The 57671-nt window shown below is 68.6% G+C and carries 49 protein-coding genes and 1 tRNA gene (1 of these 50 running past the window's edge); 26 read left to right on the top strand and 24 right to left on the bottom strand.

The genetic code is table 11. The features are described from left to right. The 5 genes from KUF83_RS32080 to KUF83_RS32060 form a co-directional block, all read right to left on the bottom strand. Nucleotides 1-814, bottom strand: the 5' portion of a protein-coding gene (locus KUF83_RS32080; RefSeq protein WP_217458512.1) for an alpha/beta fold hydrolase. 56 nt of this gene lie to the left of the window's left edge; the window shows 814 of its 870 coding nt (coding positions 1-814); it begins with the start codon at nucleotides 812-814; the stop codon falls past the left edge of the window. A gap of 89 nt (nucleotides 815-903) precedes the next feature. Beyond that, the gene (locus KUF83_RS32075) at nucleotides 904-1494 is read right to left on the bottom strand and encodes an NUDIX hydrolase (RefSeq protein WP_217458511.1); all 591 of its coding nucleotides are present in this window, start codon (nucleotides 1492-1494) and stop codon (nucleotides 904-906) included. Nucleotides 1495-1619: 125 nt separating this feature from the next. Then, nucleotides 1620-2183, bottom strand: a complete 564-nt coding sequence (locus KUF83_RS32070; protein ID WP_217458510.1) for a dihydrofolate reductase family protein — start codon at nucleotides 2181-2183, stop codon at nucleotides 1620-1622. A gap of 122 nt (nucleotides 2184-2305) precedes the next feature. Beyond that, a tRNA-Trp gene (locus tag KUF83_RS32065) sits at nucleotides 2306-2381 on the bottom strand. Between the two features lie 93 nt (nucleotides 2382-2474). Continuing rightward, on the bottom strand, nucleotides 2475-3074 hold the full coding sequence (locus tag KUF83_RS32060) for a hypothetical protein (RefSeq protein ID WP_374106215.1): 600 nt from the start codon (nucleotides 3072-3074) through the stop codon (nucleotides 2475-2477). Between the two features lie 230 nt (nucleotides 3075-3304). Between KUF83_RS32060 and KUF83_RS32055 the strand changes: the two genes are divergently transcribed. Both KUF83_RS32055 and KUF83_RS32050 read left to right on the top strand, forming a co-directional pair. Further along, nucleotides 3305-5143 (top strand): sensor histidine kinase, encoded by a 1839-nt coding sequence (locus KUF83_RS32055; protein WP_217458601.1) that lies wholly within the window; start codon nucleotides 3305-3307, stop codon nucleotides 5141-5143. Between the two features lie 128 nt (nucleotides 5144-5271). Continuing rightward, nucleotides 5272-5934 (top strand): response regulator transcription factor, encoded by a 663-nt coding sequence (locus KUF83_RS32050; RefSeq protein ID WP_217458509.1) that lies wholly within the window; start codon nucleotides 5272-5274, stop codon nucleotides 5932-5934. Nucleotides 5935-6035: 101 nt separating this feature from the next. Here KUF83_RS32050 and KUF83_RS32045 read toward each other — a convergent pair whose 3' ends face one another. Beyond that, complete coding sequence (locus KUF83_RS32045) at nucleotides 6036-6890, bottom strand: alpha/beta fold hydrolase (protein WP_217458508.1); 855 nt, start codon at nucleotides 6888-6890, stop codon at nucleotides 6036-6038. 737 nt (nucleotides 6891-7627) lie between these two features. Here KUF83_RS32045 and KUF83_RS32040 point away from each other — a divergent pair. The 3 genes from KUF83_RS32040 (at nucleotide 7628) to KUF83_RS42880 (ending at nucleotide 11406) form a co-directional block, all read left to right on the top strand. Beyond that, nucleotides 7628-8362, top strand: a complete 735-nt coding sequence (locus KUF83_RS32040) for a GntR family transcriptional regulator (protein ID WP_217458507.1) — start codon at nucleotides 7628-7630, stop codon at nucleotides 8360-8362. 117 nt (nucleotides 8363-8479) lie between these two features. After that, on the top strand, nucleotides 8480-10135 hold the full coding sequence (locus KUF83_RS32035) for a cytosine permease (RefSeq protein ID WP_217458506.1): 1656 nt from the start codon (nucleotides 8480-8482) through the stop codon (nucleotides 10133-10135). 740 nt (nucleotides 10136-10875) lie between these two features. After that, nucleotides 10876-11406 carry an ANTAR domain-containing protein gene (locus KUF83_RS42880; RefSeq protein WP_308403223.1) on the top strand — a complete coding sequence of 177 codons (531 nt, stop codon included), beginning with the start codon at nucleotides 10876-10878 and terminating at the stop codon, nucleotides 11404-11406. A 423-nt stretch (nucleotides 11407-11829) separates the two neighbouring features. On the opposite strand, the gene KUF83_RS32025 is transcribed toward KUF83_RS42880, so the two are convergent. Then, complete coding sequence (locus KUF83_RS32025; protein WP_217458505.1) at nucleotides 11830-12399, bottom strand: TetR/AcrR family transcriptional regulator; 570 nt, start codon at nucleotides 12397-12399, stop codon at nucleotides 11830-11832. A 582-nt stretch (nucleotides 12400-12981) separates the two neighbouring features. On the opposite strand from KUF83_RS32025, the gene KUF83_RS32020 reads away from it, so the two are divergent. Then, nucleotides 12982-13680: an SDR family oxidoreductase gene (locus KUF83_RS32020; RefSeq protein ID WP_217458504.1), complete on the top strand. Its 699-nt coding sequence runs from the start codon at nucleotides 12982-12984 to the stop codon at nucleotides 13678-13680. A 106-nt stretch (nucleotides 13681-13786) separates the two neighbouring features. Continuing rightward, complete coding sequence (locus tag KUF83_RS32015) at nucleotides 13787-14665, top strand: alpha/beta fold hydrolase (RefSeq protein WP_217458503.1); 879 nt, start codon at nucleotides 13787-13789, stop codon at nucleotides 14663-14665. Nucleotides 14666-14977: 312 nt separating this feature from the next. Here the strand turns inward: KUF83_RS32015 and KUF83_RS32010 are convergent, their stop codons facing one another. After that, nucleotides 14978-16060 (bottom strand): epoxide hydrolase family protein, encoded by a 1083-nt coding sequence (locus KUF83_RS32010; protein ID WP_217458502.1) that lies wholly within the window; start codon nucleotides 16058-16060, stop codon nucleotides 14978-14980. Nucleotides 16061-16200: 140 nt separating this feature from the next. On the opposite strand from KUF83_RS32010, the gene KUF83_RS32005 reads away from it, so the two are divergent. Then, the gene (locus tag KUF83_RS32005; protein ID WP_254644681.1) at nucleotides 16201-16683 is read left to right on the top strand and encodes a MarR family winged helix-turn-helix transcriptional regulator; all 483 of its coding nucleotides are present in this window, start codon (nucleotides 16201-16203) and stop codon (nucleotides 16681-16683) included. A 153-nt stretch (nucleotides 16684-16836) separates the two neighbouring features. Continuing rightward, nucleotides 16837-17511 carry a 2-phosphosulfolactate phosphatase gene (locus KUF83_RS32000; RefSeq protein ID WP_217458501.1) on the top strand — a complete coding sequence of 225 codons (675 nt, stop codon included), beginning with the start codon at nucleotides 16837-16839 and terminating at the stop codon, nucleotides 17509-17511. 162 nt (nucleotides 17512-17673) lie between these two features. Here the strand turns inward: KUF83_RS32000 and KUF83_RS31995 are convergent, their stop codons facing one another. Together KUF83_RS31995 and KUF83_RS31990 are read right to left on the bottom strand one after the other, a co-directional pair. Further along, the gene (locus tag KUF83_RS31995) at nucleotides 17674-20130 is read right to left on the bottom strand and encodes an FtsX-like permease family protein (protein WP_217458500.1); all 2457 of its coding nucleotides are present in this window, start codon (nucleotides 20128-20130) and stop codon (nucleotides 17674-17676) included. Next, nucleotides 20124-20861, bottom strand: coding sequence for an ABC transporter ATP-binding protein (locus KUF83_RS31990; RefSeq protein WP_217458499.1), 738 nt, complete (start codon nucleotides 20859-20861; stop codon nucleotides 20124-20126). Before KUF83_RS31990 ends, KUF83_RS31995 begins: the two co-directional genes overlap by 7 nt. 199 nt (nucleotides 20862-21060) lie before the next feature. On the opposite strand from KUF83_RS31990, the gene KUF83_RS31985 reads away from it, so the two are divergent. The 4 genes from KUF83_RS31985 to KUF83_RS31970 all read left to right on the top strand — a co-directional run bounded on the left by KUF83_RS31985 (nucleotide 21061) and on the right by KUF83_RS31970 (nucleotide 25158). Continuing rightward, nucleotides 21061-22329 (top strand): sensor histidine kinase, encoded by a 1269-nt coding sequence (locus KUF83_RS31985; protein WP_217458598.1) that lies wholly within the window; start codon nucleotides 21061-21063, stop codon nucleotides 22327-22329. Next, a complete protein-coding gene (locus tag KUF83_RS31980; protein ID WP_217458498.1) occupies nucleotides 22329-22961 on the top strand; it encodes a response regulator transcription factor in 633 nt (210 codons plus the stop codon). The genes KUF83_RS31985 and KUF83_RS31980 overlap by 1 nt, the downstream gene beginning before the upstream one ends. A 209-nt stretch (nucleotides 22962-23170) precedes the next feature. Continuing rightward, nucleotides 23171-24058 (top strand): bile acid:sodium symporter family protein, encoded by an 888-nt coding sequence (locus tag KUF83_RS31975; protein ID WP_217458497.1) that lies wholly within the window; start codon nucleotides 23171-23173, stop codon nucleotides 24056-24058. A 119-nt stretch (nucleotides 24059-24177) separates the two neighbouring features. After that, a complete protein-coding gene (locus KUF83_RS31970; protein ID WP_217458496.1) occupies nucleotides 24178-25158 on the top strand; it encodes a hypothetical protein in 981 nt (326 codons plus the stop codon). A 183-nt stretch (nucleotides 25159-25341) separates the two neighbouring features. Here KUF83_RS31970 and KUF83_RS42875 read toward each other — a convergent pair whose 3' ends face one another. From KUF83_RS42875 to KUF83_RS31935, 7 genes are all read right to left on the bottom strand, one after another. Continuing rightward, nucleotides 25342-27183: a PE-PGRS family protein gene (locus tag KUF83_RS42875; protein ID WP_308403222.1), complete on the bottom strand. Its 1842-nt coding sequence runs from the start codon at nucleotides 27181-27183 to the stop codon at nucleotides 25342-25344. 151 nt (nucleotides 27184-27334) lie between these two features. Beyond that, nucleotides 27335-27967 (bottom strand): DedA family protein, encoded by a 633-nt coding sequence (locus tag KUF83_RS31960; RefSeq protein WP_254644679.1) that lies wholly within the window; start codon nucleotides 27965-27967, stop codon nucleotides 27335-27337. A 166-nt stretch (nucleotides 27968-28133) separates the two neighbouring features. Next, on the bottom strand, nucleotides 28134-29240 hold the full coding sequence (locus tag KUF83_RS31955; protein ID WP_217458494.1) for an FAD-dependent monooxygenase: 1107 nt from the start codon (nucleotides 29238-29240) through the stop codon (nucleotides 28134-28136). A 720-nt stretch (nucleotides 29241-29960) separates the two neighbouring features. Then, nucleotides 29961-30962, bottom strand: coding sequence for a hypothetical protein (locus KUF83_RS31950; RefSeq protein WP_254644678.1), 1002 nt, complete (start codon nucleotides 30960-30962; stop codon nucleotides 29961-29963). A gap of 353 nt (nucleotides 30963-31315) precedes the next feature. After that, entirely contained in the window at nucleotides 31316-32350 is a 1035-nt protein-coding gene (locus KUF83_RS31945; protein ID WP_217458492.1) for a Clp protease N-terminal domain-containing protein, read from the bottom strand. 162 nt (nucleotides 32351-32512) lie between these two features. Beyond that, complete coding sequence (locus KUF83_RS31940; protein ID WP_217458491.1) at nucleotides 32513-33202, bottom strand: response regulator transcription factor; 690 nt, start codon at nucleotides 33200-33202, stop codon at nucleotides 32513-32515. 6 nt (nucleotides 33203-33208) lie between these two features. Beyond that, entirely contained in the window at nucleotides 33209-35197 is a 1989-nt protein-coding gene (locus tag KUF83_RS31935; RefSeq protein WP_217458490.1) for a sensor histidine kinase, read from the bottom strand. Nucleotides 35198-35647: 450 nt separating this feature from the next. Between KUF83_RS31935 and KUF83_RS31930 the strand changes: the two genes are divergently transcribed. Further along, complete coding sequence (locus tag KUF83_RS31930) at nucleotides 35648-36589, top strand: TauD/TfdA family dioxygenase (RefSeq protein WP_217458489.1); 942 nt, start codon at nucleotides 35648-35650, stop codon at nucleotides 36587-36589. A 56-nt stretch (nucleotides 36590-36645) separates the two neighbouring features. Here the strand turns inward: KUF83_RS31930 and KUF83_RS31925 are convergent, their stop codons facing one another. From KUF83_RS31925 to KUF83_RS31915, 3 genes are all read right to left on the bottom strand, one after another. Continuing rightward, a complete protein-coding gene (locus KUF83_RS31925) occupies nucleotides 36646-37332 on the bottom strand; it encodes a response regulator transcription factor (protein WP_217458488.1) in 687 nt (228 codons plus the stop codon). Next, entirely contained in the window at nucleotides 37329-38660 is a 1332-nt protein-coding gene (locus KUF83_RS31920; protein WP_217458487.1) for a sensor histidine kinase, read from the bottom strand. Before KUF83_RS31920 ends, KUF83_RS31925 begins: the two co-directional genes overlap by 4 nt. A 164-nt stretch (nucleotides 38661-38824) precedes the next feature. Further along, a complete protein-coding gene (locus KUF83_RS31915; RefSeq protein ID WP_217458486.1) occupies nucleotides 38825-39385 on the bottom strand; it encodes a DM13 domain-containing protein in 561 nt (186 codons plus the stop codon). 388 nt (nucleotides 39386-39773) lie between these two features. Here KUF83_RS31915 and KUF83_RS31910 point away from each other — a divergent pair, with 388 nt between their 5' ends. The 4 genes from KUF83_RS31910 (at nucleotide 39774) to KUF83_RS31895 (ending at nucleotide 43368) form a co-directional block, all read left to right on the top strand. After that, the gene (locus tag KUF83_RS31910) at nucleotides 39774-40295 is read left to right on the top strand and encodes an SRPBCC family protein (protein ID WP_217458485.1); all 522 of its coding nucleotides are present in this window, start codon (nucleotides 39774-39776) and stop codon (nucleotides 40293-40295) included. 36 nt (nucleotides 40296-40331) lie between these two features. Continuing rightward, nucleotides 40332-42644, top strand: coding sequence for an FdhF/YdeP family oxidoreductase (locus tag KUF83_RS31905; protein ID WP_217458484.1), 2313 nt, complete (start codon nucleotides 40332-40334; stop codon nucleotides 42642-42644). A 107-nt stretch (nucleotides 42645-42751) separates the two neighbouring features. After that, nucleotides 42752-42991, top strand: coding sequence for a hypothetical protein (locus KUF83_RS31900; protein ID WP_217458483.1), 240 nt, complete (start codon nucleotides 42752-42754; stop codon nucleotides 42989-42991). Next, on the top strand, nucleotides 42991-43368 hold the full coding sequence (locus KUF83_RS31895; RefSeq protein ID WP_217458482.1) for a toxin Doc: 378 nt from the start codon (nucleotides 42991-42993) through the stop codon (nucleotides 43366-43368). Before KUF83_RS31900 ends, KUF83_RS31895 begins: the two co-directional genes overlap by 1 nt. Nucleotides 43369-43477: 109 nt before the next feature. Here the strand turns inward: KUF83_RS31895 and KUF83_RS31890 are convergent, their stop codons facing one another. After that, entirely contained in the window at nucleotides 43478-44593 is a 1116-nt protein-coding gene (locus KUF83_RS31890; protein ID WP_217458481.1) for an NAD(P)/FAD-dependent oxidoreductase, read from the bottom strand. A gap of 83 nt (nucleotides 44594-44676) precedes the next feature. Here KUF83_RS31890 and KUF83_RS31885 point away from each other — a divergent pair, with 83 nt between their 5' ends. The 4 genes from KUF83_RS31885 (at nucleotide 44677) to KUF83_RS31870 (ending at nucleotide 48633) form a co-directional block, all read left to right on the top strand. Further along, nucleotides 44677-45369 (top strand): TetR/AcrR family transcriptional regulator, encoded by a 693-nt coding sequence (locus tag KUF83_RS31885; protein ID WP_217458480.1) that lies wholly within the window; start codon nucleotides 44677-44679, stop codon nucleotides 45367-45369. A 200-nt stretch (nucleotides 45370-45569) separates the two neighbouring features. Next, nucleotides 45570-46763, top strand: a complete 1194-nt coding sequence (locus tag KUF83_RS31880; protein WP_217458479.1) for an NAD(P)/FAD-dependent oxidoreductase — start codon at nucleotides 45570-45572, stop codon at nucleotides 46761-46763. Beyond that, nucleotides 46760-47668 carry an RNA polymerase sigma-70 factor gene (locus tag KUF83_RS31875; RefSeq protein WP_217458478.1) on the top strand — a complete coding sequence of 303 codons (909 nt, stop codon included), beginning with the start codon at nucleotides 46760-46762 and terminating at the stop codon, nucleotides 47666-47668. Before KUF83_RS31880 ends, KUF83_RS31875 begins: the two co-directional genes overlap by 4 nt. A 191-nt stretch (nucleotides 47669-47859) precedes the next feature. Next, complete coding sequence (locus KUF83_RS31870; RefSeq protein WP_217458477.1) at nucleotides 47860-48633, top strand: hypothetical protein; 774 nt, start codon at nucleotides 47860-47862, stop codon at nucleotides 48631-48633. Nucleotides 48634-48651: 18 nt separating this feature from the next. On the opposite strand, the gene KUF83_RS31865 is transcribed toward KUF83_RS31870, so the two are convergent. After that, a complete protein-coding gene (locus KUF83_RS31865) occupies nucleotides 48652-49311 on the bottom strand; it encodes a hypothetical protein (RefSeq protein WP_308403221.1) in 660 nt (219 codons plus the stop codon). A 251-nt stretch (nucleotides 49312-49562) separates the two neighbouring features. Between KUF83_RS31865 and KUF83_RS31860 the strand changes: the two genes are divergently transcribed. Then, nucleotides 49563-49952: a DUF6153 family protein gene (locus KUF83_RS31860; protein ID WP_217458476.1), complete on the top strand. Its 390-nt coding sequence runs from the start codon at nucleotides 49563-49565 to the stop codon at nucleotides 49950-49952. Between the two features lie 120 nt (nucleotides 49953-50072). Further along, complete coding sequence (locus KUF83_RS31855) at nucleotides 50073-50702, top strand: DUF305 domain-containing protein (RefSeq protein ID WP_217458475.1); 630 nt, start codon at nucleotides 50073-50075, stop codon at nucleotides 50700-50702. 223 nt (nucleotides 50703-50925) lie between these two features. Here the strand turns inward: KUF83_RS31855 and KUF83_RS31850 are convergent, their stop codons facing one another. Then, nucleotides 50926-52311 carry a hypothetical protein gene (locus KUF83_RS31850; RefSeq protein ID WP_217458474.1) on the bottom strand — a complete coding sequence of 462 codons (1386 nt, stop codon included), beginning with the start codon at nucleotides 52309-52311 and terminating at the stop codon, nucleotides 50926-50928. 452 nt (nucleotides 52312-52763) lie between these two features. On the opposite strand from KUF83_RS31850, the gene KUF83_RS31845 reads away from it, so the two are divergent. Together KUF83_RS31845 and rph are read left to right on the top strand one after the other, a co-directional pair. Continuing rightward, a complete protein-coding gene (locus KUF83_RS31845; protein WP_217458473.1) occupies nucleotides 52764-52982 on the top strand; it encodes a hypothetical protein in 219 nt (72 codons plus the stop codon). 869 nt (nucleotides 52983-53851) lie between these two features. Continuing rightward, nucleotides 53852-56449, top strand: a complete 2598-nt coding sequence (rph, locus tag KUF83_RS31840) for a rifamycin-inactivating phosphotransferase (protein ID WP_217458472.1) — start codon at nucleotides 53852-53854, stop codon at nucleotides 56447-56449. A gap of 149 nt (nucleotides 56450-56598) precedes the next feature. Here rph and KUF83_RS31835 read toward each other — a convergent pair whose 3' ends face one another. After that, a complete protein-coding gene (locus KUF83_RS31835; protein ID WP_217458471.1) occupies nucleotides 56599-57177 on the bottom strand; it encodes a TetR/AcrR family transcriptional regulator in 579 nt (192 codons plus the stop codon). Nucleotides 57178-57671: the final 494 nt, after the last annotated feature.

The raw sequence follows: 57671 nt of genomic DNA, 5'->3' as shown, positions 1-57671 counted from the left end.
CCGGATATCCGAACTCTCCGTCGCAGAAGCCGCCGTGATGGCTCGGGAACACGCTCACCTGCTGCCCGAGAAGGTCAGCAGTCGCAACGGAAGTGCGCCAGGTCAGCAGGCTTTCGGACTCCTCGCCCACAGCGATCACGACGCGGGTCGGCGCGGCGGTGATCGCATCGACATCGGGACGGTAGCTGCTGACCGCCCACGAACGGTCGGACAGCAGCGGATCGTCACGCGAGCCGTCGTCCTGTGTGGGCATCCCGAAAGCGGCGGGATCAGCCTCTGGTTGTGCGAAGTACGCCTCGGTGAATTCTCCCTCCCACGAGGTCATGGCCACGAAGGCGGCCATCCCCGCCCCCCACCCCCGCTTCTCGTACGCCTCCCGGACACCGGCCCGCGCCCGCACGGCCGCCGCGCCGTCCGGTGTGAGGGTGATGAGCGGGGGCTCGTGCGCAACCAGGGTGGTCACGTCCTCGGGGTGTTTCGCCACGACCGCAAGCGCGGTGATCGCTCCACCACTGCTTGCGAACATCTCGACCGGCCCGACCCCGAGTGCTTCGATGACGGCGTGTACGTCGTCAGCCTGGGTGTGCGGCGTGTGGTCGACCCGACCGTCCTTTCGCGTGCTGCGACCGAGCCCGCGCGGGTCGTAGGTGACAACGGTTCGTTCGGGGAAGCGTGCCGCGAGCGCGGCAAAGCCACTGGCGTCCATCGGCTGCCCGATCATGAACAACGGCGGGCGTCCATCTGTGGTCGGCAGCGGCCCGCGCACGTCATAGACGAAGTCCGCGTCGGTTGTCTCGAGTGTGTGAGTGTCCATACCCCTACAGACCGGCCCCGGCCCGAAATCTCATCGGCGCGGCGGGCATCGTCTCGCAATGATCTTTCGCCGTCACCCTGGAGTGCGCCCTACCCCGTGATGGGTGGCACCGGCCAACACTGGTCTGATCGGCATGCGGGCGCTTCGTGCCCGGTCGTTGCTGTGGACATGGGTCGGGGTGGGCTGAGCGACGCCAAGTGGGAGGCCCGTGCGATGAGGTCGTGGATCAGGAACTCACCAGTCGTGCAATTCTCTTTGAGTCGGCCGAGGCTGTCGGGACCGAACCAGGCGTAGGTGGAGTGCTTGCTCCACTCCAGAGCAGGGTTGTCCAACTCGCCGTCGACCTCGACGAGGTAGTCGGCCTCGTGGCGGAGACCAGCGCCGTCGTCACCCGTCCAGGTCATGGTGCCGAGGAACTGCCGTACGTGTCTCAGGCGCCAGCCGGTCTCCTCCTTGATCTCACGTGCGAGGGCTTCGAGAAGCGACTCCCCTGCCTCGACGTGGCCACCCACGATGTCCCAGGTGTCGGGGAAGAGCCGACGGTCCGGGCTTCGCTTTTGCGCGAAGGCTTCGCCGGCACAGTTGAGGATGACCGCGCCGACGGTCCAGAGCTCGCCGGGTGAAGGGCTGGGCACCTCCACGTCGTCGGCGACCGTGAATGACGGATTGCGTGCAGGCATGGCCAATAGCCTAGGCCGGGCGCCTCCGAGGCTCCCTCGGCCACTCCGAGCGGGCTTTCCTCGTCGGCGCTCCCAGGAACCGCACTGGTTGCGCCCTCTTCCCTGGGGCTCGGCGACCGAGCCGGTCAGCGCGCTACACGGTGGCGGAGGTAGACGACTCCTGAGTTGAAGGTGCGGGTCTCGACGAGCTGGAGGTCCACACGTCGCTCGTTCTGAGGGAAGTACGAAAGGCCACCGCCGACCAGCACCGGATAGACCACGACCCGGTACTCGTCGATCAGTCCCGCTGCGGCAGCCTCGGCCGCGAGGGTCGCGCCGCCGATAGCGATGTCGCCCTCCCCCGGCTCGGCCCTCAAGCGCTCGATCTCCTCCGCCAGACTTCCGGAAGCCAGGCGGGCACTGCCCTGCACCTCTGACAGCGAGGTGGAGAACACCACCTTCGGGAGCGGGTTCCAGAGCTCGACCCACTCGAGCTGTGCGTCGTCGAGCGATGGATCCTGAGCGGCGGTCTCCCAGTACAGCATCGTCTCGTACAGCCGTCGTCCCAGCAGGTGGACGCCGACCTCTCGGATCCCGTCGATCCAGAAACGAAAGACGTCCTCGTCCGGCGCCGTCCAGTTGAAGTTGCCGTCCGGCCCGACGATGTAGCCGTCAAGCGAGACGTTCATCGAATAGGTCACGCTGCGCATCAGGGGTCCTCCTCGGTGACGGGTTCGAGAGTACGACCGCTGAACACCGCACAAATCATCGCGACGCGCGGGATTTCCTGGGCCAAGCGACCTCACGAGACCATTCGTCGAGGAAATCTCGGTGGCAGGGGCGGCAGGAGTCGAACCTGCGACATCCGGTTTTGGAGACCGGCGCTCTGGCCTCTGAGCTACACCCCTTCGGTGGGTGACAGCGTGACACGACCCGTGGGTCCGTCTCCAAGGGTTTTCCGTCCCCTCGACAGTGGCCTCATTTCCAGGAGCGCTTGGCCGTCAGCGCGACTGCAGGGCGTCCAGTGCCACGGCCTGTGCGATGGCGAGGCGGCGGTCGAGGTCGGGGGCCGCTATGTCGAGGACGTATCGGTCACGCAGTCCGAATTTCTTGTCGAATGCCATCAATCGCTTGTCGCCCACGGTGAAATCGAAGTGGTACGGCCAGAAGAACGGCACGAAATCGGTGAACGGCAGCAGTTCCCAGACCCGGCGCACCACGGCCACCACCCGACTGCGCTCGCGCCCGGTGAGCTCCGTCGTCCCCGGCTGGTCCATGCTCCACGTGGAGCGCAGCAAGGAGGCGACCGGCTTTTTCCGGAACGATCCGATGGTGTTGCCCAGCGCATCCCGTACATCGTAGACGGCGTTGAGATCGACGACCTGGCGGGCCTCGAAGGTGCACAGGACGTGCTCCATGGACTCGTCGGTGTAGATGGCCACCTGCTCCTTGAGCGTCACTCGCTTCTGCTCGGCGAAGGCGACGACCTCGCCCTCGGAGCCGTCGGGGCGGGCCGCGGTCACCACATACCGGTTCACCATCAGGGCCGTCTTCTGCCGGAGGGTGAACCGCTCGTGTCCCTGGAGGTGTGCATTGTCCACGTGATGTCTCCCGTATTCCTTCTCTGGCACTGCCCGGCGTACCCGGTCCAGGAGTGCACTGCCCGCTGCTGTTCGTGGTCTGCACCATCGTCGCCACGACGGGCGCCCCGGTGCAGTCCCCGAAAGTCGCGGCCCGCAGCTACCAACGACAGCAGCGCGGGAGCTCTCAACCGCGCCTGTCCTCTACGGGGTTGTTCACTTTCGTCGTCCGCCGGCACGACGCAGGGATGATGCGGGCGCTCCCGAAGGCTGTCTATCGTCGGCCCGTGAGAGTGGACGAATCAAACACCGCCCGTGTCGCCCGGACGCTCCGACTCCGGCTCCGGCCTGACGCCGCGATTCCCTGGAGTCGCAGTCGGATCGCCGGGGAGACCGTGCTCGCCGTTGTCCTGGCCGGGCTGGCGGGTCTGTTCGACGCCGTGGGGAACGGGTTCGGCGTGCGAACCGCCGCTGTCGTCACGGGTGTTGCCCTGCTGTCGTTGCTGCGGCGCGCCTGGCCGGCGACCGTCCTGGTCCTCTCGGCGGCCGCGGCCGGGGCGTCCGCCGCCACGGTGCCGCTACTCGTCTACGCGAGTTGGTCGGCGGGCAGCCGCATCATGCGGCCCCGGCGCGTGGTCGCCACGTACGCCCTCGCCCTCCTGGTGCATACCGCCGTGCTGGCCCGGAACGAGCTCAACGCGGACCCCGATCTGTCGCTGGCCTCCGCCGGTGCACTGGGCGCAGGCGTGTTCCTCGCACTGACGATCGTGCCAGGACTGGCCGCCCGGTACCGGGCGCAGCGCCGAGCGCTGCTGGACGCACTGCAGCGGAACAACATCCAGCTCGTACGCGAGCAGACCATGGTGGCGCAGCAGGCGCGCCTGCTGGAGCGCAACCGCATAGCCCAGGACATGCACGACAGCCTCGGTCACCAACTCGCGCTGATCTCCGTGCATACGGGCGCCCTGCAGGTCGATCCGGACCTGACCGACCGCCAGCGTGAGGGGGTGCGCATCCTGCGGGACGCCTCGGTGAACGCGATGGCGGAACTTCGCGAGGCCGTTGGCATCCTCCACGTGGACCGGGCCGACAGAGACCGGCCGGACAGCCGCCCCGAGCACGTCGGGACGACGGCTGGGCACCCGCCGGGTGCGGCCGCCGACACCGGCGGCGAACGTCCGCGCTCCCGATCGGTCGCCTCCCTGGACGGCCTCATCGCGTCGTCCCGGGCCGCAGGCGCGACCGTGGACCTGCACCGGTCCGGACCCGTCCGGCCGCTGGCGCCCGCCGCCGACCACGCGGCGTACCGCATCGCCCAGGAGGGCCTGACCAACGCCCACAAGCACGCCCCGGGCGCGCCGATCACCCTTTCCCTGCGCTACGAACCGGACAGCCTGGTTGTCGAGGTCGCCAACGGGCCCGCGCCCGCCCGGACACCGGACGTCCCGGCAGCGGTCAGCGGCGGCCAGGGGCTGAGAGGACTGCAGGAGCGAGCCCGGCTCGTCGGCGGCATGGTGCACACCGGGCCCACCGCGGACGGCGGCTTCCGCATCGCGGGCATGCTGCCCTACGGCAACGGTGTCGGCGAGTCACGGCCCCACCCGGACGGTGCGACCTCCGTATACCAGGACGACGACTTCGGAGGGCAGTCCGGGGCCGGCACGGCGGATCACAGTGGAGCGGTCATCAACCGTGCTGATCCACAAGGGGAGTTCGCCGCCACCATGAGCAGCAGGAAGAACATGGCCATCGGCTGCGGCATCACCGCCGTCGTCCTCGTCGTGAGCCTGATAACTCTGGCCGTCTGGGGAGTGAGCGCGCTGATGGACGAGTTGGACAAGGCCATGATCCCGCCGAGCGTCTACGAATCGGCCGAGCCCGGGTCTCCCGAAGCCGACGTGCAGGCCAAACTGCCCGACGACGACTCGGTGCTGACCGAGGACTACAAGAACATGGGCCCACGCCCCCCGGAGGGCGCGACCTGCCGTCACTTCGGGTCCGACGACCCCGATGACGTCACAACTGTCTTCCGCTTCTGCTTCCGCGACGGAAAGCTGGTCGCGAAACAGACCTTCCAGGACAAGAGCTGAGCCACAGGGCCGGGACATGACCCGGCTCGCACCTCCTCCCACCATCCGCGCGACGCATCCCACCGGATCAGGGCATGATGGCCGGGCCCGACCGTCCCCATCCCGACCGATACCGCCCAGGAGGCCGCGTGATCCGGGTCCTCGTCGCCGACGACGAGCCGCTCATCCGGGCCGGCATCAGGATGATCCTCACCTCGGCCGACGACATCGACGTGGTCGCCGAGGCGAGTGACGGCCGCGAGGCGGTGGACACCGCCCGCAGCACCGCCGTCGACGTGGCCCTGCTGGACATCCAGATGCCGGTGATGGACGGCCTGACGGCCCTGGCCGAACTGCGCCGGACCTCACCCGACGTACGAGGACTCATTCTCACCACGTTCGGCGAGCGGGAGAACGTGCTGCGCGCGCTCGGCCACGGCGGCGCGGGTTTCCTCCTCAAGGACTCCGCACCCGACGAGCTGATCAACGCGGTGCGGGCGGCGGCAGCGGGCAACGCCTACCTCTCACCGGCCGCCACCCGGCACGTCGTGGACGCCCTCGCCTCCCCCGGTGCCACCGCACGCGCAGAGGAGGCCAGGCACCGCCTCGAAGGGCTCACCGCACGGGAGCGCGATGTGCTCGCCCTGCTCGGAGAAGGCCTGTCCAACGCGGACGCGGGCCGAAGGCTGCACATGAGCGAGGCCACGGTGAAGACGTACGTGAGCCGGATCCTCACCAAGCTCGGGTGCGACAACCGGGTCCAGGCGGCCCTGCTCGCTCACGACGCCGGCCTGAACCCGGACGGGGTGTGATCGGACCTGCTCGCATTCGGCAGGTCTCTGCCTGCGGTGCCTGCGGTGAGGTGGACGAGTGACTGCCTGCGGTCCCTCGACCGTAGGCAGTCACGGGAGCGTCAGCGTGCTGCGAGGCTTGCGAGCAGCTCGGCCGCGGGCTTCGGGTGGACGAGCCAGCGCAAGTGGCTCCCCTCGAGTGTCCGGACGTCGAAGGGGTTGTCAGGGGTGAGCGCGTTGGCTTCGCGAATCATGCGGTCCTGCGCGGCGGGCGGAATGCTGGCATCGGCGGCCAGGCGCACATAGGTCTTGGGAATTCGGCCCCAGGTCGTGGCCTGTGCCCGGTCGGCCGAGGTACCGACATCCAGGTTCTCGTCGGGCTGGAAGGTGTTCAGGAAGGTCCGGAACTCGTCATCGGTGAGGTCGGCGGCGAACGCTCGCTTGAACGCGGCGAGCGACGCCGGGTCGGCGGTGCGGAAGTTGGTCCGGAGCAGACCGAGTTCGGCCGGGTTCCCGACGAGCGTGGCAGCAAAGGCTCCCGCGTCGACGTCCGCCATTTCCGGCTGGGCGTAGTACCCGGCCACGTCCAGATCGACGGGGCACCAGGCGGAGACGTAGGCGATCCGGTCGATCAGCTCGGGCCGGGCGTTGGCGACGGCGGTGGTCGTGATGCCGCCCCTGCTGTGGGCGACGAGGATGGTGGGCCCGTTCCGCTTGGCCCGTTCGAGGACTTCGATCACGCGGACGGCGTTGTCTGCGAGCGTGACTCCCTTGATGCCCCCCGGTTCTGCAGCGAGGGCGTCGAGGTCCTGGGGAGCCTGGTAGGTCGCGGGGAAGGTCGCCTCGAATCCGTGCCCCGGAAGATCGACCGCGACCGAGCGGTGGCCCAGCAGGGCGAGCTCGGCCTGCAGCGGTGCGAACGAGAACGAATTCGCGAAGGCTCCGTGGACCAGGACGAATGTCGGAAGATTCTGCATGCCTCAGCCTCCAACAGAACGATCTTCATCACAAGATCAAGGAGCACGGAACTTGCACACGAACGACCGGCACAAGGCCGCACTTGCCCGCGGAGCCGGCCTGCCTCCTCGTCGCAGAGCCAGGCGGCAGGACGGGCCCGAACAAATTGAACGGGCCCGCCAGGAGGAGAGGAGAGAGCCACCCTGTCCGACCGGACACCGGTTCACCGGTTCACCGGTCGAACCCGGTACCGACACGCACCGGCGCCGCCCGCGCTCCGTGACCGACGCAGGGTGAGGGGCCCGAGACACGTTCTCACCCTGGCCGATCAGGCTCCTGGGCATGGACGTCGGCGAGCCAGGACGAGGATCGCCATGTCGACCACGTCCAGAAGGGCACGGAAGGAGTGCAGCAGTAGGAGAGAATGAGGTCATGGCGATATGCAAGAAGTGCGGTGCGCGCAAGCGCCGTTGGCCCCTTTCCTGCTCCCGGTGCAGTTCCGCTTCGAACCGGACGGACGCTGCGGCCGACGTAGCTGACATTGCTCTGGCGGGAGGGCTGTTCAACTGGATCTGGCGAGGAGTCATGGCAGTTGTACGGCTGGTGCTGCGGGCGCTCAACTGACGGGACCGTGCAGCCCAGCTCGCCGTCCAGATGATCAACGAGGATCTGCCGACCGCCCGGTGAGATCCAGGAAACGAGCCGTTCACCACGCGAGAGGCTCCCAGGAAACAAGCGGTTTCTAGCGTGTCCGCTCATGGATTCGGAGCTGTATACGCAGCCGGACACAGTCGCCGTACGGGAGTCGCCGCCTGCGCCCTCCCTGCGCGATGCGGTCTACGCCAGGCTCCGCGCATCCGTACTCGACGGCACGTTCGGCCCGCGCGAGCGGCTGGCCGAAATGCGGCTGGCCGGTCAGTTCGGGGTGTCGCGAACCCCGGTGCGTGAGGCGTTGGCGCGTCTGGCCTCCGACGGTCTCATCGAGCGGGGCGCCGACGGCTATTTCGTCACGATCCCCAACCTGACCCAACTGAGCGACTTCTACGAGCTCCGGATCACCCTGGAACTGCGCGGAATAGCGCGCGCGATCGAGGACTCAGCCCTACGCCACGATCCGGCGATCCTCCACGCAGAGCTGGACCGCTGGTACGCGATGCGTGAGCACCCGCCGACACCGGACCCGCGTTTCGTCGTCCAGGACGAGACGTTCCACGCCGAGCTCTCCCGCGCTTCCGGCAACCCTGCCCTCACCGACTCCCTCGTGACGGTCAGTGAGCGCATACGCCGCGTGCGGATGTACGACTTCCTCACCCAGGACCGGGTCGAGACGACCATCACCGAGCACATCCAGATCATGGAACTGGTCCGCGACGGCCGCCTCGACGAGGCCTACCGAGCCCTGCACGCCCACGTCGGCGACTCGATGGACGTAGTCATGGAACGCGCCCGCCGCGCCATGACCCAGATGGCCCTGCATGCCGAACGCCTCTGAGACCCCGGTGATCCCCACCCGGCCCTTCGACTGCCCGGCCGGGCGCCGACCGGGGGTGCCCAACCGCTCACCGTTCCCACACCCACACGCAGCACCCCCCACCCCGAAGGGCTGACCATGAGCGCCACCGAGTCACGTCTGACACCCCCAGAAGCGAACTCCCCGACGAGCCAGGCGACGAAAGAGACGCTGGAGGACTACACCCTCCGCTTCGCGCCCCGCAGTTACCGCCGCTGGACCCCCATGGTCGTGGCGACGACCGCACTCGGCGGCATCGCCTACATGGCCGACTTCTCCATCGGCGCCGGCATCGGCCTGGCTCACGGCACCGGCAACGCTCTCGTAGCGATCGCCGTCGCCGCGGTGGTCATCTTCGTCACCGGATTCCCGCTCGCCTACTACGGCGCCCGCTACAACATCGACCTCGATCTGATCACCCGCGGCTCCGGCTTCGGCTACTACGGCTCGGTACTCACCAGCGTCATCTTCGCCAGCTTCACCTTCATCTTCTTCGCCCTAGAGGGCTCGATCATGGCCCAGGGCCTCAAAATCGGCCTCGGCCTGCCGCTCTGGCTCGGCTACGCCGTCTCCACACTCATGGTCATCCCGCTGGTCATCTACGGCATGAAGGCACTCAGCAAGCTCCAGGTGTGGACCACTCCGGTCTGGCTCGTGCTGATGGTGGCCCCGCTGGTCTACCTGATATCGACCGACCCGGGCACCGTCGACCGCTTCCTCTCCTATGCGGGCACCGACGGCGAGGGTGGCATCAACACCGCCTCCGTGCTACTCGGCGCCGGCGTCTGCCTCTCGCTCATCGCGCAGATCGGTGAGCAGATCGACTACCTGCGCTTCATGCCGCCCAAGACCGAAGCGAACAAGCGCAGTTGGTGGACAGCGGTCATCATGGCCGGCCCCGGCTGGGTGATCCTCGGTGCCCTCAAGCAGGCCATCGGTGTCTTCCTCGCCGTGTACATCCTCGCCAAGGTCGGCCCGGAGGCCGCGCCGGAGCCGATCCAGCAGTTCCGCAGCGCCTTCGACGCGATGATGCCGTCCTGGCTCGTGCTCCCGCTGGCCGTCGCGCTCGTCGTCATCAGCCAGATCAAGATCAACGTGACGAACGCGTACTCCGGCTCCCTCGCATGGACCAACTCCTTCACCCGCGTCACCCGGCACTACCCCGGCCGCATGGTCTTCGTCCTGGTCAACCTGGGCTTCGCGCTCGCTCTGATGGAAGCCGACATGTTCAGCTTCCTCAACAGCATTCTCGGCTTCTACTCGAACTGCGCGATCGCCTGGATCGTCACCGTCGCCACCGACATCGGCATCAACAAGTACCTGCTGAAGCTGTCCCCGCTCCAGCCCGAGTTCCGCCGCGGCATGCTCTACGCGGTCAACCCGGTAGGTGTCGTGGCCTTCGTCGCCGCCTCGGGGCTGTCCATCGCCATGTACTTCCACGCCCTCGGCGACACCCTCCAGCCGTACTCCCCCGTCGCCGCGGCCGTCATCGCCTTCGCGCTCACCCCGCTGATGGCCATCGTCACCAAGGGCAAGTACTACCTGCGCCGCACCGACGACGGCATCGACGAGCCCCTGCTCGACACGGACGGCAACCCCAGCGCCACGACGTACGACTGCCACGTCTGCCACCAGGCGTACGAGCGCCCCGACCTGGCCGCCTGCCAGACCCACGACGCACACGTCTGCTCTCTCTGCCTGAGCACGGACAAGGTCGGCGACCACGTGCTGCCTGCACAACCGTCTGCAGCCTGACCCCACCGACCGGGCGGCGAGGGACATCTGGCGTTCTCTCGCCGCCCGCCCACGCCCCTCGGCCACGCCGACGGCGCGCGGCTGACACCGGACGAGAACCCGCAGCGCGCGGGAGACACGGCACGCCCCGTCTCAGACAGCCCGAATCGGTCTACGAAACGGCGGGCACAGCAGTCACGGGCGCGCATATTCCACCTTGGCCGGGCTGGAACGTGCCCTATGACGCTTCGACGAGTACGCATTAGTATTCCTGAACTGAAAGACTGGTTACCCGTCCGGAAGAGCGGCGGTCCGGCTGTCCTCGCTGCCTCACCGGCACCGAGGATCTCAGTCGGCCGGAGCCCGCCTCCCGCAGCGAACGGTCCGCGGGCTCCGGCTGTGTCCTCGCGGCCGGTTTCGAGTGGGGCGAACTCCCGCACGCCCCAGGCCGCAAGGACGACCCCGCGCGGGTGCTTGCGTCACCGTCGACGCGAGCACTCGTGCACGGCGGTCGTCGCCCGTCACCGACAGAGGGCGGCGGCCGCCCCATCAACTCTTGCAGCCCCGGCCCGTTTACGCCCCATTCCCTCTCGGCCGATCCGCCGTACTTTCTCTCCGCTTGCGTGTCATACACACCAGACACCACCCCGGCACGGCAGGAATCCGTCGCAGCACCACAGTTCTCGGCAACGGCATGCACGTGCGACGGGAGCGGCACGGCGCACCTCGGAGCCGACATCACTCTTCTCGCATCCCGGCCGATGCAGCACCTTTCCAGCCATGCCATGGCCTCAACCTTGCCCTCGGCAGCGCGCGTGGCATATGCGCGAGGAATTTCTGGCAGCATCCCGGTGACAGTGATCTCGCCTCTCGCCGGCGATGTGCCGGGCGATTGCGGGAACGCGGAGACGGAGCCCCGTCAGGTGACGGGAGGTCAACATGAGGAGGCGATGGTGGCAGTGGATGCGACTCCTGGTGCCGATGGTGTGCAGCAGGAAGGCGTAGAGGAGCAAGTGGAGGAACTGAGGGATGAGAACGCGCAGCTTCAGGAAGCGGTCCACTCGCATGCCGTGGTGGACCAGGCGATCGGCGTGATGATCGCGGTGGGGCAGCTGACGCCGTTCCAGGGCTGGGAGGTCCTCAGGGAGGTCTCTCAGCGGACGAACATCAAACTGCGCAATGTCGCGGAACTCGTGGTCGAGTGGCCCAGGACCGGGGAACTGAGTGCCGGCATCCGTGCGGAGCTGGAGCAGCAGCTCGACCGTGCGCGATCCTCTCGCCCACCGGAATGAACTGCTGCTAGCCCGCGTTCGGGACCGCCTTGGGCGGCGAAAGAGGCAGACCAGAAAGACGGTTGGACACCGTCCGTCGGTTCGAGGCGCGAATCAAGACCGGTCCGTGCCGTGGGGCCGAATCGTGTGCTTGCAGGCACGGGAGCTCGCCTCCGACAGGCGGACAGTCGTCCGCCAGGATGGCCGAGCCCAGGAGGACGACGAGTTCCAGCCCGAGCCCCGCAAGCCTCTCGAACGCATCTGCGAGTGAGCCGCGCGAGGGCGATCTTGGCATCCACCGGACCGGCGGGGCTCCAGCGTGGGCCGTGGCGGCTGGCGGGCAGTTCCCCGGCCCGCAAGCCGCCGGCTGCGCAGGCGGTGGCCTCGGTTGATCGCCTGGTGAGCAGCAGAGGGGGGCACGACCCCGTCCTGACAGGCGATGCGTCAGCCCACGTGTGCTGCGTCAAGCAGCAGGGTCACAGTGGGCACAATGAGCCCCGCCAGGTTGTCGGCGCCGATCCCCGCCCGGGCGCTGGCGCCGTCGAAGACGAGGATCAGTTGCCGGGCCAGCATGTCGGGATCGCTCGCGCCGCCGTGTTCGGCCTCGGCGCGGAAGAAGGCGGTCAGGTTTTCCTTGATCCGGCGTGCCACCTGGCTCGCGGGGTGGCTCTGGTCCTTCAGCTCGACCTGAACAGCCAAGTACCGGCACCCGTGGAACTCGGGCGCACCCGCCTGCAGTTCCACCTGCTCGAAGACGTGCAGGATGCGCTCGCGTGGCGTACGACTGTCGTCCGTCGCGGGCAGGAGCGTCGCCACGAAGGAGGAGGTACGCTCCTCCAGGCTCGCCGCCAGCAGTACGTCCTTGCTCTCGAACAGCTGGTACATGGAACGCTTCGACACCCCTGCCGCCTTGCACAGCGCGTCGACACCGATGCCGACGCCGACTTGATAGGTGAGCGTGGCCGCTGCGTCCAGCAACCGCTCTCGGGCATTTGACTTGGCCTCGGTGGTCATATGGCGAGGTTAACTCGAATTCGACCAAATGGAAACCGATCGGTTTACAGACGGTGGGCCCATTCGGTGAGCGTGCCACCAAGGAGCCGTTCGACTCAAAGGTGCCGGCCGCGCCGCCCGCGACGGACGCGCCCGCGAAACCGCTCAGCCCGGTCACGAAGCCGATACGTGGGCCGAAAAGGTCATCGAGTCGGCCGCCGAACAGCAGCTGACTACCGAATGCCAGGGCGCGGCCCGTGAGGACCCACTGCCGGTCGCCGCACGCAAGCCGAGGTTGCGTGGCGCCGCGAGCGGCGCGATGTTCATGTCGGTGACATCGAGAGCCGACCATGAGCTGCGCCACGCCCAGCGCTACAAGGACCCGCGAGCGACCGCCCACCGAACGCCGACGCCGCCTTGCCGCGTGATCGACCGTTCGCCGGCTTCGGGCGCGAAGGACCGTACGGGCGCGCAGATCCACACCCGAACCCCAGGCCTGCAAAACGGCTGAACCCGGAAGATGCCCACGCCTCGAGCTTGCGCACGGAAACCGATCGGTTTACAGTCTGAGAAACCGATCGGTTTCTCTTCGTGGAGGCAAGCATGACCGCACTCAAAGGCGCCCGCGTCCTGGTCACCGGCGGGAGCCGTGGCATAGGCAAGGCCTTGGTGGAGGAGCTCTACGCTCGCGGCGCCGACAAGGTCTACGCCACCGCCCGCGACCCGCGCAGCGTGACCCATCCCGACGCCGTCCCCGTAGCACTGGAGGTCACCGACCCGGCTTCCGTGGCAGCGGCGGCCGCCGAGGCGGGAGACGTAACCGTGCTGATCAACAACGCCGGCGCCTCGGTCGGCGCGTCGTTCCTCGAGTCCCCCATCGACGACGTACGCCGTGAGTTCGAGACCAACTTCTACGGTCCGTTGCTGGTCGCCCGGGCCTTCGTGCCGGTCATCGAGAGCAATGGCGGCGGCCACATCCTCAACGTGCACTCCGTACTGTCTTGGCTGGCTCTCGGCGGCTCCTACAGCGCGTCCAAGGCCGCGCTGTGGTCGCAGACCAACTCCCTGCGCCTGGAACTGCAGCCGCGCGGCATCACCGTCACCGGACTGCACGTGGGATACGTCGACACGGACCTGGCGGCCGGCGTCGACGCACCCAAGTCCGACCCTCGTCACGTCGCCGAGCAGGCCCTCGACGGCATCGAAGCGGGAGCGTTCGAGGTGCTCGCCGACGACATCTCACGGCAGGTCAAGGCAGGCCTGGCCGGGGACCTGGCAGGCCTGTACGCGCAGCTCACGTAGCAGGCACGAACCCGGAGAAGAGGGCGCACCACCAGCCCTCGTCCGCCTGCCGGACCGCACCCGAGTCACCCATCCGCAGTACCCACCCATGCAAGGAGTCAGCGAGATGCCCAACCAGGAGACCCGTCCCACGATGCACGTTGCCGGGACCACCAGTCACACGATCGCGGCGCGCGCAGGACGACGCAATCACGAGGGAGCCCTGCGCTACCTCAGAGCAGGCACCGGTGCTCCCCTGGTCCTGCTGCACACCGTGCGCACGCAGGCCGAGCACTTCCGCTCCCTCATCCCGTTGATCTCGGATCAGTACACCGTGTACGCCCTCGATCTGCCGGGGATGGGCTACTCCGAGATCGTGCCCGGTGCGTCCTACGACGAACCGGCGATGCGGGCGGGTGTCGAGCGGCTCCTGACCGAACTCGACCTCCACGACGTGACGCTGGTCGGGGAGTCCATGGGAGCGGTGCTCGCCCTGACCGCCGCGGCCGATCTGCCCGAGCGGGTGCGGCGCGTCGTCGCGGTGAACACGTACGACTTCCCCGGCGGGATCGCCCGGTCCAGTCTTCTCGCCCGTGTGGTGGTCGGCGGTGTTCTCACTCCGGGGGTGGGCCCGGTGGTCGCGGGGGTGGAGCCCAAGCCCGTCGTCCGCAGGATCCTGCAGGGCGGGGTGGTCGACAAGACCGCGCTGCGGGAGGACTACCTCGACGAACTCCTCCTGGTGGGCGGCCGCCCCGGCTACCCGGCCGTCGCCAGGGCCGTGTACCAGAACATGCCCAGCCTCATCGCCGCCCGCTCGCGCTATCCCGAGGTCAAGGCTCCCGTCCACCTCGTCTACGGGGAGAAGGACTGGTCCCGGACCTCGGACCGGGAAGCCAACAAGAGGCTCCTCCCCTCCGCCGACTTCACGCAGGTACCGGAGGCAGGCCACTTCATCGCCCTGGAACGGCCCGACGTCCTGGCCGACCTGCTCCTCGCGGAAGTGTGATCGACCGGGTATCGCGAAAGGTGCATGCGGGCCGCACCGCGGTGCTGGGAGCAGGAAGATTCCTTCCCATGGTCGGTTCCGGCGGCCAGACGGACCCTTGGGGTGTCGCTGCGCGCAGGAGCGTCGTTCGTCGGAGGAGAAACGCAACCAAGAAGCGCAAGATCGGCCGATTCCACGGAGCGCAGTATGCAGTGCGCGGCGTGGTGTGGTGTGGTGTGGCTGGTGACGCGGACAGGTCTCGGCGGGCAGCGCTGAGCGCGGGCCCTGTGGGAGCTCGCGGCTCGGCGGTGCCTCCTGGCAGGTCGGGTAGCCCTACTTGGTGCGGGCCAGGAAGAAGCCCCGGACGTCTTCGGCGAGTAGCTCCGGCACCTCCATCGCGGCGAAGTGGCCGCCGCGCTCGAACTCCGACCAGTGCCTGATGTCGTAGAGCCGCTCGGCCAGTGGTCGCACCGATTGCGTGATGTCGTGGGCGAAGACCGCCACGCCGACCGGTACCGGGCACGGCTCGATCCGCCGCGGAGCATCGTGGTGCAGCCGTGCCGAGGAAGCCGCGGTGGCGGTCAGCCAGTACAGCGAGATGTCGGTGAGCATCCGTTCGTCGCTGACCGGTGAGCGAGGGTCCGTCCACTGGGCGAAGCGCTCGGCGATCCAGGCCAGCTGGCCTACCGGCGAGTCGGTCAGCGCGTAGCCGATGGTCTGTGGGGTGGCGGCCTGAAGAGCCTGGTACGGCGGACGGTTGACCATCAGCTGCCGGACTTTGTCGAGTCGTGCTTCGTCCTTCTCGGACAGTTCGATGTCGGCGTCCGGAACCGGCCGGGTCGGCAGGTAGTTGACGTGCACGCCGACGACCTGCTCGGGTGCCGCCGCGCCGAGCGCCAAGGAGATGCCCGAGCCGAAGTCGCCACCCTGCGCTCCGTAGCGGTCGTAGCCGAGACGGCGCATCAGCTCAGCCCAGGCGCCCGCGACCCTGACCATGTCCCAGCCGCGTTCGTGGGTAGGACCGGAGAAGCCGTATCCCGGTATGGACGGAATCACCAGGTGGAAGTCGCGTGACAGCGGATCGATCACGTCGAGGAACTCCAGGAACGAGCCGGGCCAGCCGTGGGTGAGGATCAGTGCGAGTGCGTCCGGCTTCGACGAGCGGACGTGCACGAAGTGGATGTTCTGGCCGTCGATCTCGGTGGTGAAGTGCGGAAGCTCGTTGAGCTTCTCCTCGTGCTCGCGCCAGTCGTAGCCGGTTCGCCAGTATTCGGCGAGTTCCCTGAGGCGCGCCAGCGGAAAGCCGTAGTCCCATCCCGCGTCGGCGACCTCGTTGGGCCAACGGGTGCGGGCCAGCCGCTCGGTCAGGTCGTCGAGGTGGGCCTGGGGGACGTCGATGCGGAACGGCTTGATCATGGTCTCGACTCCAGGGGTTGCATTCGGCGTGCAGCGTCGGGCAGGCAGCACTTGACGCACCAGATCGTTAGTCGCACTAACGCTTCTCTGGCTGGCGAGCGTAGTTTGTTAGTGGGACTAACGCAACGTACGATCGCGGCATGAGCGACAGCACCCCCGACATGACGGATCCGAGCGGTCGGCAGGACACTGCGGCGCGGCTCCGGAATCTGACGACCCGCCTCCTGTCGCTGGCCGCGATCCATTCGGATCGCCTGGTCAACGAGGAGTTGGCGCGCGCGGACGCCCGCAAATGGCATTACGCGGTGCTCGCCACGCTCGACGAGTTCGGACCCGCCAGCCAGGCCGGCCTGAGCCGCCGCACAGGCATCTACCGCGGCGACATGGTCACGGTGATCAACGAGCTGGCCGATCGCGGACTGGTGGAACGCTCACCGAACCCTGCCGATCGCCGACAGAACGTCATCACCGTCACCGAGCAGGGGCATCGGCAACTACTGACGCTGGACAAGATCCTCAGCCAGGTCCAGGACCAGACGCTTGCGCCACTGACCACACCGGAACGCGAGCAGTTGGCCCGGCTCCTCACTGCCCTTGTGGATCATCACGGCCAGAGCATGTGAACAAGCCGCGCAGGCGTGTCGACCACAGGGCGACTCCGGCCCACTCGATGGTCGAGCGCCTCCCATGAGGAGCCTGGCTCAGCAGCTCCCGAGTCGCCGACAGATCGTCAACGTCCCTTGTGAACCGCTTCGTCGGGCTGCGACCATCCCGACATGGACTCCCGAACAGTCGGAATACCCGAGGTCGACGGCACCGAACAGGTGGCCGTCGTGATCGATGTGATGCGGGCGTTCACCACCGCCGCGTGGGCTTTCCACCGCGGGGCAGAAAAGATCGTTCTCGCCGCTGACGCAGACGAGGCACTGGCCATCAAGGCGTCCCACCCGGGATGGCTTGCACTCAAGGACGGGGCGCCGGTCAGCGGGTTCGACCTGGTCAACTCCCCCGGCCTGATCCGGGAGACCGACTTGGCCGACCGCACCGTGATCCAGAAGACCACCGCGGGAACGGTCGGGGCTCTGGCTGTGGTCGAGGCGGAAGTGGCACTGTGCGCCAGCTTTGTCGTGGCCGACGCGACGGCCCGGGCCCTGGCGGACGCCGGCGCGGGCCAGGTGACGTTCGTGGCCACCGGCGATGACGGCCGCGCCGCCGAGGATCTGGCCTGCGCCCAGTACCTGGACCGGCTCCTGGCCGGGGATCGTCCCGACCCCGGCCCGTATCTGCACCGCGCCCGCGCCTCCCAGGCAGCAGACGACCTTCGCCTCGAGCGACGCCGCGGTGCTCACCCCGCCGATGTGGACTTGTGCTTGGAAGTGGACCGCTTCGACTTCGCCATGAAGGTCGGACTCGAGGCAGGAATGGCAGTGCTGCGGCCACTCCGGAACTGACTTCGAGACCAGCGACGACCCGGCGGCCGGAATGCCACGAAGCCCCCGGCCCGGCGACAGAAGGCAGGTCGATCAGAAGCCGGGCCGCGGCGTCCGAGGGCCCCGTCCTGCCAGTGCCCGGCAGGACGGCGACGCCTGTCCGTCCCTTCAGGACTCATGAGGTCACTCGCGTACCCCCGCCAGTTCCACTGCGCTGCGGCGCAGGGAGAGGCCTGCCGCAACGACCGCCGAGGTCACCGCGAGCACCGCGCAGGCGCCTGTGGCGGCCGCGAGCGTCGTCCACGGGATCTCGACGGACGTCCGCACCGAGAGCAGGCCCAGCGCGCTCCACATCCCCAGCAGGTTGAGCCCGGCGACCAGCGCTCCCAGCAGTCCGCCCACCACGACCACCATCAGCGCCTCGGCGCCCACCAGCCGCAGCACCTGCCACCTGGTGGCGCCGGCCAACTGCAGCACAGCCAGCTCGCGGACCCGGTCGGAGGTCGCCATGACCGTCGTGTTGACCAGTGAGATGCCGGTGTAGAGGAGGGCGATCCCCAGTACCAGGAAAAGGCCCATCCGGGTCGTCCGGTTGGTCTCGGGGTACGTCGCCCGCACCCACGCGTCCCTGGTGAACACCTCACCGCCCGACTCCCGCACCGCCTGATGCAGACCGGCGGCCACCGCAGCGGAGTCGGCCCCGGGCAGAAGGCGTACGTCAACCCGGTCGACAGGCGCCGCAAGCGCGTTGCGAGGGGTGACGTAGACCCCGTTGCCGCCCGTGCCGACAGTCATGACCGCGGCGATCTTCAGAGATCGCTTCGTGCCGTCGCCGAGCCACACGTCCACTCGCTCGCCCACGGTGCGCTTCTGCCACTCCTCGTTGACGATGATCGAGTCGTCGTCCAGATCGCCCACCTTCCCCGCGGCGAGCGGGAGACGGGTCGTAGCCGCCAGCAGTCGCGGCTCGACGGCCCTGGCGTCGGACCTGATGAGTGCCACGCCGTCCTCCAGGGTGTACACGGCGCTCGGCGAACTCGCCGAGTTCTCGGCACCGGGCACGGCCCGAAGCCGTTGCAGCGTCGTCTTGTCGAAACCGGTGTCGTCCGCCGCAGTGACCACGAAGGATGCGGCCGTCCGTTCGCGCGTCTCGGTGGCCTTCGCCTGGTTGAGGGTCTCGGTGGCGCCCAGCAGGGAGCCCGCCAGCGCGACCGTGACCAGCACGGGCGCCGCGACGGCGGCGGTGCGGCGCACCCCGGCGGCGGCGTTCTCCCGCACCAGCATCCCGCCGGCGCCCGGCAGTTGCGCCGCGGGCCAGGCGAGGCCCCGGGCCACCGGCCGTACCAGTACCGGCGCGAGCAGGGCGACCGCGGTGATCAACAGCATCGGCCGGCTCACATAGGTCTTGCGTTGCAACAGATCTCCCGGGTTCGTCACCAGGGCAAGGACCAGCGTGACCACTGCGGTCATCAGCAGGGTCGCGCCGAACAGCCAACGGCCCCGGGTCATCGCCCGGATGTCCACGGACGCCTCGCGCAGTGCCTCGGTGGGGCCGGTGCGCCCCGCCCGCCACGACGCGGCCAGTACGCCGCACAAGGCCACGAACAGCCCGGTCCAGAACGCCATGTGGTAGGGCCAGACGTAGTCGCCGATGGTGAACCAGTGGGGCGCGAGGCTCTCCTCGACCGCCCACTCGGCGAGCTTCGGAGCGGCGTACGAACCGAGCCCGCAGCCGGCTGCCGATGCGAACACGCCGACCCCGAGCGCCTCGTGGACGACCATGCGACGGATCTGCCCGGGGGTCGCTCCGGCGGTGCGCAGCAGTCCGAACTCGCGGCGCCGCTGAGCCACCGCGAACGCGAAGGTCGAGGCCACCACGAACACCGACACGAATCCGGTGACTCCGCCGGCCGTGCCGAACAGGGCGTTCATCGCGGTGAGGGCCTCGCTGTCCCGGTCGGGGTCGGCATCGGCGTACCGGCGCGCGCCCCCGGTGAGGACCTCAACGCCCTCGTTGCCGCCCGCTGTCTCGCGCACGGCCGCGACATCGGCGTCGACCACGAGCTGGAGACTGCGCGGCGACAGTTCGGCGGCACGGGTGTCGGTGTAGAACACGGCGTTCTCAAAGCCGAGCCCGGCCACACTGCCCACGACGCGCACCGTGCCGTCGCCGGTTCGTACGCGGGTCCCCGGGCGGGCCCAGTCACCGCTGATCACGACCTCGTCATCGGCCTCCGGCGCACGTCCCGCGTCAAGGTCGTACGGCGCGTAGGCCGCGGTGGACCAGGGATGGCCCACCAGATCGGTGGGCCCGCTCCCGGTCCGCACGGCGAACGACCGGTCCTCGACGACGGGCCCGAGTTCGCGCAGCTTCGCGACCACGTCGGCCGGTACGGCACGCGGCATCGCGAGTTCCTCGGTGCGTTCGCCGTTCGAGGTGGGCACCTCAAGGGTGTGCTGGCCCCTGACGACGACCGGCGCGGCGGCGAACCGCTCCGGCTTGCGGTCTGGTGCGTCCAGCGTGGATGCCAGGGCCAGCCCCGTGACGGCGATCAGGGCCACCCCCAGGGCGAGGGCGACGAAGCTGCCGACGAAGGTGACCCAGCGGCTGCGCAGGGTGCGCAACGTGGTGGTCAGCACGGCGCCTTCTCAAGGGTGGTCAGGCGGGCCGCGATGTCCTCGGCACCGGTGCCGATCAGCTCGCCGTTGACACGGCCGTCGACGAGGAAGACGACGCGATCGGCGTAGGAGGCGGCGACGGGGTCGTGGGTGACCATGATGATCGTCCGGGCGTCCCGGTCGACCATGCCGCGCAGCAGGGTCAGCACCTCTCGGCCGGTCTGCGAGTCGAGCGCGCCGGTCGGCTCGTCGCCGAACAACACGTCGGGGCGGGTGATCAGGGCACGGGCCAGGGCTACCCGCTGCTGCTGACCGCCGGACATCTCCGTCGGCCGGTGCCGCGCCCGGTCGCCGAGTCCGACCTGGTCGAGCACCTCGAGTACCTGGGCCTTCTTCGGGCGGCGGCCCGCCAGCCGCAGCGGAAGAGCCACGTTCTGTGCCGCGGTCAGCGAGGGCAGCAGGTTGAACGCCTGGAACACGAAGCCGATCCGCTGCCGGCGCAGCAGGGTCAGCCTGGTCTCGCTCAGGCCGGTCAGCTCTGTACCGCCCACGGTGACCGAGCCCGAGGTGGGCCGGTCCAGGCCCGCGGCGCACTGCAGCAGGGTCGACTTGCCGGACCCGGAAGGGCCCATCACTGCGGTGAAGGTGCCTGCCGAAAAGGCAAGCGATACCTGGTCGAGGGCGGTCACTGACGTTCCGCCCGCGCCGTAGCGCCGGGTCACGGAACGCAATCGGATCGCGTCGTTGCTCATGTGTTCCCCCACCAGTACCTGCTCCTCGGCTCGTTGGTGCCTCAACGAAACCGGAACAGCGCCTCGTGGCGCAGTACGGCCCGACCGAGACTTGGGGTAGTGCCAGGCCTACCCCCGAAGCGGTCCCTGGGCCGATGGCACCGGACCGGTGGAGCCGCTTACGGTCGTGCACATGCACCCTCGGAATGTGTGGCAGGCCATGTCCCGGCCTGGCTTCCTGCTGTCGGCCTGGCCTTGGCGCTCCGCCGCGTACCTGCTCACCGGCGCGGTGACCGGCGTCGCCACCCTGGTGGGAATCGTGACGATGACAGCCGTCAGTGGTGTGCTCGTCATCGCCTTGGTGGGGCTGCCGCTGCTCGTCCTGGTCGCCCTCAGCGGCATCCCGGTGGCCTGGGTGGAGCGGCGCAGGCTTCGCCTGGTGGACGGCACCCCGGTGTCCGGTCTGCACCGGGTGCCGACCGCGCCGGGACTGTGGGCCTGGCTGACCACCCGGCTGCGTGAACAGGGGACCTGGCGGGAGCTGGGATACACGCTGCTGTTCGCCGGACTGCTGTGGCCCGTCGACGCCTTGGCGGTCTCGGTCGCTCTGCTCCTCCCGCTGTCCGTGGTCGCCGCCCCTGTGCTGATGGCCACGGTCGGCGACGGCAACGAGGTCAAGGTGCTCAAGCAGTGGACCGTGACCACATGGCCGACCTCTGTCGGTGTCGCCGTACTGGGCTTGCTCCTGATGGCGCTGGGCGCGTACCTGCTTGGTGTCACGGCGGGTGCCCGTGCCGAGCTGACCCGGCTGCTGATCTCCTCCCGCGAGGGCGAGCTCGGCGCGAAGGTGGTCGAACTGGCGCGCTCCCGGGCCCGGTTGGTCGATGCCTTCGAGGCCGAGCGGCGGCGCATCGAGCGTGATCTGCACGACGGCGCCCAACAGCGGCTCGTGGCCCTGACGATGGCCCTGGGGCTGGCCCGCCTCGACGCCCCGCCCGGTCCGCTCTCCGACCAGCTCGCCAAGGCCCATGAGGAGGGCAGCAAGGCGCTCGTGGAGCTGCGCGAACTCATTCACGGCATCTATCCCATGGTCCTCACGGACTACGGTCTTCCTGCCGCGGTCACCGACGCCGCCGACCGCTGCGCGATCCCCGTCGACGTCGACCTCGAACTGCCGGGCCGGCCCGTCCAAGCGGTCGAGTCCGCCGCGTACTTCGTGGTCTGCGAAGCCCTGGCCAATGTCGCCAAGCACAGCGGCGCCGACCGGGCGCAGGTGAGCGGCGGTCATCGCGAGGGACGCCTGTTCCTCGAAGTACGCGACGACGGCTGCGGTGGCGCGGTCGCCTCGGCGGGCAGCGGCCTCACCGGTCTCGCCGACCGGGTGTCGGTCCTGGATGGCAGACTGGCCCTGACCAGTCCGCCAGGTGGACCGACCCTGTTGCGTGTGGAGTTTCCTTGCGAGTTGACCGCTGCCGACCGCTCCGCGTAGTGCTGGCCGAGGACAGCGTGCTGCTGCGGGAAGGGCTCATCGGCCTCCTCCACCGCTGTGGCCACGAGGTGGTGTCGGCCGTCGGGGACGCACCGGCACTGATCGCCGCTGTCGAGGAGCACAGTCCCGACATCGTGGTGACGGACGTACGCATGCCGCCGGGTTTCCAGGACGAAGGCCTGCATGCCGCGGTGCGGCTGCGCGAGAAGCGCCCCGCACTCCCGATCCTGGTCCTCAGTCAGTACGTGCAACGGTCGTACGCGGCGGAACTCCTGGATTCCGGCGACGGATCGGGCGTCGGCTACCTGCTCAAGGACCGGGTCGGCCAGGTCGAGGAGTTCGTGGAAGCACTCCACAAGGTGGCGAGCGGCGGCACGGTGGTCGATCCCGAGGTGGTGCGCCAGCTCCTGCGCCGCCGCCGCGATCCGCTGGAGCAGCTCACGCCGCGCGAGCGCGAGGTACTGGCGCTGATCGCCGAAGGAAAGTCCAACGGCGCCATCGCCAAGGAGTTGGTGGTTTCCGAAGCCGCGATCGGCAAGCACATCGGCAACATCCTCACCAAGCTGGACCTGCCACCGGCGGACGAGACCAACCGGAGGGTCCAGGCCGTCCTCACCTACCTGCGGGCCTGACTCCGGCCGGGTGCGCCCCACCGCCTACCGTGCACACGGGCTCGTGAGGCGTCATGCACCGGGCGCCCCGCCGGCGCCCCGGATCGCCTGTCACACGGCCCAGCTCAAACCTTGTATTAGATGCTGAACAGCTGCTTCACTATGGCGACCTGCGGCCATGCAGCGGCTTTGCCGGCCTTTGCCGCCCGTCATCCAGGAAGGCCTCAGGCATGAGCGATTCAGCGCTGATCACGATTGGCTTGCCCATCGCTCTCGCCATCATCATGTTCGGCCTCGGGCTGTCCCTCACGCCTGCCGACTTCAAGCGCGTCGCGCGTTCGCCCAAAGCCGTCGCCTTCGCTCTGACCGTGCAGATCGTGGTGCTCCCGCTGCTCGCTTTCGGTCTGGTCAAGATCTTCGACATGGACCCGCTGCTCGCCGTGGGCGTGATGCTGCTCGCCGCGTCCCCGGGTGGCACCACCGCCAACCTCTTCAGCCACCTGTTCCGCGGAGACGTGGCGTTCAACATCACTCTCACCGCGATCAACTCCGTGCTGGCAGCCGTCACCATCCCCCTCATCACCAACCTGGCCATCAGCCACTTCGACGCCGAGGGCGACCTCGGACTGCAATTCGGCAAGGTCTTGCAAGTCATCGCCATCGTGCTCATCCCGGTCGTGATCGGCATGCTCGTCCGGAACCGTTCCGCGGACTTCGCCGCCCGAGCGGACCGCCCGGTCCGTGTGTTCTCCATCGCCGTCCTGGTTGCGGTGTCCCTGGCCGCACTCCTGGGAGAACGGGACAACCTCGCCGACTACGTCCGCCAGGTCGGCCTGGTCACCGGCATCTTCTGCCTGGCAAGTCTCAGCATCGGCTACGGCGGTGCCAAGCTCCTTCGCCTGAATGAGGGGCAGGCCGTCGCCAGCGCCATGGAAGTGGGAATCCACAACACCACCGTGGCCCTCACCATCGCACTGAGCGTCCTGGACAACACCGAAGTGGCAGTTCCCAGTGCTGTCTACTCCGTTCTCATGTACGTACTGGCGACAGCCTTCGGCTACGCCATCACCCGGAACCGCTCGGGGAACTCCTCCACGGCGGAGCAGACCGTCGGCTGACTCCCCGAGGTTCGCGGAAACGACGGGCCTGAGGCACGCGATGCGACGCGTCTGCCCGTTCGACGCGGCTTCTCGTGGGAACGGGATACGACGGCCGCCGCAGGAAAGGTGGGGCGCGCATGCGGCACACACTGGTCTGGCTGGTGCGTCTGAGCGGGCTCGGCGCGTGGGGAGCAGCCGCCGTCGCCTGCTGGCAGTTGCTCGGGAGCGGGCCTGTGCCGCGGCCCGTTCGTGAGCCCCTGGTGTGGGGTGCCATCGCCATGGGGTGCGCTGTGGTACGGGTGGTGGCCTTGTGGGCGCTGCGAGTGCCGACAGCAGCGGCATGGTGGAGGAAGTACACCAGCGTCACGGTTCCTCTGGCCAAGGCGCCGCATGCCTGGAGCGATCCCGGCGCGCTGGCCTTCCACGACTCCGTGCTCTGGGTCAAGCTCCGTACCGCCGCCGTATGGCTGCTCGTGGCCTTCTGCGCGGGAGTCTCCTCGGCCGCGATGATGACCTCGCCCGACGGCGAGGAACGCATCGACGCGCTACGGGATGCGGGTGCCGTGGTGAGCACCGCGACCGTGGTGGCGCAGCCGGGCCAGGTGCGCAAGGAATTGAGCGACGGTGACCTGGAGGGGTACACCAGCCGCCTCGTCGTCGCCGTGCCCGGTGGCCCCGGACGGCTCGCCGTGCCGGGCGCGTTCACGTACGACAAGCCCGTCGAAGGGACTGCGGTTGACGTCTTGTGGGCGCGGTCGGACGGTTACATCGACGAGCGAAAACACCTGCCCACGCTCACGGCGGGACAGTGGGCGGCCTTCCCGGACGACGAGAACGGCGACGCCGCGCTGGCGGCGTTCGTCGTCCTTGCCGTCGTCGGGTGCGCCGTTCTGACCCCTTGCTTCACCATCGGGGCCCGTGCCGACCGCCTCCAGCGGCTGGCCTGGTCGCCGCTTCCGCAGACCATCCGGGCCGGTCTCGCGGTGGGGGTGTTCCTCGGCTGGCGGCCCCTGCTGCTGGGACGAGAGCCCGCCACTGCGGAGATGGCGTTCGCCGGGGGTGGTTTCCTGCTCGTCCTCGCCGTTTACATCGGCACGTCAATGCGCACGCTGCGGTGAGGTCGCACCCACAGTGCGTCCGCGCGACACACCGACCGACCCGAGCCGACGGACACGCCCCCGCCCCCTCGTCGTCCCACAAGCCCGAGGTCTTGGCGCCTTTCGACCCGCCCGCCCAGAGGGCCGCCCCCTGACAGCCCACCTGCCCGCGGGCGGACCCCTCGGGCAGCCGAACGCTGTTCGTCAGGCTTCCGGCCGTGCTCGTGGGCCGACCAGGCCTTGGTACAGGGCCCGCCGTTTCCGGGAGCCGTCCTCGGTCTCCGCCAGTGCGGCGTCCCACTGCTTCTTGACCTCGTCCAGGAAGGTGCGCCAGTTCCCGCTGGCGTGAGCTTTGCCCAACTCCCCCAGCTCGACGAGGCGTTCGTTCTTGCCCAGCCCGCCCGAGCCGACCTTGTCGCCCTTGTGCCCGTGCAGAACCGACTCAGGGTTGGCGGTGGCCTCGGTGGAGGTGAAGTCGTGCTGGTAACCCACCGGGCTGGGGGCGCCCGGTGCGAGGGTCTCGATGCCGATCTGCAGCGAGCCGTCCTTCTTCGTGGTCGGCCGGTGGTGGACCAGCAGCATGTGGCCGTACGACCCGTTCGGCAGCACCACGTCGCCGTTCCAGTCCTTGGAGCCGAGGCCGCCACCCGAGATGTCCTGACCCCACAGGTCGGGGCGGTCGGCACCGACGGAAACCATGTTGGTGAGCGATGCCCCGACGCCGCCCTTCTCCTTGAACGCGCCGGGCTTGCCCTCCTTGTTGGCCCCGATCGAAGTACGGTGCGTGGCGAAGCCGCGGTCGACGACATCCCCCGCGGGGGTGTTCGTACGGTCGTCCTGCGTCACGCCCAGGAACTCCGGCAGCGAGTAGGCCGGCTCGGCCGCTGAACTCAGTGCGGGGATACGGATGTTGACCCGTCCGCCGTGGGCGAGGGCGCGGATGACGTCCTTTTCGTAGTCGGCTGCGTGCGCCCCGGCCTCCGGGTCGTACAGCTTCAGCCCGTTCTGCAGGATGAGCAGCACCTTGGTGAGCATCTCGCGGGCCCGCGCGTCCTTCGCCACGAAGTCCGGTGCCGTGCTCCTGCCCTTGCCCTTGCCCTTGCCCTTGCCCGTCGTGGGGCCCGTCTCGGGGATGCCGTCCGGGTGCAGGCGCTCGGGCGCGATCCCCGCCGGATGCAGGGTGTCGATGGCCGTCTCCCGGATCTGCTCGTCGCGCTCCCGCTCCAGGTCCTGCTTCTCCTCCGGCGAAGTGCTGGGCGCCTGAGTGAGCATGAACCGGCCGAGCGTGTAGTCCGGTGAGATCGGCGTGCTCCGGCCCGCCTCCCGCACTGCCGGGTGGTTGGCGCGCACGGCCAGGGTGGCTGTGAGGACGCGCTTGCCCGCAGGAAGCGTCAGCCAGTCGTCGAACCGGCCCTTCGTGTAGGTCTCTGCCTGCTCGTAGGTGCCGATGCCTACTTTCTCGAGCCACTGTGCGTTCACCGCGGAGAGGTGTTTGATGTCGTCCAGGTCCTGGTTGTTGAAGGCCTCGCCGCGCATCACCCGCCGGTCGAGGGTCTTCCTGAGCCGGGCCGGGCCCTCGACCATCCACTGCTCGGGCCACCAGGTACCCGGTGCGAAGGGGCTCTTCTTCATCTTGCTCAGCACCGTGTGCTGTTCGATCGACTGGCACAGGCGGACGATGGCCTCCGCCCCCTTGGCCTGCTGCCCGGCCCCTTCGGCCTGCCCGGCCTGCTCGACGGCAGGGTCCTCGGTCACGGCACTCTGGTGCACCCGCTGGACGGACACCGGACCGGCGTGCGGGTGTGCGAGGTCGAGGGGCCGCGACGACTGCAGGCCTTCGTCCACCGGGGCCCGCTGCACCCGGGGCGGGTCGGCGACCCCGGCCTCCCGGCCGGCTCCGGAGGGCGACGAGGTGGCACCGTCCGCGGCCACTCGCTGCAGATGCCGTACCCACGCACTGCTCATGGCCGTGGGCGGCGGTGTCTGGCGCGGCGTGCCCGATGTCCGCCCGCCGGCCTGGCGGTGCTCCCGATCGACGGAGCGCACAGGTGGTCCTCCTTGGTCACTGGAGTGGTCTGCCTACCCGTTGTAGGCGAGGCGCTTGTCCCGGCGGAAGGGCCTGCGGGGCAGGATCCGATGTCCTCGGGGCATGGTCTCCGCCCCGCGCCCCGAGGCACTCTCGGCGCCTGAGCGGCACTCAGCGGTGTCCGGCAGCCATGTCGTCCGACGTGACAGGATTCTTGCGGCGCCGAACATATCGTGAAACCTCCACCGCGCCGGTCACGACCAACGCGAGCCCGACACCGACGGCGATGGCGAGCAGAGTGTTCTCCTGGAAGAAGACGCCACCGAGGTACCCCGACAGGGCGGTGTAGGCGCTCCATGTAGCGGTGGAAAGCGCAACGTACAACATGAACTTGCGCAGCGGATACCGCACCACCCCCGCCGTACCCGTAGCGAGATAGCGCCCGACCGGAATGAACCGAGTGGAGACGAGTACAAAACCGCCGCGTGATGCGAGTTCCCGATCGAACCAGTCGTACGCGGACCGGCGTTTTGTCCCCACTGGCAGACGCTTGACCACTCGCTCCCCCATCAACCTGCCGATGGAATAGGGAACAAGGTCGCCGAGAAAGGCACCGACCGTCGTGGCGGCGATGACGAGCATGATATTCGCCTGCCCGGTTGCACTGGCGACGCCTGCGAGGATCACGACGGGTTCACTCGGGATCAACGGGAGGAAGGAGTCGAGTAAGGAAACCGCGATGAGTACGGCGTAGAGAGCGGGTGACGCCAGTAAGGATTCTGCGAGGCCTATCCAGTCCGGCATTTACTGTCCGCCCCCTGCAATATGAGTATGGAATTTCACGGCTGATCCCCTGATTGATCGAGGTGCACCTGGGTGACGGATGGTCAGTCCCCCAGGGCTTGGTCCAGATGCGCGTTGCTGTGGCGCGCCCCGCCGCACAGTGAGCGGCTTGTCCCGCCGACTCGTGTCAGGTGGTGGGTGCCGTGGTGAGCATCCAATGGCTGAACGCGGCATAGCGTTGTGCGAACTCGGCCGCGTCACCGGCGTGTTCGATGGCTGCGGAGTGCTCACGTACCGTCTCGAAGCGGGCGCTGCGAGCGTGTTCGTAGGTCGTGAGGGCCTTTTCCAGGTCAGCCTCGGCTGACAGGCTGCTGCGCAGTACGCCGACGTCTTCGATACCGAGCGTGCCGCCGGAGGCGATGTGGGGGGACAGTCCGTGCGCGGCGTCGCCGATCAGGGCGACGCGCGCGCTGGTCCAGTGGGGCAGCTCCGGGACCAGCGTGACCTGGTTCTCCAGGATGGATTCCTCCGGCGTTTCGGCGATCATGGACAGGAGATCGTCGTTCCATCCCGCCTCGGCCAGATTCCGTGCTCGTCGCAGTGCCCGTTCACGCTTGGTTCCGGTGAGCGGTCCGGCATCGAACTGGTTGACCATCCACACGGTCCGGTCACGACCGATTCGCGCGTACCCGCCGCGGGTCCGGTCGCCGCCGACGGTGAGCACGGTGGATTCTGAGTCCTGGCTGCCGGTCGGCACGATCGCGCGCCAGGCGTAGTGCCCGGAGTGCGGGACGGCGTCGCTCCCCGGTATCAGTTGCTTGCGCACGTGTGAGTAGACGCCGTCGGCGCCGATGAGGAGGTCCGTACGGAGTGTCTCGTCATTCGCGAGGTGCACGATGACGTCGGATTCGGTCTCCGTGTATCCGGTCACGTGGGCATCGAGGCGGATTCGGTCGCGACCGACGGTGTCGGCCAACAGGTTGTTCAACTCTGCGCGCGGTACGAGAAGGAACTGGTGATCACTGTCGGTGTAACCAGGAGCGCGGACCGGATCGCCGGCCGGGTTGAAGAACCACGTGTTCTGTTCGACGCCCATGTCGCGGATCGCTGAACCGATACCGAGGTGGTCGAACTCTCTGAACGCGTTGGCCCACAGGCCGATACCGGCACCGACGGCTCGAACCTGTGGGGCCTGTTCCAGCACAATGACGTCGCGGCCGATGAGTTTGAGGGAGGCAGCGGCGGTGAGTCCTACGAGGCCACCGCCGACTATCACCGTGGTATTCGTCGACACTTGTCTACTCCTTCATGTGATGGACAGGGGGTGCCGGAGATTCCGCCCACTGGAAGGGCGTCCAAAGGCTCCCAACGACAGCTCAGTTGCCGCTTTGCCGGGGAGTACGTGTACGGCAGACAAGAACCTTCTCTGCCACCGAATTGCGGCCCCGAAGCACGTCTCGAGACTACGAGCAGACCATCGTTGACTTCAAATGCAATGTAATCAATGAGGCATTTACTCTCATGCAATTGACTCCCAGCACCTCCGCGGCGACACACTGCTCGTCGACAGCGGCACACGGAGGGGCCGTCGACCGGAGAGCTCACGAAGGCGGGTGTTCCGGCCTGCGGCCGCGCCCCGCGCGCTGCATCGAGCATGGCGGGCGAGTGACCACCGCGCCGCCTGCATGGACAGCGGTGCGCAGCCTCAAGTGCACACCTCAGAAGCGTCGTCAGCTCGCCGCCAAGCGACCTCGGCCACCTCGCTTGGGCTACGCAGACGCTGCCACGCAAGCATGACGACGAAGAAGCCCTACCTGTACCAGACCACTACGAGCCGCGGCCTGTCGGGCACGGCAACGCGGTTCCCCGGAGCTTCGTGCGACTTCCGGAACGAGAGGGGCACCGGGCCGCTGGTCACCCGGGGGCCGTCCTCTGAGGGCTGCCGCCACACATCGCGGCGAAGACCGGTGGACACGACGCTTCGACGTCCCGTCGAGCGGAGCGCCCCCACCGGTCACGCAGTCCAGAGACGGACCACGCCGTCAGCGAGCTGCAGGAACTGCCGGGCGCCCGGGTGGTGATGTGTGGGGGATATGCCGGGGACGACGCCCAGGAGCTTCCCCTCGACCGGGTCCCATTTCGACAGTCCGGCGTCGCCGCAACTGAACAGGTGGGTCCCATCGCTGAAGAAGGGCCCGGTCGGGCCCTCGAACGCAAGGAGTTCAGCGGCCATCCCGTGCTCACCGGTTCGACTCACGTCGAAGATCCGCGCCCCCTGCTGCATCACACTGCGGGTATCACCGATTCCCTCCACGGCGACCCGGACCGAGTCGATCCAGGTCATGCCGTGATCCCAGTAGTCCGCCCGGCCGCACACATCGACCCGGCTCGGGCCGTCCTCCGACTCCCACCCGTTGCTCCCGATCCATGGGGCAAGGTCCCATACGGAGGGGACACCGATCGGATGCCATACCCAGCCGTCGTCCAGGATCCGCTTGCCGTCCGGGCTGACATACAGTGCGCCATGGAAGTAGTTGAGGTGATGCTCCGGCAAGGCATCTCCGTCTGCGGACGCAGGGAATGACCGTTCGGTCAGCAGGACCCCTGACTCCGCGTCCGACACGTCCAGCCGGTTCCAGTCCGTGCGGTGGATCACGACGCAGCGTCCAAGGCTCTGCCCGAACGCCAGCGAGAACGGCACTGTCTCTTCCTCATAACCCTGGTTGTCCAGGGCCAGCGTGACCTCGCCGGTCCGCAGGTCGATCACGTCACCCAACCGACCGTAGTCGTTGACCACCGCGGCGAACATGCCGTCGTGGGAGGCATGCAGGCGCCTGCGTAGCAGACGACCGTCGTACGGTTCGTGGTCGGGTTCCGCCGGAACGGTCGTGGTCCCGACAGCCTCGTGATCACCGGTTGTCACGTCCCACCGGCTGATCGTTCCGTCCTCGCCCAGCGCCAGCCACGCCGGCCGCTCACCATCGCGCACCGGCGCCAGATCGGCGACCGCCCCCAAGCGCGGAGGCACTCCTACCTCACGCACACCGTCATGGCTACCGACCACCATTGCCCCCACCCCCGGTACCAGAGCCGTCAGCATATCCGGACGCACGTTGCAGATCGGTGTTGAGCAGAACGAGGGGGCCGGGCCCGAACCTCTGGAGTCACAAGCCTGCGCCTACGAGGATGCGATACATCTGGGGTCTGCGCAGGTGCCGGCTGGTGAGCGCTGCCAGGTGCAGACCCACGTGCGCCACGCCTCACGACGTGCGCGTCCCGACGAGCTTCTGCGGGAATCCGAAGCCCTTGCGGCGAACCGCGGTCAGGAGCAGTTGTCGAGGCGGCGGACCGGCCCGTCCCATGCGCCCGCTATGACTCACTGGACTGCGTGGGGGCCAGCGCGTCGATCAACTGCCGTGCGCGTGTCTCCTCCTTGAGGAGGTGTTCGACCAGCGGGCCGGTGCCCGGATCGGCCGTACTCACCGGGTTCGGGCCCGCGCATTCGTCGAGGTACTGCTCAGCGGGCCGGGCGTCGGCCGTCAGGTGAACGCGATCATCGGTGGTCAGCGCACCGTGAACCAAGGCGTAGTCGATGCCCAGGTGTGCCAGTCGCTCGCCGCCCGCGTACTGGGACTCCTGGCCGGGGACGCTCTCCCCCGACAGATGCGGGTACTGGAGTGCGACCTCGTGGGTGGCCAGGATCGCGAGCAGTACATGCTCGGTGCCCACCACTCCGTGGCCGAGACGACGCGCCTGCTCGTAGGTCTCTTGCCTCACCCAACCTGCGGGCATGGACGCCCAGTTGACGCCGCCCAGCCTGATCATCCACCGCATCCAGAAGGACATCCGACGGTAGTGGCTACGGCCGAGGAGAACGTCACGGGTAGCGTGCAGCAGAGGGTTGAGGGCATCCACCTGGGTCCCGGAGCCACCGTCCATGCGGGCCCGTACGGCCTGCGGTGAGATGCCACACGCCCCCAGCAACTCCACAGCGCGGTTGTCCTCCTCCAGCAGGCCCCTCAGCAGATGCTCGGCGCCGAACTTCACCGCGTCCTGCCGCTGCGCGTGTCGCATTGCGGCGTTCAGCGCTCGGGCCGCCGCGCCCGTGAAGTGGGTGCGCTGATCACCGTCGTCCCCCAGGACGTCCTTCGACGCGACACCTGCGTCCGCGTCGTCGCCGGCGGCCCACGCGTCGTCCCTGTGCATCCTGTTCCGCAACACCGTCAGCAGCACGGTCTTGGTGGCACCTGCATCCGCGAGTGCTTCACGTGCCGGTCCCTTGGCCGTGGTGATTCCGGCCAGTAGATGCTCGGTGCCGATGGCTCCCCCGGCGTCCCCCTGCGCGCCCCGAGCGGCCCCCAGAATTCCTACGATGTTCCAGTCGGGCGACGTGATCGCTTCCATACGGCGCTTCCCCTTCTTGCTGGTCCTGCGTATCAGCCTCCCTGACCAGGGCAGATGGCCGCGTCGCTCCACGGAAGGATCCGCTCCTGCACCTTGAGGTACACCTGGAGCCCTGAGGTACACCTGGAGCCCTGCCGGACGCCAGGCACTGCGCAGCCTCCGTCAGCCGAACGACGGTCTCGGCCGCACCAGACCGACGTCGTACGCGAAGATCGTCGCTTGCACGCGGTCGCGTAGGTCCAGCTTGTTCAGGAGAGCGTTGACGTGGGTCTTCACGGTGCCCGTGGCGACGCCCAGGCGGGCTGCGATCTCGGCGTTGGCCAGGCCGGTCGCGATCAGGGACAGGACCTCGCGTTCACGTGGTGTGAGAGCGTCGAGGGCCACGGGGGCAGTCGATGGCGCGGGGGCGGCGGCCGTGAACGTGTCGATGAGACGGCGGGTGACCGCGGGGGCCAGCATGGCCTCGCCGGCGAGTACCACCCGCAGCGCCATGAGGAGTTCGGCCGGCTGGGCGTCCTTGAGGAGGAAGCCGGAGGCACCGGAGCGCAGGGCCTCGTAGACGTAGGAGTCGAGGTCGAAGGTCGTCAGGACGAGGACCTTGGGCACATGGCCCGACGTCGGGCCGGTCAGCAGGCTCGTCGCCGTGAGGCCGTCCATGTCGGGCATGCGGATGTCCATCAGCACCACGTCCGGCGTCAGTCTGCCGGCCAGCGTGACCGCCTCGGCGCCGTCACCTGCCTCGCCGACCACCATGAAGTCCGGCTCCGCGTCGATGATGGCCGCGAATCCCGCGCGGACCACGGCCTGGTCGTCGACGACCAGGACCCGGGCGGGGGTGGAGGGTGAGGTCATGGGGCGTCACTTTATCGAGCCCTCGGCGGGGATCGTGAGCGGGACGTCGGCGGGGGTGCCGTCGCGCAGGTTGCCCAGAAGTTCACGCATCGCCGCCAGCGACTCACGGGCCGCCGGGGCCACGTCGTCGAGGCGGCCCTCCTCGGCGGCACCGACCACTTCGGCGGTCCGGTCGAGGACCGCTGCGCGCAGTCCAGCGGCGACGCGCTGTCGTTCCCAGTGCGCCGCGGCGAGCGCCTGGTGGACAACCGCCCCCAGTTCGCCGTCCTCGCGGCGGGCGATCCGCCCGCGCCGGGACCGGACGAGAAAGCCCGCCAGCCACGCGCAGACGAACAGCGGTAGCAGTATCACCGCCTGGGCGAACACGCTGACCCCCACGGTGAAAGCTCCGGCCGGCTCTCCGTCGATCATGCCGTCCCGCGCCGCGGTCACGGTCACGGCACCGGCCAGCATCGGCACGGCCAAGGGCACCGAGGCCCAAGTCGCCCAGGGATCACGGCCGTACGCCCCCACCGCGTACACCCCGCCCACCAGAGCGCCCGTGCCCGCGGTCAGTGCCAGCCAGGGATCCACGGTGGAGCCGGGAGCCAACGGCCACAGCCAGGCCCCCGCGAGCAACGCGGCCAGCACCGGCCAGGGCATCGACCGCCGCCACAGCAACGGCAGCAACTGCACGATCAGCAGCGCACTCAGCAACAACAGGCCGGGCGCGTCACGCTCCGCGGTGAACAGCATCGCCGCCGGGGCGATTCCGGCCGCCGGCAGCAGGGCGTGGGAGGCGAGGCGCCAGTCCAGCGCCCTGCCGCGTCCGGTCGAGGGACGTGCCGTCCGTCCCGGCTGGGCGGGCAGTTCCGCCCGTACCGACCAGCCGCCGGTCGGTCCCGGCCCGGCGGCCACCGTGCCACCGACCGCCTCGGCGCGCTCGCGCATACCGGTCGTCCCCCGCCCCGAGCCGAGGCCCCGGCGGTCGGCGCCTGGTACGCCGACCCTCTGGTCCGTACGGGATCCTCCGTCGTCGTCGACGGTGAGTGCCAACCACCCGTCGCCGAGGTCCCGCAGGCCCACGCGTACGACCGCCCCCGGGGCGTAGCGCAGTGTGTTCGTGAGGGCCTCTCTGGCAATGCCGAACACCGCCTCCGTCGCCTGCGTACCGACGGTGACCGCGTCCGCGTCGCTCGTGATCTCCACTCGCTGCCCGAGGCGGATGAAGCCGCTGGCGAGTTCCTCGATGCGGGGGCCCAGTGGGATGGTCTCGCTCTCCTCGGCGGTCCCCAGAGAGGTGACCAGGCGCTGCACGGTGGTCAGCGTCTCGCGGCCGGTGCGGGCGGCGAAGTCGAGGGCTTCGGCGGCCAGTTCGGGGCGGCTGGCGGCGAGGTGCCGGGCGGCCTCCGCGGTGACGACCACTGAGGTGAGGTGGTGCGCGCTGACGTCGTGCAACTCCCGCGCCAGCCTGCGCCGTTCACGTGCCGCAGCGCCCTGCCCCTCGGCCTGGGCCCGGGCCAGCCGGGTCGCGGCCAGGACTCGTGCGGCCGCCTGGTGGGCGCGGCCCCGGCCGAGCCCGACAACGCCCAGGTGGAACGCGACAGCGACGAGCAGCCCGGCGGCGACCAGGAGGCTCGGGCCGTCGACGGACAAGTCGACGATGCCCTGATAGCAGACGAGGACCCCGACCGCGCGCAGAGTCACCGGCAGGGTGGTGCGGGCTGCGACCGAGTACACGGCCACCAAGTCGGCCACGATGACGAACGCCAGGAGCGTGTCCGAGGCCACCGTGAGCAGGGCCAGTCCGTAGAAGACGGCAACCCCTGCCAGTGCCACCAGCGGCACCCGCCGGCGCAGCCCGAGCGCGGTGGTCGTCCCCACCGCCACCACCAAAGTGAGTTCGAGGTCCGTACGCAGCACGTGGTGACCGCCGTCCAGGAGCTCCGGTCCCGGCCACATCAGGAGGCAGGCCGTGATGGCCAGGGGCAGCAGCCAGTTCCGTGATGTCTCCATGAGGGCATGAGCCTACGACGGGCCGTCTCGCCGATTCCTCCTGCCCCGGACCGACCTGTCCCCGGCCGCCTCCACCTTTCGGCAGAGACGGCCGCCGGGGAGGCCCGTTGACACAGCGCAGCGGGCCTCGCAGACTCATCAGCATGACCGGGTACTGGTTCGACGTGATGACGGGGCCTCCGCGTGTCCCGGATCGGACCGGGTGCGAACGCTCCGGGCGCTAGCCGGGCATTCGCCGCGACGCACGCCGCGCCGCAGTCCAGTCGAGCGGTCGTCTCCTCGATGACCAGGGGAATCCGGACACCTCGTCGTTCTTGCCCGTCCCCACGCTCGGGCAACGACTGATGCATCCACTCCTCCTTGCCGGACTCGCGTGTTCGCGGCGCCCAGGCACACACGTCCCGTGTCCGTCCGGACTGCCAGCGGGCCATGCGAACGAGGAGGATCTACATGACGGTGACCGCGGCACAGACCGGCACACCGACACTGCGAGAAGCACGCGTACCGGAGGGCGGGATCTACGAAGGGGTTCGTGCACTGCGGCGGCTGCCCGAGGACTGGCAGGCACGACCCTACGACCACTTCGAACTCGTCCCTCAGGGCTGCACGATCGGAGCCGAGATCAGGGGCCTCGACCTCGCGCGCCCGCTCGGCCCCACCCTGCGTGAGGAGCTCAACCGAGCGCTATTGGAATGGAAGGTGCTCTTCTTCCGCGCCCAGCACCTCACATCCGCGCAACAGAGCGGCTTCGCCCGCAACTGGGGGGAGTTGGAGACCAATCCGCTGCTCGCCCGCGGTTCCAGCGCCGACGTGGTGCGCTTCGACAAGGGCGCCGGTGCCACGCCGACCTTCGAGAACGTGTGGCACGCGGATGTCACCTTCCGTGAAAGGCCCGCGCTCGGTGCCGTGCTCCAACTGCGCGAGGTCCCGCCCTTCGGCGGGGACACCATGTGGGCGGACATGTCCGCCGCGTACGACAACCTCACACAGGAAGTGAAGAACCGCATTGACGGCACCACCGCCGTGCACGACTTCATCGCCGGCTTCGCACGCTTCTACGGGCCCGAGCGGCTCGCCCCCTTCCAGGACACCTTCCCGCCCGTGGAACACCCGGTCGTTCGCACGCACCCGGAGACGGGACGGCCGTTGCTGTTCGTCAACACCTCCTTCACCACCCGCATTACCGGCCTGGCTCGCGAGGAGAGCGACGAACTGCTGCGGCACCTGGTACAGCAGGCGCACGTTCCGGAATATCAGGTGCGCTTCCGCTGGCAGCCTGGAGACATCGCGTTCTGGGACAACCGTGCCACGCAGCACTACGCGGTCAACGACTACGGCTCGCACCGTCGAGTGGCGGAACGCGTGGCCATCGCCGGTGACCGCCCGTACTGACACTGCTTCCCGGATCCCCTTCCGTGAGGGTGCGTGGGGGGAATGGGTGGTGGGGGCTACCGATCGCCGGGCGTGACCAGACCGGACTCGTACGCGAGCACCACAGCTTGCGCACGGTCGCGGAGGGAGAGTTTCGCGAGCAGCCGTCCGATGTGGGTCTTCACCGTCTGTTCGGCGAGCACCAGCGCCGTCGCGATCTCGGAGTTCGACAGCCCGCGCGCCACCAGCTCAAGCACCTCGGTCTCGCGCGGGGTGAGCGCCTTGAGGCGCAGGTGGGGGTTCTTCCGCGGTGACGGGCGCTGCTGCAGGGCGAAGTCGGCGATCAGTCTGCGTGTGACGGACGGCGCGAGCAGCGCGTCGCCCGCCGCCACGATCCGCACCGCCGAGATCAGATCGGCGGGCGGAGCGTCCTTGAGCAGAAAACCGCTCGCGCCCGCGCGCAGTGCCTCGTACACGTAGTCGTCCACGTCGAAGGTGGTCAGCATGAGCACCCTGGGCCGGTGCTCCGTATCGGGATCGGCCGGAGGGCTGAGCAGCTGCCGGGTCGCCTCCAGGCCGTCCATTTCAGGCATCCGTACGTCCATCAGCACCACATCGGGTCGCGTGCTTCGGCCGATCGCGACGCCCTGTCTCCCGTCGGCGGCCTCGCCGACCACCTCGATGTCGCTCTGTGCCGCCAGCAGGGCCGCGAAGCCCGCCCGCACCATGGCCTGGTCGTCGACGATGAGCACGCGGATCGTCATGCGCTGTGGGTTTCCCTTTTGGTGAGGCCGTCGAGGGGCAGACGTGCGTGGACCTGAAAGCCGTCCGCGGTGGGGCCGGTGTGGAGCGTGCCGCCGAGCAGCCGTACACGTTCACGCAGTCCGACGAGACCGTGGCCGGTGCCGCTGTTTTCCAGAGGCTGGGAATCCGTCGGCGGTGGCCCGTTGCTGACGGTGACGGTCAGGTTCTCGTCGTCGTCCAGGCCGACGAGGACGCGGGTGACCGCTCCTGGAGCGTGTCGTACCACGTTCGCCAGTGCCTCCTGCACGATGCGGTAGACGGACAGTTCCACCGCGTGCGGGAACGCATACCCGGCCCGGGTGACGTGCACCTCGGTGGGCACCCCAGCGCGTTCGGTCGCTTCGGCGAGCTTCGGGATGTCGTCGAGTCCTGGTTGCGGGGCGAGCTCACCGCCGTCGGTGGTCTCGTTGCGCAGTACGCCCAGCAGCCGCCGCATCTCGGACAGCGACGAGCGCGCGGCCGCCGCGATGCTCCCGAACTCCTCCTTGGCGCCGGACGGAAGGCCATCGATCCGGTAGGGGGCACTGTCGGCCTGAACGGCGATCACCGACATGTGGTGGGCGACCACGTCGTGGAGCTCGCGTGCGATCCTGGCTCGCTCCTCCAGCAGGGTCCGGCGCTCTCGCTCGGTCTCGCTGATGGTCTCCTGCTCGGCAAGTTGCTGCCGCGCCTCCTGCCTTTCGCGCAGCGCGCCGCCGAGGAGCAGAGCCATGCCGCTGAGCACGAACAGGAGCACGTGGATGCCGTCGCTGCGATCCTGCGAGATCAGCTCGAAGAACAGTCCGGCCGCGCCGGTGACCAGCCAGACGGTGATCAGGGTGCGGCGGGGCTCGCGCAGTCCGAGCGACAGCATCAACAGGAGGTAGCCCACGACGATCATGGGCGTCCACGGCCAGGACCGATCCCCGATCACGCCTGCGGGGACGGTCAGCAGCACGATCGCGCCGACGACATCGGCCGTGAACACGATCCACCACGCCTGCAGCGGGCGGGTCACGGCAAGCAGCAGCGGCGCTGCCTGCCCGACGGCCAGCACACCGGCGATCCCGCCGTTGACTCCGTAGTCCTGGGACAGCACCTGCACGGTGACCGGCAGCAGGATCGCGGTGAAGAGGACGGCCACTTGGTGCGGCAGCCTGCGCACGAACCGGCTGTGCGCTTGCGCGAGCAGCGGGGTCGGGGGATGCGACGGGTGCGACAGGTCGTGCACGAGTGCGCGCAACTGCCGATTGAAAACGCCGCCGCGGCGCACCGCGGGCGGCTCGATGTGCGGTGACGGAGCGTTCATGACCCGATCAGCCTAGAGGCGCGGCCCCACACCTGACGTCATACCTGGGGCCTGATACCGGGTCATACCTGGGTACCTGGTGTAGCCCGACACCTCGACGCCTGCCCCACGCCCTGACGTACGCGGAATCGGGCATCGGAGGCTTCAGCCACCTCGGGCCCTCGTCAGGCGCGAACGAGTTCAGCGGCTCCGAAGGAGACGTCGAAGCGGTCGCACCAGATGCTGACGCTGGTGTAGCGGGATGGGTCGACGTCGGCGGGCAGGGGGTAGTTCTGGCTTCCCTTGTTGCCCTTGAGCTTGCCCAGGCTGACGTATGCGCCGTCGTCGAAGACGTGCCAGCCCGCCCTTCCCTGCTTCACCGGCGAGTCGGTCAGCCACACGCGCAGATCCGGGCCGTTGCTGGTGTCGAGGTTCTCCAACCGGACGACGTGGGAGCCGTCGGCGAGCCGGACGAGCTTCACCATGCCCGAGGTGGCGTGCTCGTGACTGATCAGCCCGCCGCCGGCCAGTGTCTTCGGGGCGGGCACCGGAGTGGAGGACGTTGAAGGTCCTGTCACTGGCGGAGCAGAGGTCTTCACAGCCCCGGGCAGGGCCTCCTCCACCGTCCGGTCCTGCCACAGCTTCCACGGCTGGAACCAGTACAGCCCGAAGCCGACGCCGACGACGGCCACCGTCAGCACCCAGATGATCAGCGGCCTGCCCGCTGCCTTCCGCACACGCCCCATGCCCGCCCCGCTTCGTGAGAGTCCTGTCGCTCGCTCCATTCAACGGGGCGGGCGGCCCTCAGATGTGCCGGGAGAGATGACGGAACCCTTACGTCGCCGACGCGAGGACCCGCACGTACGGCCATGGGCGCCTTCATCCGCGTACTCCGGGGACCTCCCGTCTCCCTTCTCCCTCCCTCCGCCGGACCACGTCTCAGCCCGCGTTATGACCCTCGGATGAGGGGTAACCGATGCCCGGCACAGGACGAGGCGGAGGAAAGGACCAGGCACGCAACAGGTCGGGGCAACCCCAGTCACTCCTGGTCATCGGCACCGGGAGACATGGCGTGTGGCGACCGGTCGGGCGTGCGGCGAGACTGGGGCGAGCGCGCCTGACGATGGGTGGACCATGCATACCGTTGAGGAAACGATCGAGGTCGCGGTTCCCGTGCGTACCGCGTACAACCAGTGGACGCAGCTGAAGAGCTTTCCCCGGTTCATGAGTGTGGTGCGCAAGGTCGAGCAGGTCAGACCCGCCCTCACCACGTGGACCCTCGCGGTCGGACCGCTGCACCGCGAGTTCCAGGCCGAGATCGTGGAGCAGGAACCCGACTCTCACATGGCCTGGCGCAGTCTCGGCCGGAGCCTTCCGCACCGGGGCGAGGTATCTTTTCGGCCCACCCCGGCAGACAGCACGGCGGTCACGGTGCGCATCCGCATCGAAGCGCGCGGCGCCACCGGTTCCCTCTCCGGCCGCGCCCCGAAGCTCGTCGGCCGGGTGGTGCAGGCCGAGCTGCGGCATTTCAAGGCGTACGTCGAAGGGCTGGGCGAAGAGAGCGGGGCCTGGCGGGGCACGATCCGCGACGGACGCGTACGGCCCGAGGAACCGAAACCGCACCGGAGCCGGGTCGCTCGCTGGCCCGTCGGCTGATCCCCAGTGGCAGCAGCGTGACTGAGAGGCAAGTTGATGAAGAAGGCGCCCGGCGATGAGCCGAACGAGGCTCTGACCGTTACTCCGCCCAAGAAGTGGGCTGCGGGGGTACCCGCGGTGGTGCACGCGCTGGAGTACTCCCTGGAGGAAACGTCGCCCCGGCGCACCGGGGAAACGCTGCTGACCATGAACCAGGTCGACGGCATCGACTGTCCCGGCTGCGCATGGGCGGACCCTTCGCCGGGCCACCGTCACCGCAACGAGTACTGCGAAAACGGTGCCAAGCACATCAACGACGAGGCGACGACGCGGCGCATCAACGCCGACTTCTTCCGCAAGTACACGGTCTCCGAGCTGGGCCGGCGGTCTGACGCCTGGCTCAACCAGCAGGGCCGCCTCACCGAACCGATGGTGAAGCGGCCGGGTTCCGACTCCTACGAGCCGATCAGCTGGAACGACGCCTTCGGGCTGCTGGCTTCGGAGTTGAAGTCCCTGGAGTCCCCCGACGAGGCTGTGTTCTACACCTCGGGCAGGGCCAGCAACGAGGCCGCGTTCGCTCTCCAGCTGTTCGCCAGGGCGCTCGGCACCAACAACCTGCCCGACTGCAGCAACATGTGCCACGAGTCCAGCGGCTATGCCCTGCACGAGACGCTGGGCACCGGCAAGGGGACGGTCAGCCTCGACGACCTCCACAACGCCGACCTGATCTTCCTGGTGGGGCAGAACCCCGGGAGCAACCACCCGCGCCAGTTGTCCGCGCTGGAGCAGGCGAAGCTCAACGGCGCCCGCGTGATCGCGGTGAACCCGCTGCCGGAAGCGGGACTTCTGCGGTTCAAGAATCCGCAGAACGCCCGCGGGGTGATCGGACACGGCATCCAGATCGCCGACCGGTTCCTGCACATCCGCAACGGCGGTGACCTGGCTCTGTTCCAGGGGATCAACCGGTTGCTGCTGGAGGCCGAGGACGCCCGGCCGGGCGAGGTACTCGCCCACGACTTCATCCAGTCCGACACCAAGGGCTTCGAGGAGTTCGCCGAGCATGCCCGCGGCATCGACTGGGAGGACATCCTCGCCGCGACCGGCCTGACCCGCGAGGAGGTGGAGCAGGTCCGCGACGAGGTGCTGCGCAGCGACCGTGTCATCGTCTGCTGGGCCATGGGCATCACCCAGCACAAGCATGCCGTCCCCACCATCCGGGAGATCGTGAACTTCCTGCTGCTGCGCGGAAACGTGGGCAGGGCAGGCACCGGCGCCTGTCCGGTGCGCGGGCACAGCAACGTGCAGGGTGACCGCACGATGGGCATCTGGGAGCAGATGCCGGACGACTTCCTCGACGCGCTCCAGGCGGAGTTCGGCTTCGATCCGCCGCGTCCCCACGGACTGGACTCCGTGAACTCGATCAAGGCGATGCGCGAGGGCCGCATCAAGTTCTTCCTCGCTCTGGCGGGCAACTTCGTCCGCGCCGCTCCGGACAGCGAGATCACCGAAGAGGCGATGCGCAACTGCCGGCTGACCGCGCAGATCTCCACCAAGCTCAACCGCTCCCACACCGTGTGCGGAGAGACCGCGCTCATCCTGCCGACCCTCGGTCGCACCGAACGGGACATCCAGGCCGACGGGGAACAGTTCGTCACCGTGGAGAACTCGATGAGTGAGGTACACACCTCCCGCGGACGCCTGCAGCCGGCCTCCTCGCTGCTGCTCAGCGAAGTCGCCATCCTGTGCCGGCTCGCCCGCCGCACCCTCGACGGCACCGCCGACATCCCGTGGGAGCAGTTCGAGGCCGACTACGGCGCGATCCGGGACCGCATCTCCCGCATCGTCCCCGGACTGCACGACTTCAACCGGCGCGTGACGCGCCCCGGAGGCATCCAGCTGCCGAACCCGGTCAACGAGGGCGTCTACCACAACGCTGTCGGCAAGGCCCTGTTCACTGCCAACGCCTGGGAGATGCTGCACGCCCCCGAGGGGCATCTGCTGCTGCAGACGCTGCGCTCCCACGACCAGTGGAACACCGTCCCTTACACCTCCAACGACCGCTACCGCGGCATTCGCGGAAGCCGCCGGGTGGTGCTCGTCAACCCGCAGGACGTGGCGGAGCTCGGCCTGGCCGAGGGGCAGCACGTCGACCTGATCAGCGTGTGGTCCGACCAGGTCGAGCGCCGCGCCGAAGATTTCCGTGTCGTGCCCTACCCGACCACCAAGGGGTGCGCCGCCGCGTACTACCCCGAGACGAACGTCCTGGTACCACTGGAGAGCGTGGCCGACAAGAGCAACCAACCGACCTCGAAGGGGATCGTTGTCCGACTCGAACCCGCGACCCCGCGGCCGGACACAGCCCAGGGCTGACCCTGAGCCGCCCCGCCCGCCCCGCCCGCCCTGGCCGCCCTGGCCGCCCTGGCCGCGAGAACAAGCAGAGAGTGGCCTCCTTGGCACCAACTAGGTACCATCGAGGTATGCCATCACTCAACGTGTCCTTCTCCGACGAGGAAATGGAAGGCGTCCGCGCGGCCGCCGCGGCTGAGGGCAAGAGCCTGAAGCAGTACCTCCACGATCTCGGCGTGCGCGAGATGCACCGCAAGCAGTTCGTCGCCGGCGCCGCGGCCTGGGCCGACAGGCTGCGCGGCGAGTTCGACGAGGCGTTCCCCGAGGAGATCCCGCCGGCGCGGCGCGCCGGTGGAGCCGCGGCCGCCTGATGGTTCTTCATATCGACGTCTCATGGCTGCTCGACGTCCAAGAGGCCGCCCTGGAGCACGAGGACGTCACGGTGACCGACTACTCCGCGCTGGTCGCAGCCGTCGCCCGGCACAAGACCCGCATGCCGACGCTGGAGTCCTCGGACCCCGACGCCGCCTGGCGCGCTGCCGCACTTCTGCACACGATCGTGCGTCTCGAGCCCTTGCCGCACAGAAACAGCCTTTATGCCGCGTTTGTCGCCGCCCAGTACATGGATCAGTCCGGTGAAGGCATCGACCCGCCGTACGGGGTCCTGTCAGACCTCGTCCGCAAAGTCCGCGACACCCGCCTGAGCGTGTACGCGGTCGCCGAGACACTGCGCTCCTGGAGAATCTGACGCCGATCAGGAGCTGTCCAGCCGGCTGCGAGTCACATGATCGGCCCAGACGGCGGGGAACAACCGCGAGGGCTGAACCCGTGGGCAGCAGCCGCCCTCACGCCGCTGTTCACCCCTGGCTCATCATGGCGACCCAACTGTGGGGCGCTTCGTCACCGAGCATCATGCCGTAGACGTCTTCGCTCCCGGCTTCAGCGGCGCGCGCGAACATGGTCTGCTCGTAGTCGGCCAGCGCCTTCTCGACGTCGTCAGGATGCGCGGCGATGGCCTGGCCAAGTTCAGCGCCGTCCAGCATCGCGAGATTCGCACCTTCACCGCTCGGGATGGCGAGGTGGGCGGCGTCCCCGAGCAGGGTGACCCCGGGCGTTCGATCCCAGCGGTGCCCGAGCGGAAGGGTGTAGAGACGTCGCAGGAACGGGGCGGTGTCGCTGTCGGTGAGGAACGCGGTGAGCTGAGGGGCCCAGCCGTCGAATTCTGACGCAACCCGTGCCGTCACGGTCGCGGCGTCGGTGAGGTCGGTGTCGGCGAGCCAGTCGAGCGGCTTCACGAGCTGCGCGTAGGAGTGAAGGGTTCCGTCGCCTTCCCGCATGACCAGGAACCCCTTCCCCGGCGCGAGCGCGAACAGCGAGCCGGCGCCCACCGCTTCCGCGGCGGCGCGATGACGGGCGGCCCCGTCGTACAAGAAGGTTTCGACGGACGTGACGCCCGCATACGCCGGGGTGGCGTCGGACAGCAGCGGCCGGACCCGCGACCACGCTCCGTCGGCCCCGATCAGCAAGCTCGTGGTGATCGTGCTGCCGCCTGCGAAGCGCACCTCGTGGCGGCCCCCTTCGAGAGGCTGCACACCGGTGACCTTGTGCCCCCAGCGGACGGTGCCGTCCGGGAGGGAGTCGAGCAGCAGTTGCCGCAACTGACCGCGTTGCACTTCGGGACGCGAGCCCGTCCCGTCGTCGGGCAGGTCGAGCAGTACGGTTCCCGTCCGATCAAGGACTCGGTAGGACTCACGACCCTCCAGGACGAGGCCACGGAACTCCTCCAGCAGCCCGGCCGCCGCGAGCGCCGGCTGCCCGTTCCAGGGGTGGATGTCGAGCATGCCGCCCTGGGTTCGTGCGGTCGCCGAAGCGTCGGCTTCGTAGACCGTGACCGATATGCCGTGAACATGCAGAACGCGGGCCAGCGTGAGGGCGCCGAGGCCGGCTCCAATGACCGTGACCGGTGTCGTCATCTCGTCCTCCAAGGTTGATTGGATTGCCACTCCAACAAGCTAGCCCCTTTTGGATCGACAATCCAACATGGCAGAATGAACGCATGGCGACCAAGGACAGCGGGCGACAGCGACGCACTGACGCGCTGTCCAAACAGCTGATCGTCCGGGCCGCGATCGAGATCCTCGACACCGGCGGCGAGGCCGCGCTGACCTTCAGCGTGCTCACCCGACGCCTGAACACCGGCTACGGGGCGATCTATCACTACGTGGCCAACAAGAGCGACCTGCTCGCGGCGGCCACCGACGACGTCATCACCCGCGTCGTAGCCGGACCGATCACCGAACCTGAGCCCCGGGAAGGGCTACGTGCCCTCGCACTCAGCCTGTTCGACGCGATCGATGCGCACCCATGGGTCGGCGCTCAGCTCACCCGGGAACCGTGGCGACCTACGCTGCTGGACGTCTACAAGAGCATCAGCGAGCAACTCCAGGCACTCGGCGTGCCCACAGAGGCCATATTCGACTCAGCAGGCGCGCTGATGAACTACATTCTCGGAGTCGCCGGGCAGAACGCCGCGAACGCCCGCGTCCTGGCGAGCAACCAAACCGATCGAGACGCCCTTCTCGCAGACATCGCCGCACAGTGGGCCCAACTCGACCCCATCCGGCATCCATGGGCAGCCGGCACGGCGAAGCGCCTGCGTGAACACGACGACCGTGCGCAGTTCCTCGTCGGCGTCGATCTCATCCTCGCCGGTATCGAGGCAGTGAATCGTGAGCGCGAAGACAGCTGAACCCTGGACGGGCGTCGGGAGTTGCGCCGCCACTGGACCCGCGCACAGCTCGCCCTCGGCCGGCAGCTCCACGTGGCTGTCCAACCAGCTCGCGATGTGACGCGGGTCACATCCACCTCATGTCACGAACAGAAGGGCAACTTGCGTCTGGTGGTCGTCCGCACGGCGGGAACGACCGATCCGAAAGAGGCAGCAGAGCGATGAACGCGACAGCAGTGGAGCAGCACGAGGTCCTGGTCCTGGGCGCCGGCTACGCCGGGCTCTCCGCCACCATGCAGCTCGCGGCCCGCACAAGGAAGCGTGGGGACCTGCGAGTGACGCTGGTCAACCCCTACGACACCTTCACCGAGCGGCTCCGACTGCACATGACCGCCACAGGCCAGGACACGACCGAGATGCACATCCCGGAACTGCTGGAGAGCACCGGCGCCGGCTTCGTCCGCGGCTGGGTCACCGCGATCGACGCCGAGGAGAAGACCGTACGGATCGACGACGACCGCGTCCTGCGCTACGACACCCTCGTCTACAGCATGGGCAGCATCGCGGACACCGTCTCCGTCCCCGGCGTGGACGACCACGCCTACACCCTCAACAGCCCTCAGGACGCTGCCCTCTTCGCCGACCGGCTGACCCGGGCGGCCGGCGGAACCGTCGTGGTCGGCGGCAGCGGACTCACCGGCATCGAGGCCGCCGCGGAGATCGCCGAGCGGCACCCGGAGCTCCAGGTCGTGCTGCTGGGCCGGCAGGAGCCGGGCACGGGCATGCACCCGAAGGCCAAGGCCCACCTGGACGCGGCGCTCGCCCGGCTCGGTGTGCGGGTACTCAGCGGCGTCGAGGTGGCCAAGGTGCTACCGGACAGCGTCGAGTTCGAGGACGGCACCAACATCCAGGCGACCGCGGTTCTGTGGACCAGCGGCACCCGCGTCTCGCCGATGGCTGCCGCCGCGGGCTTGCACGTCGACGAGCGCGGCCGTGTGATCACCGACAGCGCGCTGCGCTCGGTCTCCCACCCGGACGTCTACGCCGTGGGCGACGCGGCGGCGATCCGCCAGGGCTACGGCGTGATGCACGGGACTTGCCAGAGCGGCATGCCCACTGGGGTACACGCGGCCCTTTCGATCCTGCGGGTGCTGGCCGGCAAGGAGCCCAAGCCCTTCCGCTTCGGCTACTACCACACACCCGTCAGCCTGGGCCGGAACGACGCCGTCGTGCAGTTCACCCACCCCGACGACCGCCCGCGCCGGATCGTGTTGACCGGCAAACGGGCCGCGAAGTACAAGGAGACGGTCACCGCCGCACCGTGGCCGACCTTCGCCCGCATGAAGAAGATGCCCGCCTCGGGCGCGTTCTGGCCGCGCGGCGGCCGCTACACCCGGATACGGAGCGCCAAGTGACCCGGACCGACCCCGACCAGCTGGCCTTCCAGCAGTACCGCACCCTGCTCTTCTCCGTCGCCTACCGCATCCTCGGCACCGCCGCCGACGCCGAGGACGCGGTCCAGGACGCATGGCTGAAGTGGTCGGCGGCCGACCGCTCTCTTGTCGCCGACCCCAAGGCCTACTTGACCCGGATCATCTCCAACCTGGCGATGGAGCGGCTGCGTTCGACCCGCCACCAGCGCGAGACCTACGTCGGACCCTGGCTCCCCGAACCGATCCTCACCGGCCCGGACACCGCCGACGGCGTCGCGGCGGCGGATTCGGTCTCCATGGCTTTGCTGGTCGTTCTGGAGACACTGAGCCCCCTGGAGCGCGCGGTCTTCGTGTTGAAGGAGGTCTTCGCCTTCAGCTACGGGGAGATCGCGGAGGCGGTCGAACGTACGGAGCCGGCGGTTCGGCAGGCCGCGCACCGCGCCCGCGAACACGTCCAGGCCCGCCGGCCCCGCTTCACCGCGGACCGATCGCGCCAACGCGACGTCACCGAGCGCTTCTTCGCGGCGGCGACGGGCGGCGACATCAACACCCTCATGGAGCTGCTCTCACCGGACGTGACGCTGTGGACCGACGGTGGCGGAAAGGTCCGCCAGGCCCTCAAGCCGGTGGTGGGCCTCGAAACCGTAGCCGGTTGGTTCGCCGCACTCGGAACCGTGACCTACCAGGGCATCGCGCCTGGGCAGATGCGGGGAGAGCTCACCTGGATCAACGGCGCCCCGGGCGTGGTCTTCCGCGGCCCGGACCGAGTGGTCGCCACCCTGACCTTCGATTTCGACCCGGAAGGCCGCATCTCGACCATCCACAACGTGGCCAATCCCGACAAGCTCCACGCCGTCACCGCCGGCACTCGGCACGAACTCTCCTGACCGCTGATCGGATTGCCTGTCGAAAAGGCACAGGGCCCAGCCGAATCCGGCCAAGGCGGCGGGCACGCCGGTGACCGGGCCCGTAACGGTCCTCTACGCCTGCCCCGCCTTTCATCCCAGCCGCCACTCGTCACGGTCAAACGTGGGCCAATCGGGTGCCGCTCTTGCTGGGCCGCTGCTATAACCCCTTCATGACCGACGTCACACTTGCGAGCGACGTAACCGATCTGGTGGGCGCGGTGGTGGCCATAGCCGGAGTCGCCGTGTCCCTCGCCGGCATCGTCTACGGATGGCGGGCCGCCGTGCCGCAACGAAAGGTGGCCTACTCCTTCGACGTCACACCGCTCCTCAACGGACGGGCGGGCAATGTGGACGATGTGATGGTGTACCGAGGAACGGAGCGCCTCGCACACCCTCACACAGCCACGCTGAAGTTGGTCAACGTCGGGAATCGGGAGATCGAGGCGGCACACTTCAACGGTGCGCCGGTCGAGTTCTCACTGAACGCTCGCGTGATTGCCGAGCTGGACCGAGAAACGGGAGATAATCGACGCATTCCTCCGATGGAAACCAACGGCAGCGCACTCTACGTCCAGCCGTTCGTGATCCACAAAGGGCAGGAGATCGCGTACAAACTGCTTCTCGACGGCCCGTCTCCGGCAGCGCAACCGCGCCACTCCCTGAGCGCGGAACTCAGGGTCGACCACCGATTCGCGAAGAGTCTTGCAGGCTGGGCGCTCGTCATCCTTGTCGCCCTCGGAGCAATGTTCGTGTGGGCGGACTGGCAGATCGACAAGCAGCGTTCCAGTCAGCGAGCCGATATCCAGGAAGCCGTGAACAAGGCGTACCTGCAGGGAAAGGCGGACGCAGAGCGGCTCCACCGTCTGGCAACCGCCTCGCCCTCTGCCACGCGCGCTCCCGATTCCGTGGGAAGCCCGCCCACATCTGTCGGAGGCCCTCCGTGAGCGCTGCCCTCGGTCCGGTCACGGATAACCGATTTCGGAGACGTCCTGGGCCAGGTCCGCCAGGGTGACCTCTGCATTCAGCGACGACACAAGCTCCTGGTCCAGGGGTCGCAAGGCATAGACACTGCTCACCGCTTTCAGGTCCACGGGGACCTCGTAGTAGTCCTCGGCAAAGTGCTGGAACGCTTCCGGAGAACGGTCGACCAGGAGCTTGAAGAGTCCTGCCGTCCCATCAGGATCGGGACGATCCACGGGAAAGTCGATCGTCCCGTGGCGCCACTGATCGTCGGTCGTTCCCCGCCAAAGGCAGGCCGTGATGACGGGCACACCGTCCTCGTCGGTGAACGCAGGCTCCTCCACGAAGCGATGAAAGGCCTCCGGGACTTCGTCGATCACTCCCGGCCAGGGCTCGTAGTCGTTGCCGTACGGGCTCATTGCCGATTCATGGCTGAAGCCTCGGATGTAACCTCCGGCTGCCGAGAACACGATGGAGTACTCGTCCCCTGATCCGGTGCGCATCGAGGCCATCTCCTCGCCGGCAGCCCAACCGGCGTTGAAGGAGTGGTACCGGCTTTCCCAGTCCGGGCTCAGGATCGCATCGAGCATCGCAAGTGAGCGGCACAGGTTCCGCAGGTCGGCGAGGGCGGGAAGCCGGCGGGCTACGTCATGGACAGTCACGCGCTCATCCAACCGGATGCCACTGACACTCCGAATCCGCTGTGGAGGCGCTTCGAAAGCGAGCACCCCGCTGCCTCAGCGACCGTCCCGCTGCCTCCGGTGGCTCTGACACGTGAGCGCGAAAGCCGATGAGGGGGACTGCGGTTCTGCCCCTGATCGGCCGGCGCGGCCTCGCGGGCACGGGGCGGAGGGCAAGTCCGCACGCCAGAAGCCCTGTTCGACCGCCGCGGCTACGCCCGTACGATGGGGGAATGACCAGCAGCATCCGATCGAGCCGCCGCCCCACCGGGTCGCTGTTCGCGCTGCTGGTCCTGACGGTACTGACCGGCATCCTGGGCATGCACGCACTGGCTCCCGGCGGAGTACCGCCTTCCGAGCACGCCATGACCATGGCCTCAGCTTCTGCCACGGTGCAGGTGAGTGCGGAATGCTCGCACACCGCCGACGGCTCCGGACATCTCGCACACGCGGACGGTACCTGCGTGGCGGGCGGTCTCGGTTCCGCCTATGCGCCGCCGGCCCCGGCCGATGACCTGACCGATGCCCCGGTCACCGCTGGTGTTTCGATCGCCGCGCCGGCGTCGGTCTTACAGGGCCGGGCGCCCCCTGACCTTTCCGAACTGCAACTCCTGCGGATATAGAGCGACCTCCACGGCACTCCCTCACGCCTTGTCCGGCGAGGATGCCGTGCCTTCGCCTGCTCTCATACCCCTCTGATCCCGCGCGCCCGAGACGGGTGTGCGCGAAGGAGTTGCACCATCATGATCCGCACGCGTTACCTGACCCGCCGCGCCACCGCCGCGGCAGCCACCGGAGCGGCCGCAATCATCCTGGCCGCCTGCGGCGGAAGCGGCGACAGTTCGACCGGGCACGACGGCCACACCGGCGGCTCTCCGTCCGCTTCCACCTCGACCTCCAGCTCGCAGAAGCAGCACAACGCCGCTGACGTCGCGTTCGCCCAGGGAATGATTCCCCACCACCGTCAGGCCGTCGAGATGGCCGACCTCGCGCCCGGCCGGGTGCAGTCGGCTGAGGTGAAGAAGCTCGCCGCCGACATCAAGAAGGCTCAGGCCCCGGAAATCAGGACGCTGTCCGGCTGGCTGACCGCCTGGGGCGAACAGGTTCCCGCGGAAGGGACCGATCACTCCATGCACGACTCCAGCGGGATGATGACCTCAGGGGACATGAGGAAGCTGAAGAAGGCGTCGGGCGCCGCCTTCGACACCGCCTTCATGCAGATGATGATTGGGCACCATGAGGGTGCCGTCTCCATGGCCAGGACCGAGCAGGCCGACGGTTCCTACGCACCTGCCAAGAAGATGGCCGGGCGGATCGTCAGTTCCCAGACGACCGAGATCCAACAGATGAACGAACTGCTCGGCAACCGCTGACCGAGGCACCCGCTGGGGGCGTGCATGCGTCTGCGCTCGCCCCCAGCGGCAACTCGGGGCGTGTATGCGATGCGCTCGCCCCCAGCGGCAACTCGAGGCCTGGCGGCTCCCCCACGCACCCGGCCGACCGACGGAGGACAAAGGCAGTCGGACGACCCCTTGCAGCGTCGTCATGGCGACCGCCGTGGCGGGCATAACCGGGCGCCGGGTGGCGAACGCGCCGTCAGTCTCGCCGGCGGGAGCGCCGGACGCCGTAGAAGACCGCTGCCGCCAGAGCGAAGGCGCAGACACCCCCGACGCCCGCGGCAAGGCCCCACGACAGCCCAACGCTGCTGCGGTCGGCACTGGGGCGGTCGGCACTGCGGCCCCGACCATCATCCGTACCGGCAACCCGCACCGCGATCTTCGCGACGTTGTTTCCCTTGTCCGCGTCCCGCTGCGCATAGCCTCCCTTGAGGACGACCTTGACCTGGCCCGTGCCCGTGGTGGTCCTCTCGCCGATACGGAACCTCAACACCTGCGTCTCGGACGCGCCCGGCTCCAAGCTCTTGCTCCCGCAGGTGTACCGCTCCTCACCCTGCTCCCACGGACTGCAGATCCAGTAAGGGGCCTCGTCGGCCTCCGGGTCCGGCGAGGGCTTCTCCGGCGGGATCAGGGTGACGCCCTGGGGCGGGACCACCTCGTAACGGAGGTAGCGGGCGTCGACACGCCCCGCACCCCGGTTGCGCAGCCCCACCGCCAGCTGAACGATGTCACCGGGACGCCCCCGGAGGTCCCCCGCCACGGCACTCACGTCGACCCGTTGGTTCGTGTCGATCGGGATGTGCCCGGACATCTGCGCAAAGCCCTTGGGCTCGGTCGGCTTCAGTCCGAGCTTCGGGCCGGTCCCGGGGACCGTGTACTCGTCCTCGTCGAAGTACGGTCCGGCGTCCTGGCCCGGCGCGAAAATCCGCATGCTCACCGAGCTCTTCGTCAGTTCCGCCGCGCCCTCCACGACGAACGGTGCGTCGAACGCGTAGGCCTCACCCGGCTTTACCTGTGTGTCGAAGTAGCAGTACGCGCGGGACTCGCCGCTCTTGGCGTAGCGGCAGTTGGTGTAGCGGCGGTCGATCTCCATACGCGAGGCCACCAGGGCCACGCCGAATCCGCTCGCCGCGACAGGCCCGCGGTTGAGGACCCCGCTCCACAGCTCCACGGGCTTGCCGGCCGGGGCGTCTTCGATGGCGATCTTCTTGCCCCAGAGTTCCGGCGTTCCCGCCGTCATCACCGTTTCGGCCTCTGCCCGTTGTCCGTCGGTGCCAGTGGCTGAGAACCTCACGGTGCCGTGCGCTCCCGGCTCGGCAGCCTTGTCTGCGCCGAGGACGACCAGATCGTAGAGGCGGTAACGCCGACTGGATGCGGTGAGGCGGCAGGTGAAGACGTACCCCGTGCCCTCCGTACAGATCCGCTTGGCGTCCAGCCGCACCTTGCCGCGGACCTCCGAGGCATCCACGGTGAGCGTGATACCGCGCACGGAGGAGCCGCTCCCCGCGTCGACCGTCACCGGCAGTTGGACACGGGTCGGATCGGCCACCTGCGTGTAATACGTCGCTGGAACATCGATCGTCACTCGTTCTCCATCGGCCTGCGGTGCACCCGCAGCGCCGGGTGCCGAAGCCCCCACCAGCACAGCGGCGGCCGCGACAAGCCCCCTCCATCGCCTCATCCCCTGATCATGGGCAGTCCAGGACACGGCGCAATCACGCCGCCGCCTCAGTACCGCTCCGATAGGAACGACAGCCAGAAAGCCTGCCCGATCGCCGTCATGGACCTCCCGGCCCCTGGCACGGCCATGACATCCCCCGGACCGAAGACGTCACGTCACGGACGACGTCCTCGCGTCTCTCCGCCCAGTCGATGCGGGGCATCGTCGCACCTCGCCGCGCCCAGGATCCGATCCAGCTGGCGTCCTCACCATGTGGGCTCGGGCCTGCTTTACGAGCTCGCTCGAGGCCTCGGCGGCAACGGTCGGGACAGGGCGCCATGGTGCATGCGAGTGCGCACAACGGGAACTCGCACGCCATGACGAAATCCAATGACGAAACGCAAACGCCCCACGCCGCCGGATCCCAGCCGAGCGTCCGCCCGGATTCCGAAGAGCCGCAGACGATCACGGCGCCGACACCGCCCGTCGCGTGGAGCAGCGGCCCTCCGGACGAAACCGACCTTGCCAACGAAGAGGACGGATCGGATCGCCCCCAGGCTGCCGAAGAACCGAAGGCGACGCCTCAGGACGACTGAGTCCCGCCTGGGGATGCACTGGCACATTGCGCAGTGTGCGGTGAAGGGCTGGGCCCCCAGCGGGGAGCCCAGGCCCGTCCAGTGCCCAGCAGGACGCGGGCGGCGGGCAGCCACAGGACGGCGGGCATCAGCCTGACCGGACGTTCCGCATGGCAGGTGCACGTCACAGCCTCGTCGTCCGGAATCCTTCTTGGAGGCCCCCCACCAAGCGGTGACGGAGGTGACGGAGGCTCCATCAGCGCGCAGCAAGCGTTGGGCACGTCAGCCCGGTGTGGAGAGACAGCGGCTCGCTCCGCCGCGTTCGGACCTGCCGACAAGGGAAGACATTCTGCATCCACGGCTTCATCCGTAGGCCGTCGAGAGTCCCGCTCGGGCCGATGCCGCGTACGTACCCGTAAGGCCGTCCGACGCCTCTTCGCGCGCGTGCGTCAGCGCCAGGCGAGCGTCAGCGCCAGGGGGACGGCAAAAGCAAAGGCAAGGAGATCGCTCCCCTTGCCGTTCTCAACTTATAGCGCACCGGGGGGCTTGCGGCAAGGCCCGGGTGGTAGCGCAAAATCGTCGACCGAGGCCACAACCTGCGGAAATGGGGAGCACTACGTGCGTGTGTTGTCGACGTATGGGGGACGCGGTGACGTCGAGCCGAGGGTGGGACCGGCAGTGCGGTCGCGAGCGCTCGGGGCGGTGACGCAGGAGTGCACATCGCCCGGCTGGACGGAGCGGTCGGCCGAAGCGACACAGGAAGTGCAGTCGGAGACGAGGACTCGCCGCACAAGAGACTCGACAGAGCTCTCGACCCACGTGAAGACGCCGGTGATGCGCTCGGTCAGCGCACTACTGCCCCAGAACACGACCGCCTCGGAGGCATCACGATGATCGGGCCGTACGTGTGCGATCTGCAAGAGGTCGACGAGACACAGGCGGCGGTCGTCGGCGGCAAGGCCGCGCACCTGGGAGGACTGTCGCGGATCGACGGTATCCGTGTGCCGGCCGGCTTCTGCGTGACGACGAACGCCTTCCGGCGGATCATGGCGGAAGCGTCGTCGATCGACGATCAGCTCGACCAGTTGTCGCGCCTCGACCCGGACGACCGTGAGGCGATCCGCACGCTCAGCGCGCAGATCCGCCGGACCGTAGAAGAGATCACGATTCCAGGTGATGTCGCGGAGGCGATCACCCACTCGCTCGCCCGGTTCGGCGAGCAGTCCGCCTATGCCGTCCGGTCCAGCGCGACGGCGGAGGACCTGCCGACGGCCTCCTTCGCCGGCCAGCAGGACACGTACTTGAACGTCGTGGGACCGGCGGCGATCCTCCAGCACGTCAGCCGCTGCTGGGCCTCGCTGTTCACCGAGCGGGCCGTGACCTACCGCGGGCGGAGCGGCATCGACCACCGTACGGTCCACATGGCGGTGGTCGTGCAGCAGATGGTCCTCCCCCACGCGGCCGGCATCCTCTTCACGGCCGACCCCGTAACGGGCAACCGGAAGGTCGCCACCGTGGACGCGGGCTTCGGCCTCGGCGAGGCCCTCGTCTCCGGTCTGGTGAACCCGGACGTGTTCACGGTGCGGCACGGCGAAGTCGTCGCCAAGACGATTTCGGCCAAGCAGCGTGCCGTTCACGCCCTCCCCGCCGGCGGTACGCAGGAAGTGTCGATCGACCTGCAGCAGCAGGAGCAGCCGTCGCTGACGGATGCGCAGGCTGTGCGGCTCGTGCAGCTGGGCCGGCGGATCGAAGCGCACTTCGGCCGCCCGCAGGACATCGAATGGTGCCTGCTCGACGATGACTTCCAGATCGTTCAGAGCCGTCCGATCACGACGCTTTTCCCCATCCCCGAGACCGACGACCAGGACAATCACGTCTACGTCTCCGTGGGCCACCAGCAGATGATGACCGACGCCATGAAGCCCCTGGGGTCCTCCATGTGGCAGCTGACTGCCATGGCGCCGATGCAGGAGGCCGGCGGGAGGCTGTTCGTCGACGTCACCCAGCGCCTCGCCTCGCCCGCGACCCGCGCCGGCCTCCTGGACCTCATCGGGAGAGGCGATCCGCTGGTCAGGGACGCGCTGGAGACCGTCCTCGACCGTGCCGATTTCGTCCCGACACTTCCGGACACGCCTGCCGCCGGGCGGCCGGCCGGCAGCGTGCCGACCCCGATCGAGACCGATCCGGCCATCGTCACCGAGCTGATCGAGCGCAGCCAGACGTCCATCGCCACCCTGGAACGTGACATCCGGACGAAGACCGGAGAGGCACTGTTCGACTTCCTGCGGGAAGCCTTCGAGGAGCACAAGCGAGTCCTCAGTGACCCGCTGAGCATGCAGGTGATCATGGCCGGCATGGAGGCCACGTGGTGGCTCAACGACAAGCTGCAGGAGTGGCTGGGCGAGAAGAACGCGGCTGACACGCTCACGCTGTCCGCCCCCGACAACGTCACGTCGGAGATGGGCCTGGCGCTGCTGGACGTCGCGGACGTGATTCGCCCCTGGCCGGAGGTGGTGGCGTTCTTGCAGGGCGTGCGGGGCGAGGGCTTCCTGGACGAGCTGGCGAAGCTCGCGGGCGGGGCCGAAGCACGCGATGCCATTGAGGCCTATCTCGACCGGTACGGCATGCGCTGCGTCGGGGAGATCGACATCACGACGCCTCGCTGGCGCGAGCGCCCCGCCACGCTCGTGCCCGTGATCCTCGACAACGTCAAGAACTTCGAGGCGGGCGCCGCCGAGCGTCGTTTCGAAGAGGGCCGGCAGAAAGCGCAGGAGAAGGAACGTGACGTGCTGTCGCGCCTGCGGTCCCTCCCGGACGGGGACCAGAAGGCCGGTGAAGCCAAGCGGATGATCGACCGGGTCCGCACCTTCATCGGATACCGGGAGTACCCCAAGTACGGCATCGTCAGCCGCTACTTCGTCTACAAGCAGGCTCTGCTCGCGGAGGGCCTGCGCCTCGTGCAGGCCGGTGTCCTTCCTGAGAAGGAGGACATCTTCTACCTCACGTTCCAGGAGCTCCATGACGTCGTGCGCTCGCAAGAGGTGGATGACCAGCTCATCCAGCAGCGCAAGGACGCGTTCCGGTCGTACGAGGCGCTCACGCCGCCCCGGGTCCTCACCTCGGACGGTGAGGCCGTCACCGGGTCGTACCGGCGCGAAGACGTGCCGGCCGGCGCCCTGGTCGGGCTCCCTGTTTCCGCCGGGACCGTCGAGGGCAGGGCGCGCGTCATCCTCGACATGGCGGAGGCGGAGCTTGAGGCGGGCGACATCCTGGTCACGACGTACACGGATCCCAGCTGGTCGCCGCTGTTCGTCGGAATCGCGGGCCTGGTGACTGAGGTGGGCGGGTTGATGACCCATGGGGCGGTGATTGCCCGGGAGTACGGCTTGCCGTCCGTCGTGGGCGTGGTGCAGGCCACCCGGCTGATCCGGGACGGGCAACGGATCCGTGTGCACGGGACTGACGGGTACGTGGAGATCCTGTCGTGACGGATCACACCGAGAAGGCCCGTCCGTAGCGTCCGGCGAAAGCGACACCTCAACTGGTCAGGACCGGGGCTCTGCTCCCCGTTCAGGCTGCTCCGGGGGGCATGGTGAATCTGGGCGATTCCTCCTGCGCGGGCCGCGAGGAATCCTGGTCATGGGAGGGGGTGTTCTTCGTTCGCGTCGAGGAGTTCGGTCACGAGTCGACGGGCGTACGCGGCGTCGAGTCCGGCCGGGCGGAAGAGGATGCGGTACATCATGGGGGCGACCACGCGGTCCATCACCGTCTCGACGTGGGGAGTGTTCTCCCTGCGACCGATCGCGCGGGCGAGCATGACGTCGACCTGTTCGGCCGCGTAGGCCGAGCACTGACCGGCGTAGCTGCCGTCCGGGTCGCCGAGCAGAGCGTCACGGATGTAGGCGCGGCCGGAGGGGGACGACATCTCGTCGAGGAACTGTTCGGCCCAGGCCGTCAGGTCGGACAGCAGGTCACCGTGGTCCTCCGGCGCGGTGTCGGGCCGGAGGCGCTCCACCGCGACGTCCGAGAGCAGCTCCTGAAGGTCGCCCCAGCGGCGGTAGATCGTCGAGGGGGTGACTCCGGCGCGCTGGGCGACCATCGGGACGGTCACCGCGTCGCGGCCCCGCTCCGACAGGATTTCGCGGACAGCAGTGTGCACCGAGGCCTGGACCCGTGCGCTGCGCCCGCCGGGGCGAACCATCGGCTTACGACTCATGACTTCACCTTAAAGCACAGTTCTTGCGTTTAAGGGAGACGTACCAGCCTGGATGTACCGGGCCATCGGGATGTCGATCACTCTAAAAGCAAACGGTTTGCGTTAACCCGCCACAGGGCCTACGGTCGAGTTAACGCAAATTCATTGCATTTACGGAAGGAGTCCCATGCCCGGCGTTCTACTCCTCCCTCAGGCCGACCCTCGTACGCCTGGTGGCCCCGGACACCCCGCAAGCAGCGCGCGGCATGACCTTCTTCACCCCCGCGCCACGGCGAACGGCGACCGCCTGCCCGCCGTCGCCGCGACGCCGCCACCCGGCACTACGAGCTGGAGGCCACCACACACGCCTACGCCATCACCGCCGCTCTCCTCGCTCTGGCGGCCCTGGCGGCACTCACCGCGTCACGACGCGGGGCGGCCCGCCCCGAAGCCGACCGCTCCTACTGAAGGGACAACCGACCGCTTCCGCTTCCGCTGAAGAACAAAAGGAAACG

Source organism: Streptomyces sp. BV286 (assembly GCF_019090165.1).
Classification (GTDB): domain Bacteria; phylum Actinomycetota; class Actinomycetes; order Streptomycetales; family Streptomycetaceae; genus Streptomyces.
Note: the sequence above shows the minus strand (reverse complement) of the source record. Positions and strands in the feature narration are given on the sequence as shown.

Bases quoted from the DNA above. Each gene is read 5' to 3' on its own strand.
- KUF83_RS32075 (WP_217458511.1), bottom strand. From the start codon at position 1,494: ATGCCTGCACGCAATCCGTCATTCACGGTCGCCGACGACGTGGAGGTG.
- KUF83_RS32070 (WP_217458510.1), bottom strand. From the start codon at position 2,183: ATGCGCAGCGTGACCTATTCGATGAACGTCTCGCTTGACGGCTACATC.
- KUF83_RS32055 (WP_217458601.1), top strand. From the start codon at position 3,305: ATGCGGGCGCTCCCGAAGGCTGTCTATCGTCGGCCCGTGAGAGTGGAC.
- KUF83_RS32045 (WP_217458508.1), bottom strand. From the start codon at position 6,890: ATGCAGAATCTTCCGACATTCGTCCTGGTCCACGGAGCCTTCGCGAAT.
- KUF83_RS32040 (WP_217458507.1), top strand. From the start codon at position 7,628: ATGGATTCGGAGCTGTATACGCAGCCGGACACAGTCGCCGTACGGGAG.
- KUF83_RS32035 (WP_217458506.1), top strand. From the start codon at position 8,480: ATGAGCGCCACCGAGTCACGTCTGACACCCCCAGAAGCGAACTCCCCG.
- KUF83_RS42880 (WP_308403223.1), top strand. From the start codon at position 10,876: ATGCAGCACCTTTCCAGCCATGCCATGGCCTCAACCTTGCCCTCGGCA.
- KUF83_RS32025 (WP_217458505.1), bottom strand. From the start codon at position 12,399: ATGACCACCGAGGCCAAGTCAAATGCCCGAGAGCGGTTGCTGGACGCA.
- KUF83_RS32020 (WP_217458504.1), top strand. From the start codon at position 12,982: ATGACCGCACTCAAAGGCGCCCGCGTCCTGGTCACCGGCGGGAGCCGT.
- KUF83_RS32015 (WP_217458503.1), top strand. From the start codon at position 13,787: ATGCCCAACCAGGAGACCCGTCCCACGATGCACGTTGCCGGGACCACC.
- KUF83_RS32010 (WP_217458502.1), bottom strand. From the start codon at position 16,060: ATGATCAAGCCGTTCCGCATCGACGTCCCCCAGGCCCACCTCGACGAC.
- KUF83_RS32005 (WP_254644681.1), top strand. From the start codon at position 16,201: ATGAGCGACAGCACCCCCGACATGACGGATCCGAGCGGTCGGCAGGAC.
- KUF83_RS32000 (WP_217458501.1), top strand. From the start codon at position 16,837: ATGGACTCCCGAACAGTCGGAATACCCGAGGTCGACGGCACCGAACAG.
- KUF83_RS31990 (WP_217458499.1), bottom strand. From the start codon at position 20,861: ATGAGCAACGACGCGATCCGATTGCGTTCCGTGACCCGGCGCTACGGC.
- KUF83_RS31985 (WP_217458598.1), top strand. From the start codon at position 21,061: ATGTCCCGGCCTGGCTTCCTGCTGTCGGCCTGGCCTTGGCGCTCCGCC.
- KUF83_RS31975 (WP_217458497.1), top strand. From the start codon at position 23,171: ATGAGCGATTCAGCGCTGATCACGATTGGCTTGCCCATCGCTCTCGCC.
- KUF83_RS31970 (WP_217458496.1), top strand. From the start codon at position 24,178: ATGCGGCACACACTGGTCTGGCTGGTGCGTCTGAGCGGGCTCGGCGCG.
- KUF83_RS31960 (WP_254644679.1), bottom strand. From the start codon at position 27,967: ATGCCGGACTGGATAGGCCTCGCAGAATCCTTACTGGCGTCACCCGCT.
- KUF83_RS31945 (WP_217458492.1), bottom strand. From the start codon at position 32,350: ATGGAAGCGATCACGTCGCCCGACTGGAACATCGTAGGAATTCTGGGG.
- KUF83_RS31940 (WP_217458491.1), bottom strand. From the start codon at position 33,202: ATGACCTCACCCTCCACCCCCGCCCGGGTCCTGGTCGTCGACGACCAG.
- KUF83_RS31935 (WP_217458490.1), bottom strand. From the start codon at position 35,197: ATGGAGACATCACGGAACTGGCTGCTGCCCCTGGCCATCACGGCCTGC.
- KUF83_RS31930 (WP_217458489.1), top strand. From the start codon at position 35,648: ATGACGGTGACCGCGGCACAGACCGGCACACCGACACTGCGAGAAGCA.
- KUF83_RS31925 (WP_217458488.1), bottom strand. From the start codon at position 37,332: ATGACGATCCGCGTGCTCATCGTCGACGACCAGGCCATGGTGCGGGCG.
- KUF83_RS31920 (WP_217458487.1), bottom strand. From the start codon at position 38,660: ATGAACGCTCCGTCACCGCACATCGAGCCGCCCGCGGTGCGCCGCGGC.
- KUF83_RS31915 (WP_217458486.1), bottom strand. From the start codon at position 39,385: ATGGGGCGTGTGCGGAAGGCAGCGGGCAGGCCGCTGATCATCTGGGTG.
- KUF83_RS31910 (WP_217458485.1), top strand. From the start codon at position 39,774: ATGCATACCGTTGAGGAAACGATCGAGGTCGCGGTTCCCGTGCGTACC.
- KUF83_RS31905 (WP_217458484.1), top strand. From the start codon at position 40,332: ATGAAGAAGGCGCCCGGCGATGAGCCGAACGAGGCTCTGACCGTTACT.
- KUF83_RS31900 (WP_217458483.1), top strand. From the start codon at position 42,752: ATGCCATCACTCAACGTGTCCTTCTCCGACGAGGAAATGGAAGGCGTC.
- KUF83_RS31895 (WP_217458482.1), top strand. From the start codon at position 42,991: ATGGTTCTTCATATCGACGTCTCATGGCTGCTCGACGTCCAAGAGGCC.
- KUF83_RS31890 (WP_217458481.1), bottom strand. From the start codon at position 44,593: ATGACGACACCGGTCACGGTCATTGGAGCCGGCCTCGGCGCCCTCACG.
- KUF83_RS31885 (WP_217458480.1), top strand. From the start codon at position 44,677: ATGGCGACCAAGGACAGCGGGCGACAGCGACGCACTGACGCGCTGTCC.
- KUF83_RS31880 (WP_217458479.1), top strand. From the start codon at position 45,570: ATGAACGCGACAGCAGTGGAGCAGCACGAGGTCCTGGTCCTGGGCGCC.
- KUF83_RS31870 (WP_217458477.1), top strand. From the start codon at position 47,860: ATGACCGACGTCACACTTGCGAGCGACGTAACCGATCTGGTGGGCGCG.
- KUF83_RS31860 (WP_217458476.1), top strand. From the start codon at position 49,563: ATGACCAGCAGCATCCGATCGAGCCGCCGCCCCACCGGGTCGCTGTTC.
- KUF83_RS31855 (WP_217458475.1), top strand. From the start codon at position 50,073: ATGATCCGCACGCGTTACCTGACCCGCCGCGCCACCGCCGCGGCAGCC.
- KUF83_RS31845 (WP_217458473.1), top strand. From the start codon at position 52,764: ATGACGAAATCCAATGACGAAACGCAAACGCCCCACGCCGCCGGATCC.
- rph (WP_217458472.1), top strand. From the start codon at position 53,852: ATGATCGGGCCGTACGTGTGCGATCTGCAAGAGGTCGACGAGACACAG.
- KUF83_RS31835 (WP_217458471.1), bottom strand. From the start codon at position 57,177: ATGAGTCGTAAGCCGATGGTTCGCCCCGGCGGGCGCAGCGCACGGGTC.